The organism is Alteromonas sp. DY56-G5 (assembly GCF_041414725.1).
Taxonomy (GTDB): domain Bacteria; phylum Pseudomonadota; class Gammaproteobacteria; order Enterobacterales; family Alteromonadaceae; genus Alteromonas; species Alteromonas macleodii.
Genome location: NZ_JANHZQ010000022.1, coordinates 1 through 57,671 on the forward strand (window position 1 = coordinate 1; position 57,671 = coordinate 57,671).

Here is a 57,671-nt window from a genome sequence, read left to right on the forward strand (position 1 = left end):
AAAATATCGCGATCGCAGCCTTCGGCTGCTAGAAAAAATAAACCCCTCCGAAAAAAGAGGGGTTTATCATCAATCTGGAATACCCGCTTTATAGCGGGTATTTTTTTGTAAAGGTGTTTTAAAATACTCTTTATTGATTAAGTTGAAACGTTCTGGCTTACTAGTGCGCTATTTTCTCGTGAGTTGTCAGCTATGCTATTTAAGAAGAATCCTCTTGCCTCCATTGTTGTTTCCCTATGCTGTGCGTTTAGCCTCAATGTTAGTGCAAATGCGCCGTATAAATTAATGGGGGTGACAACAAAAACGGGGCAGAAAACGTCATATCTTGCTAAAGAAAACAACATAACTTTGCCAGTGACGGTTATTAACGGAAAAAGTGACGGTCCTGTATTGTTGCTTACCGCTGGTATTCATGGCGATGAGTTTCCATCTATGTATGCGTTGCAGCAACTACAGCAAAGCATTGATCCTAAAGAGATGAGCGGTGTGTTGGTTGTGTTGCACTTGGCAAACTTAGATGGGTTTCACGCAAATAGAATCGCGTTGAACCCTAAAGATGAGAAAAACCTAAATCGGGAATTCCCAGGGAGCGTTGATGGCACACCAACAGAACAGATTGCGGAGCTGCTAACCAGAGAGTTTATCGGCAAAACAGATTTCTTAATCGACATGCATTCTGGTAGCGCAAACCAAACGTTGCTAAATCATGTGTATTCTCCTTTTGTGGGCGACGAAGAACTTGATGCGTTAACATTTGAATTTGCCAAAGCCACGGGCATGCAGCATATCGTTATGTATGGCGACCGCCCAAGAGATCCCAACAATTCAATTTCATACCCTAACACAGCGATGACGAGAGGAAAGCCGGGACTGACGACTGAAATTGGGCATTTGGCACAGACAGATGAAGAATCGGTAGCAGAAGCGCTAGATGTGGCTAAAAACGCCATGTATTTTTTGAAAATGCTGCCAGAGACGCCAAAGCAGCACCCCGAGCCAGTTATCTATGAAACAATCAAATATCCAAAGAGCTCAAAAAACGGGTTCTTCAAAGCTTCTGTGGTGATAGGCGATAAAGTAAAGGCAGGGCAGGATGTAGGTGCGGTCACGGACTATTTTGGAAATCTCGTTGAAACCATTAAATCGCCCGTTGATGGCACGGTTATGATGGTTAATCAAATGCCATCCATCAAAGACGGACAGTCTGTTATGGCTATTGGTGTTGAAGTTTCTGAATAACTAAGCTGGTGGCGTAGTTACAGTGGTGATCTAATTAACCTACTCAAACAAATAAATGTTAAAGTTATTTCACGAAATTGTAATTAGGGAATGATATGGACTTTCTTTTTAATGTTTTGATTTGGGTGGGCGTTGTTATTTTTGCCATATTTTTTATTGGATTTATGGCCGCTGCTAAGCTGAATAAACGCCAAGAAGAAAACCGCGCCAATCAGACGTCTGCAGAGCCTACTCGTGAAGGCGAAAAGCCGAGTAACCAAAATAAAAGTTAACCTTTCGATCATTGTAAAACGTCAACGTTAAATAAAAACGTTCGCATTTATTCACCCCTTTATATCAGTTCCCCCGTTTAGTGAAAAAAGGGGGAACATTATGCAAACAACAATTTTACCAAACGCCAACCCAAAGCACTTAACACACCAAAGTGTACTACCGTTTGAAAAAGCGCCTTTCGCTAAACGTGCTTTAAACGCAGCCACAATTGTTATAGCTGGATGTACCGTTACGGCAGGGCTTTTCGTATTAATGGCAGAGCTCATTAAGCAAGACAAAGTAAACATAAGCGAAGCCCCACCGGTGTTCTTTGAGCCGATCATTTACCAACCTGAAGACGAACGGACCATCACTAAAAAACCAATGGTGCCAATTGAGCAGGTAATTAAAACGCCACCTCAAAAAGTTATTGAGATTGACCCTGAGCCCAATGAAGGCCCAGGAGGCTTTGAGATAAAAACGCACATACCTAATACTGCGTTAGATTTGTCGATTAACCTAAATAGTGCGCAAGGTGATATGCAAGCCACACCCCAATTTAGGGTAGACCCCACTTATCCACCTGAGGCCAGTCGCGACGGTATTGAAGGCTGGGTAAAGCTAGGGTTTACGATAAGTGCTAGTGGCTCAGTGTCTGATATTACAGTACTAGATTCAGAGCCCAAGCGCGTGTTCGATAGAGCTGCGCGCAGAGCGCTTAAAAAATGGAAGTACAAACCCAAGCTGAATGGCGGTAAACCTGTTAGTCAATCAGGTATGGTTGTAGTATTAGATTTCAAATTAGAACAATAAGGACTGCCTATGAGTATAGGCGCAAGCTTGCAAAGCCTGTTTCAAGGCAAGCGCGAAAAAGTGCTGGGAGTCAGCGAAAGGCTAATGCTGCGGTACAGCGCAAAAGGTGATGAAGCATCGTTAGCCGCGCTGTAAGACTTACACAGCCATAAGCTATTTTATTTTTTGAAGGTGTTAAGTGATAGCACTGTTGCAGAAGATATGTGTCAGCGCACTTGGATTAAGGTTATCGAAAATCGTCACTTATTTAAAAGCGGCGATAATTTTCAGGCTTGGCTTTTCACTATTGGTAGGCGGACGCTTATTGATGAATTCAGAAAAAACGCCAAGCTTGAATTTAACAACGAGGCAGTTGAGTCGTTTTCGTTAAGCGAGTTGCTTAAAAATGCACAGTCTTCGGTAGAGGATGACGTAGCAAAAGGGATAGAAAAAGACGTGTTTAAGGCATGTATTCAGCAGTTACCCTACAAACAGAAAGAGGCGCTTTCGCTACAGTTTGAAGGTTTTTCGTTAGCGGAAATCGCCACTATTTGCAGTGCTGAAAAAGAAACGATTAAAACCCGGATACGTTATGCCAAAGACAGCCTTAAAACCATGCTGGAGAAACTGTAATCATGTCTACATCAGATAAAGAGCTACAAGATGCGTTTAAACGCAGCCAGCAGGTACAAAAGCAAAATGATGGAATGAGTGAAAAGGCTAATGCTCGAATTCGTGAAAGGGTTCTCGCGTACAACATGGCAATAGAAAGTGATAGTGGAATAAAACGCGTATTTGCCGCTACGGCTGCTAATATTCGAGCGTACTTCGCTTCTTCAACCTTACGTTTTACGGCTGTGGCATTCGCAATCGTTGCCATGTTGGGCGTATACAATATCGGTACATTCCAACGTAATAGTTCGTCGCCTTTTCAAACGGCAGCACACCGTGTAGACATTGTTCAATATCACGGATTCGAAGGGGAAGATAAGCTGCTAGCTGGTAAAGCCGGAACTGATTATAAAGCGCGATTTAATGCCTATACTCAACAATATATTGAAAGCAATTTAGTCGCTAGAGCGGTTACGTTAGAGCCAGCCACGCTTACGGCGCAAAATGGGTATTGGCTCTTGGTGAGCTGCAAAAATCAGCAAGTTGTGGTTTCTGAAAACCTTATTGCATCATTAAATATTAACGGTCGCATAGAAGGGGATATCAATATTGGCACGCATGTAGCGCTCGCCTTTGATGCGCAAGGAAGAATACTTTCAATTAAACAGTCGAGTAAGCCGTTGATGTGCTGATTTATAGGGTGTTTAGCTGGATGCGTTCGTAAACGAGGTAAAGGCGGTGAAACTCGCTCGAGCCTCGATTACGAACAGTATTTTAGGAATGACTTATTTGTCTAAATCGTGTGCTCTAAAGGCATTTGGAAGTAACTCACCAATGGTGGTTTCGAATGTCTCGCCGTTTTGACTTACCATGGTAACGGGAGTTTCATCTGGGGCAAATTCAGCAATTTTCTGTCTGCATCCACCGCACGGAAAGCAAAACTCGTCGTTCGGGCTCGCAATAACGATATGCGAAATACGTTTTTGTCCCTGTGTGACCATATTGCCAATAGCTGTGGCTTCAGCGCATTGTCCTAATGGAAAAGCAGCACTTTCTACATTACAACCAGAGAAGGTTTCGCCGCTTGGAGTAAGCACCGCAGCACCAACTTTGAAGTTGGAATAAGGTGAGTGTGAGTTTTTCTGTGCGTCAAAAGCAAGTTGTGATAGTTGTTCTAAATTATTTTTCTTCATAGCTACCTGTGTTAACCACCCAATACGCTTTACTTTTATCATCAAATGCGAGAAGGTTGGCGGCATTAGCGCCGCAACAAGCGTATACTTAATACTCAGGCGGTTTTTTCTTTTTTTATAGAATGCTTTTTTACCATGTGCAGAAACGTTAGTCTCATCTTTTTTTCTCTATTCGCTGCTATTTTAACCGGTTGTGCGCAAACACCACCTGTTTCAGAAAGACCACAAATGGGAAACCTGCTTTTAGCCGAACCTGCGCCCATTAATCCTCGTTCCGAAATGGCTATTGCTCGTTACAATCAGGTGCTTACCAGCCCTGCGTTATCAGATGAAGACAAAGCTGAACTGCACTTTCAGCGAGGCATGTTGTACGACAGCGTGGGCCTATCGGGCTTAGCGCAGTTTGATTACACCCAAGCCATTAATTTAAAGCCAGATTTGGCTGAAGCCTATAATTCTATGGGTATTCACTATATTCAGCAGAACGACTTTATTCAGGCTTACGACGCATTCGACTCCACGCTGGAAATCAACCCAGAGTATGATTTCGCGTTCCTAAACCGCGGTATTGCGCTTTATTACGGTGGCCGCGCCGAACTCGCGACCAACGATCTTAACCGCTTTTTTGAAAAAGATGACAGCGATCCATTTCGCGCTCTGTGGGCGTACTTTGCGCATCACGACGTGTCAGAGCTTGAAGGACAAAAATACTTAGCTTCTATTCGACCAACGCTGGACAACCAGCACTGGGCTACTACGCTGGTGGATTTGTTTTTAGGTACTGTTGATGAGAACGATGTACTTAACTCATTGTTAGACGGTGTGAAAAGCCAAAAAGCGTTAACAGACAGGTTGTGTGAAGCATATTTTTACTTAGGTAAATTTCATACCCAGCGCGGCAACAGCGGTATTGCATCAAATTACTTCAAGCTTGCATTAAGCACCAATGTATTTGATTACGTTGAACACCGCTACGCACGAATGGAACTTAACCGTTTGCGTGAACTAGCTAGCAGCGATCTGGTTAGCGAAGAGTAAGCAGCAAGCGTTATGCGAGGCTTATTTTTAGCAGTGTTCGCACTGCTCATAGTTGCGGGCGATAGCGGACGCTATGTCCCGCAGCTAATTGCTAATGCAAGCAAGGTGCTTACGCCGGCAAGCCTAGTGTCAGATAGCGAACTAACTGAAAAGGCGAGCTCTACTTCAGTAAATACTACCGACGGCATGGCACAGGACAGCACAGAATCTTCTCCCGACGCTCAAACTTCGGATATTACCGAACGTTTCAATTATTCTGACTATCACCTTAAGCATGACGCACTAGCGCTACTTTGGTTAGCTGCAAAGCAGGGCAGTGAAAATGCACAGGCACGCTTGCTCGGTGAATTTGAGCGTGCGTATAACGCAGGCTTCATTGCTACTGACTATATCGATGAAGCCACTGCAACCTATTTTCTAGAGAAGCTAGTGAATCTTGAAAACGCAGACGCTGCATGGCTGCTGTACCAAATATTAGGTGAAGAAGGTGCGTCACAGCGCTTTATGCGCTTAGCGGCGCTCGGCGAGGTCGCAGAAGCACAGCTTGCGTTTGCAATGTCTACCGATTCGCCAGAAAAACGTGAGAAGTGGCTGGTACGCGCGGCTTCACAAAACTACGTACCCGCACAGGCCGCATTGGCCGATTGGTATCTTCTACACGGGCAACAACAACTAGCGAAACCACTGCTCGCAGCAACAGCAACCTTAGACATGCAAAGTGCATTTAAGTATGCTCGCCTTCTGTGGGACGAAGGGGAATTTTCTGAGGCTAAGGAGCATTTTAGCTTTGCCGCGAAGAAAGGGCATCTTCAAGCGGAAAAAGCCTTAGAGGCCATCAATCTCTACACGCCGTATTCTATACAGCAAGCACTAAAGCAGTCTCCTTCATTTAACTGGGAGAATGAAGGGAAATGCCTTCAGCGTATTCAGCCTTTTGCTACCAGTTTAGCCACTATCATGCGTGCTCACAGTCTTTATAACTCATTCAATGACGACAAGCGCCTGCAGAACCTTTCTATTTGCCTGGCCGCGCCTATTTGGCTTAAACCCGATGTACTAAGCTGCGATCCGGATTATAAGAACGCTGGGCTCTTAGGCTGTAGTATTACTCCTTTGGCAAGCATTGCGAAAAAGCAGAAATTTAGTCATGCAGTAGTAGTGGCAGAGCAGGGTAAGGCAAATGTTCAAAACGGCGTAATGTACTTAGACATCAGTGACGCTTATTCAGTGTTTGTTCATGAGCTAGCGCACTTCGCAGGCTTCGCTGACGAATATCCTATTGGCAAGGGCATGGCGAATAGGCTGTGCGATGAAGATGGAATAAGCGATTTTGCACCACCAAACCTAATCGTAGACTCTGAGTATTGGTACGCACCTCACGAAACGGTTGAAAATTGGCTAGAGATAGATCCTGCAACCATTATTGCACGCGCCAAAACGTGCACCGTATTGGGGGAAAGCAGCTATAAGCCCAGCCGCAGAATTACCTTTATGGAACATCACGATAGCGGCGTGATCCCGCCATTATATTTGGTACTGTGGCAGCAGCAGTTGGAAAAACAAAATGCCCAGCGACCTATTTCAATGAATTTCTTTCAGGCGTTCCACAATAGCGGCAACCAAAAAGAAGCCGCACACTGGTTAGCTGAATACGAAGCGTTTACTGGTGGCAAATAACCGCAGCTCTCATTACTAAAACAATGCACTCGCCACTATTTGGCGAGTGTATCTTTAAGCTCTCTTACCCACATAGACGTTGCACCACAAATTGCTACGGGCATAACGATAAAGTTAACCACGGGAATAAGTGAGAATATATTCACCATCATTCCAAACGTCATCGCTTTCCCTTTGTGTTCGCCAAGGTGCAGGCGCATGCGCGTAAAATCTATTTTGTGGTTGTCGTATGGGTAATCGCAGTACTGAATTGCCATCATCCAGGCGTTAAATAAGAACCACAAGATTTGCCCAATAATGGGCAGAAAAAAGAACAATAACAAAAAACCAATAGCGCGAGGTAAATACCAAACCAGCTTGGTGAGTTCGCGGCCTACAGTTCTAGGAATGTCTTTAACTAAAGACATCACGCCCTCGTCACCTAAATCTTGACCCGTTAAATGACGCTCAACCTTTTCTGATAGAACGCCATTAAACGGCGCTGCAATCCAGTTTGCCAGTGTGCCAAAGATCAGTGCGAAAATGAGCAATACGCTGATGACTGCTAGGGGCCACAAGAAAAAGCTGATCGCTGTTTTTATCCAGCCTAACCATTCAGGTACAAGATCAATCACATAAGCGATACCCATTTCTATTTGGCCAAATAAGAAGTAAAAAGCCACAGAAAAAAGCACTAAGTTTATTGTTAGGGGTACAAAAACAAAACGCTTTAACCCTTTGGTTTTTATAAGCGAAAAGCCTTCAAAGAAATAATGTACACCGCCTGAACTCATTCGTACTCCTTCGCGTTTGAAACGCTGTGTTTGTTAACTATCTGCTCTATCATACGCGCTTGGCGTATTCTCTGCCTAACTCAGTGAAATGGTAATTGTTACAAGCTGTTAGATTTGGTAGAGTCGAAGCATAATAACAAAAGAATCTTCCGTGTGATTGCATCATTTCTACATCAACTGCTATTTCAGCCGATGGTTAGCTGGTTTCTGGCTAACATCAAGGTGATACCGCGTGCAGCTTTGTGTTTAAGAGGGATGATGTGTGAGGCTTAAAAAAATTAAGCTCGCGGGTTTCAAGTCCTTTGTTGAGCCAACTACTATTCCATTCCCCGGCGAAATGACCGCCATCGTAGGCCCTAACGGTTGCGGTAAGTCGAATGTCATTGATGCTGTACGCTGGGTTTTAGGGGAAAGTTCTGCCAAAAACTTACGCGGCGATGCAATGACCGACGTGATTTTTAATGGCTCTTCGTCTCGTAAGCCAGTGGGGCAATGTAGCGTTGAACTTGTTTTCGACAACAGTGCAGGGCGGATAGCGGGTGAATTTGCCAACTACAATGAGCTGTCTGTTAAACGCTTAGTTACACGGGACGCCACCTCTACCTATTTTCTAAACGGCACTAAATGTCGCCGGCGTGATGTCACCGATCTGTTTTTAGGAACAGGGCTAGGCCCCCGGTCTTACGCCATCATTGAGCAAGGTATGATCTCTCGGCTTATTGAATCTAAGCCACAGGATTTGCGCGTATTCATAGAAGAAGCCGCGGGTATCTCAAAGTACAAAGAGCGCCGCAGAGAGACAGAGAACCGTATAAGGCACACGCAAGATAACCTTGAACGCTTGAATGATGTGCGCGACGAATTAGGCAAGCAGCTCGAAAAATTACAGCGTCAGGCAGCCGCGGCTACTCGTTACAAAACGCTACGTGCACAAGCCAGAGAGCTGAAAGGCCAGTTAGCAGCCCTTCGTTTTCTGAAAAATAGTGAACATATTGAAGCGCTGCAAAAACAGCAGCAATCACTCCAGTTAGAAGTGGATGACTTAGTTGCCCGGCTACAGGGCGACGAAGCTGGGCTTGAGTCGTACAAAACAAAGCAACTGGAAACAAAACAAACTATTGATGATTTACAGCAGCAACTGTTTACTACCAGTAATGCGATAACCCGACTAGAGCAAAATGCGCTGCATGCAAAACAACGCAAAGGGCAGGTAGAGCAAGAGTTAGCCCGAATTAGCGAGCAACATGAACTGCTTAACCACTCTATCGACGAGGCACAGGAATCGCTTGCGGTATCAAATGAAGCCCTTGAAAAGATTGAGCCTGAATCTGCCCTTAAAGAAGCTGAGTTAGAGCATGCCAAAGAGCGTTTTGAAGACGCTGAACAAGCGCTAAGAGAATTTAACGCACAAGCGCGCGCACAAGAGCAAACCTACAATCAACTTCGTCAGAATGTTCAGCAATGCCATAGCCAAATTCAGTCAACTATGAGCATGCAGTTACGCACTTCTCAGCGTATCAGCGAACTACAAGACGAGCTAAAACAGCTGGACGAAGAAGATTTTGCCAGTCAGATAACGCTTTTAGAAGAGCAATGTAGCGAACTCGATTTTGACATTGATGAAGCTAAGCAATTACTTCAAGAGTCCAATCAAAAGGTGTCGCAGCAAAAAGGCGAAGTCAACGCTATAGAAGCGAAGCGCCGTGATACCCAGGGCCAGTTACAAACTGCACTGTCCACAAAAGCTGCGCTAGAAGCGCTTCAACAAGATGCCTCAAATAATGAAGACGTAACGTTAGACGGGATAGAAAAGCTGTGGCAGCAGTTTAGCTCTAACCAAACTCTTGCACCTTGCGTAGAATCGATTTTACAACACGCAAAAGACCCCGTTGTTGCCAAAAGCCATGACATACAGGCATTGCTTCAAAATCACGCTTATTTGCCAAGCGGCATTAAAGTGTTTACCGATAAGGCGTTTGTAAGCACTGCCAGATCGGGTTCATTAGCACACGCTCTATTAACTGAATCTAGCACTAATGAACCGTCAACACAGCGTGTTCCCGCATTTTTTAATGACATTTACCTTTGTAGCAACGATGACGAACTTGCGGAAACGATTGAAAGTGCTTTTGTAAGCGTTCTTGATAAAGAAGATGAACCTGAAGGCATAGCCAAGGGGTTTACTAGCGCAATCTCGCCTTCAGGGTTGTGGGCAAGTTCACAGTGGGTAGTGAAACCTGGCGAAGCAAGCGACGGTGCTTTGCAGCGGGCGAACAAAATTAAGGGGCTAGTAGACAGCATTGAAGAAACTGAAAGCCTTATAGATGAGATTGAGCATTCACTAGAGCGCGCCAAACAGGCACTTGAACAGAGCGAAGCGCAAAAGCAGGCTATTCAGAGCGCCTTGGGTGAAAAAGAAAACCAGCGCGCACAGATTAAAAATAAACTTTCTTTGCTTGAAATGCAGCAAGAGCAGCAGTCTACACGCACTGCCAAACTTAATGACGAGTTAGCAAAGCAAGAGTTAATGTTAGCGAAAGAAGAAGAGCAGTTAGCTCAGCTTTCGGAAAAATTAGAGCTTCAAGAGGCACAAATTCTTGAACACGAAGTACACATTGACGATGTGAACGCTAAGCGTGATGCAAATGAGCGAACTGCGTCAGAGTTGCGCGCGTTAGTTGATACATTAACGTCGCAAAATCATGAGCTTGCACTTAAGAAGCAGCAACTAGAGAACCACCAGAATTTATATAGCCAACAGGTTACACGTAACCTTCAGCAGCGTGAAGAGTACATAAAAAACAAAGAAAGATTACAAAAAGAACTTACACAGCTGACGTCTCCTGAAGAAATTCAAGAAGCAGAGCTTCAGTCGTTGTTGGAAAACAAAGCGGAATTAGAACAGCTGAAAAGTGCTAAGCAAAGTAGTCTAGAAGATATAGAGCAGTGGTTGCGAGAAGCCGAAAAAGGGCATCAAGCTCTGGGTAAAGATATTCAAACGCGACAGACAAACATCGATAAACTTAATATTGATATTGAAGGATATCGGGTACGTGCGAATACGATTTTAGAACAGCTTGATGAAACGCAGCAGTCGCTGAAGAGCATTCTAGAAACCTTACCTGAAGATGCCGAAGAGAAGCGCTGGCAAGAAGACCTTGAAAAAACGCAGGCTAATTTGCAGCGCTTAGGTGCAGTGAACTTAGCCGCGGTTGAAGAATATGAAACCCAGTCGGAAAGAAAGTCACATTTAGATACACAGCACAACGACCTTACTGAAGCCTTGGAAACGCTACAGTCGGCCATTCGGAAAATTGATAAAGAAACCCGCACGCGCTTTTCTACCACCTTTGAGCAGGTTAACGAAGACCTTAAAACGTTATTTCCCAAAGTGTTTGGGGGCGGTTCAGCGTATCTTGCGCTTACCGATGACGATTTGTTAGAAACTGGGGTGACGATAATGGCTCGCCCCCCTGGTAAGAAAAATAGTACGATTCACCTCTTAAGCGGTGGAGAAAAAGCACTAACCGCTTTATCATTGGTGTTTGCTATTTTCAGATTAAATCCGGCTCCATTTTGTTTGCTGGATGAAGTAGATGCACCATTGGATGATGCAAATGTAGGGCGCTTTTGTAACTTAGTGTCAGAAATGTCACAAACAGTGCAGTTTATTTATATCACCCACAATAAAATAGCGATGGAAATGGCCAGTCACCTCACCGGTGTTACCATGGCGGAACCGGGAGTTTCGCGCATGGTGGCGGTAGATGTGGACGAGGCTGTAGCCTTCGCAGAAGCATAACAAAGGGCGAAAGAAATTAAATGGAAGATCAATTACGTCTACTTTTACTCCTTGGAGGCACGGTTTTTATCATCGCAGTGCTTGCCCATGGTATTTGGAAAATTCGTAAAAACAGTAAGCCTTCGGAAAAAGAGCGCTTAGAGCCCCGTCAGTGGCAAGATGATGACAACGATTTCGAGTCCGACGAGCAAGAAGGCTTTGACGAGCTTGGCATTGGCGCGGTGCGCGTGGTTAGCAAATCACAAAACCAAGAGCATGAGGCTGCAAGCAACGTATCGACGAATACGGCAAAAAGCCCTGCGCATCACGATATCAATGAAAAACATGCTTACAGCAGCGAAGAAGCTGATGACGACGATAGCTTGTCTCAACATGCCACGTCAAAAGAGCACGGTGATGGAAAAGAGGGCGCACACGGTGAGCATGCGGGTAATCGCCCAAGCAGCGTTGATAATTCAGCTATGCCGTCTGACGGGAAAGAAGAAGCTGAGAAAGCACCAAAGCTCTATGGCTCTGTGGTTACGAATCCGAAGCCACACATGAAAGGCCAAGCCCGACCCGATGGCGCATCAACCAAAGGGTCTAACAGAGGCGATGAAAACCTTGCTGCGTTCCCTGAACCTCCAGGTTTCTTACTTCGTGAAGGCGAAGAGCAAGAGGAGACGTCTTTAGAGTCGCATGTTGAGCGTGAAGGGAGCGAACAGCCAAATACTCCAAGTAATCAAGAGAGAGTGGGAAGCGCGCAATCGCATGACCCAATTCAGAGTCAGGCGGGCGGTCATCAAGAAAGAGGGCGTGCAGAGCCAGCTCGTCCTGCACAGAAGTTTTATATCGACCCTACGCTGGAGGAAGAGCCTGAAACAGTGCAGTCGCCGGCTAAAAACGAAAGAGAGGTTGCTGATTTTAGTTTAGATGCACCCGAAGAGTCTGTTTCATCCAGCGATGTTCATGAAGAAAATGAACAGCCGCGACGTTTTGCACGTAACAAACGAAGCAAAACGCCAGTGAGAAGACGAGAAGAGCCGAATTTTGGTGACGATCAAATGCGTATTGATTTTGACACCAGCGAAGAAGCTGGCGCTGATTTCGGCGATGAAAGCTTTAGTGCTAACGAGTCAGGCAATGATGGTGCTGGAAGTACACCAAAGACCGCTAAGTCGTCGATTGAACCCGAGGTTTTAGTATTAAATGTAAGAACGCCAGAAGGCGAGCCTATCTCAGGCGCGGCGCTATTACCTATGTTATTAACATTAGGGTTTAAGTTTGGCGATCAAGACATCTTCCACCGCCACGTAAACTCAAATGGCAAAGGGCCAGTATTGTTTAGCCTTGCTAACATGTTTAAGCCTGGGGTTTTCGATATTGATAACCTAGAGAACTTTGAAACCCAAGGTATTTCACTGTTTATGATATTGCCTATTGAGGGTGACCCTCATCAAGTGTTTAACATGATGCACAATGCAGCCCGCAAATTGGCAGATGAGTTCGGCGCACAAGTACTTGATGGACGCCGAAGCGTATTAACGAAGCAGGGCTTACAGCAATACGTCGAGAAAATTCGTGAGTTCGAGCGCAAGCGTATGATTGCGCGCAACTAGCGTTAATTTATCACTTGCGCCTAAATCTTATGAATTATTCACGTAGGTGCAACAACACAAAAGGACTTGGCTCATACCCAGGTCCTTTTCTATTGATTAGGGTCTGTTGATCTTTGATGTATAACAAAGGCTAGCAAGCCATAGCATTGTAGCGTGGCTGTTCCTTTCACAACCTGACTGAAATAGATCAGGTTTTTGCAGCCCATTTGGAACATACAGCGGCTTGGGCGAATAGGCCTTGGCAACGAATTGTAATACTTTTAACTATTTAAACGGCGTGACAACAACTCCATGTCAGATTCTTTAGAACAAGCAAAGCAACAAATAGCAACACTTCGCAACACACTTAATGAGTACAACTATCAGTACTATGTGATGGATGACCCTTCGGTTCCTGATGCAGTATACGACAGAGATATGCAGGCGCTTATCGCGCTAGAAAAACAATATCCTACGCTTCAAAGCCCGAATTCTCCTAGCCAAAAAGTGGGAGGTGCAGCGTTATCTGCTTTCGAACAAGTTACCCATGATGTTCCTATGCTGTCGCTGGATAACGCCTTTGACGAAGAGTCATTGCTTGCCTTCGAAAAACGTTTAAAAGACAGACTAAAAGATTCGGCAACGTTAGATTTTAGCTGCGAACCCAAGCTAGATGGTTTAGCGGTAAGTATTCTGTATGAAAATGGCGAACTAGTGCGTGCAGCAACCCGTGGTGACGGCCAGGTAGGTGAGAATATCACGGCTAACGTGCGTACTATCTCTAATGTGCCTTTAACGCTTCGTGGAGAGCATTATCCTGAGCGCGTAGAAGTGCGCGGTGAAGTGTTTATGCCTCGTGAGGGCTTTGCAAAACTCAACGAACACCAAAAAGAAACGGGTGGTAAGGTTTTTGCCAACCCTCGTAATGCTGCTGCTGGCAGTTTACGACAGCTAGACTCTAAAATTACGGCCAAGCGCCCGCTGATGTTTTATGCTTATTCGCTAGGCGTAGTGCAACCCGAAAGTTTTGAATTACCCACAACACACAGCGAGCGCCTTAAGCAATTAGGTCATTGGGGGCTGCCGCTGTGCCCTGATATCGATACGGCCGAGGGCGGTAAGGGCTGCTTGGCGTACTACAACCACATTTTGGAAAAGCGCGATAGTTTGCCGTATGACATTGACGGCGTTGTGTTTAAGGTTAACCGTATTGACCTGCAAAATGCCCTTGGATTTGTTGCTCGAGCGCCTCGCTGGGCGATTGCGCAGAAGTTTCCTGCACAAGAAGAAGTGACTAAGCTACTGGACGTTGAGTTTCAGGTAGGAAGGACTGGTGCGATCACGCCGGTTGCTCGTTTAGAGCCCGTGTTTGTAGGTGGAGTAACTGTGTCGAATGCTACACTTCACAACCAAGACGAAATTTCGAGATTAGGCGTTAAAATTGGCGACACCGTGGTAATCCGCCGTGCGGGTGACGTTATTCCTCAGGTGGTGTCTGTGGTAGAAGCTAATCGCACAGGTAGCGAAACTGACATTAGCTTCCCAAGCCAATGCCCAGTGTGTTACTCGCAGGTTGAAAAACTAGAAGATGAAGCGGTTGCTCGTTGCACCGGTGGACTAATTTGTGCCGCACAACGCAAACAGGCGCTTAAGCATTTTGCTTCGCGTAAAGCATTCGATATTGATGGTCTGGGCGACAAGTTAGTCGATCAGTTAGTTGACGCTGATCTTGTGCACAGTCCCGCCGACTTTTTCACGCTTTCGTTAGGCGATGTTGTTGGGCTAGAGCGCATGGCTGAAAAGTCTGCCAGTAAGCTACTGGCATCGCTTGAAGCTTCAAAGCAAACCACGCTTGCCAAGTTCCTATACGCATTGGGGATCCGTGAGGTTGGCGAAGCTACTGCGGCAAACTTGGCTGCGCACTTCGAAACCTTGGAGGCTATTCGCGAGGCGTCGCTTGAAGCACTGGTTGAAGTCCAAGACGTTGGTGAAGTGGTGGCTACCCACATTTTCAATTTCTTTAACGAGTCACACAATACTGATGTTATTGATGCGCTGTTAAAAGAAGGAATTAACTGGCCAGCTATTGAAAAGCCTGATTCGGATAACTTGCCTCTTGAAGGCAAAACGTGCGTTATTACCGGTACACTCAGTGAAATGGGACGTTCTGACGCGAAAGCACGTTTGCAGTTACTTGGTGCAAAAGTGGCAGGCTCGGTAAGTAAGAATACCGACTTCCTAGTTGCAGGAGAAAAAGCGGGTTCCAAGCTAACCAAAGCACAAGAGCTAGATGTGGAGGTATGGGACGAAGCTGCGCTTATCGCTTTTTTATCAGAGCATGAAAAGTAGCCTGTCTGGCTTAAATTCAATAACAGAACTCGGCGTAATGGTTTTCCTGAATAAATTAACGCCGAACTCATATTGATTGTTACCAATAAAAAACGCCACTTCATAGAAGTGGCGTTTTTTGTAATTCTTGCTCTGTCTTTTACGGCGTACTTTGTACTGAACGTTGTAAGGGGCTTGAGAAAAGGTAAATATTTCTACAAACCCTCAAGTGTAGGGCTCTCACGCTAGTGGGCTTCTTGATTCCGCATTTGTCTGCGTCTTTCCCAGGCTTTTTTCACTTGAAAGCGCCAAACCCAGTTTAAAGAGAAATAACCCGCTAGACCAAACACAACCGAGCAAATTCCACACCCGACTAAAAATGCAGGGCCAATGGTATTAATGCTTTCTACAACCCACTGCCAACTAAACTGAAATTCAAAATGCTCAGGCTTGGTCCCAAGTACAGTAGTACCAACCTTGTAAGCCCCATAGAATATAGGCGGAATAGTAAATGGGTTAGTCACCCAAACAGTTGCAACAGATAAGGGCAGGTTTGCTCGAAATGGAATAGCTAAACCGGCAGAAAGCCACATTTGAAACGGTACCGGCCAAAACGCGAAAAATAAACCTATGCCAAATGCACCAGATGCAGAACGACGGTTTAAGTGCCAAAGATTAGGCTCGTGCAATACGCTACCAAAAATTTTTAAAGCTTTGTTTTGCTTAATGCTTTGGTGATCTGGCAAAAAACGTCGGATAAATTTCTTAGGCATAAATATCAATGCATCTCGAAAATAAAATCAAAAAAGACAGAAAAAATAACAGTAAACGGAATTGCGCAACATGAATTTGCACCATCCACATTCACTCACTGTCAATTGCTACGTGAAAACATGGTCAATCGTATCACAATTTGCTTAAGCTGTTTTTGCGCTAGCGCAATAAGTGCAGTTTTCTGGCAAAAACTTCCAAGTACTCACAGCATGGCATTGATGATTGCCATTTTAATAATATCTGTGACTATCATTATATTCATTTCGACGACAAAACCCGCTGAACATCATGCATTTCCAGAGGTGCTGCTATGTTGGGCAGTGAGCGGGCTGCTGTCTGGAGTACTTTGGGTGGCGAGTGTAGGGCATTTTTACTACGCTTGGCAACTGCCCCAAGGGAAAATTCAACAAGATGTCACAATTTCAGGTCGAGTTGTGTCGGGGGGATGTGTCTTCGGCACAGCTAGGGTGCTGGAAGCAACTTATCACTATGTTGTCGCTATTGAGTCTGTCAACCGTGAAAGCACCGCGACATTTCTAGACAAGGGTATACTTTCCCCCTTGCCTAAGCGTGTTTTAACTAGCACGTTTAATTTCAAAGCTCGTCTTACTCACCAACGTTATGAATTCCCAAATGATCGAAAAAGCGAAGGCTTAGCTAACAAGAAAATCGCATATGCTCAACAGGGAACTATAGGCGTGCGGCCTCAATCAGTTTCTCCGTCTCAGGTGAAATTAAATTGTTTGCACAACGGCGATACCTTCACCGCAATTGTAAAACTTAAACCTGCATACGGTACGGCTAATCCTGTTGGAGCTAGCCGACAACAGCAGTTGGTTAGCCAATTTATTCATGCAACTGGCTATATTAAGTCAATAGAGCAAAATAAAACAAAACATAATCACTCAGTGCGTTATGGACTTGCTACAACATTGCAGAAGCTAGACCTTGTTCATGAAAAATGGTGGCGCGCATTGCTGCTAGGGGATAAAACGGGCTTTACGTTGGGTGATTGGACGCTGTTACAACGCACCGGCACTGGGCACATATTTAGTATATCAGGCATGCATCTATCACTTATCGCTGGGGTCTGCTTGTTGTTTTTTAACCCAGTTATATTTTTACTCACGCATGTTACTAGCCTATTAGGCAGAGCGAAATATTGGTTAGTACGTTCAGCCTCCATCAACTATCCGGCAACAGGTCGAAAGAACAGAGAGCTGCAAATAAGTAAGATGTTTGAAACCAGCGCGCCAATTAGAGCCTCTGTGCTTTGTGTGCTTGTCGCTGCTTGTTTTTGTTACGCGTTGCTTAGTGGAAGCGCATTGCCGGTTGTGCGTGCGCTGATACTGGTAACTATGGGGAGCGTGCTGTCTCTTTCTCGACATGCATGGCGGCCAGTAAATGTTGGGCTCACAATGCTTACTTTGAGCTTGTTGCTGTTTCCTCTCTCTATATTAAGGGCTAGCTTTTACTTGAGCATAGGGGCTGTACTGTGCATTTGGTTTTTAGTTGTTGTTTGGGGGCTACAGCGAGCACCATGGTATGTGTCTTTGTTTAAACTACAAATAGCGCTTACCGTAATCATGATTCCCCTAACCCTAATATGGTTTGGTAGCGCCAGTTTTGTTGCAGTTGTTACCAACTTAATCGCCTTGCCCATCATATCGTTACTTTTACCTATTTGTTTAATTTCGTTGTTAGTCCTTCATTTTGCTGAGTTGCCTTTCGCACAACAAGTTACGGGCATGCTTATGCATTACAGTGATGTGTGTTTAGGGTATTTGTTATCGCTTTTGAACGTTCTTAGTCAGTTTTCTGGGAGCGCTATCAGTTTTTACGTAAGTAGTGGTGCGGCACTTTGTCTAATTGTCGCTTTTTTTATTTTTCTTTTGCCAACATGGCGGTACAAAGCTATCTGCGTAGCGCTTCTCTTGCTCCCATCGCTAAGCATTTTTCAAAAGTGGTTACCTACCAATGAATCGGCATGGGCGCTGCATGTATTTGATGCGGGCCAGGCCAGTGCTATTGCAGTGACTGCGGGAGGTCGGGCTATGATTATTGATTCTGGCGCTCAGTTTAATGGCAATGCTCATACTGCAACGAGACACCTGTTACCTTTTTTAGAAAGTAAGCATATTTCGAATATAGATGTTGTAGTTCATACGCATAGTGACAACGATCATGCAGGTGGGGCATTAGCCATTGGACAACACGCCTTAGCTAAAAAAGCCACTTTCTACACGCCAACATTAGGTTGTGAGCGAGGAAAGCGTATACGCTGGCAGAACTTAACAATCAATTTTCTATGGCCGCCAAATGGCAACAAAGAAGACAACAATGCCATGTCGTGTGTGGTTAAAATAACAAGCGACGCTGGTAGCGTGTTAATTCCTGGTGACATTGAGAAAACAAGTGAGTACGCGTTGATAACCCGTGAAATCATGGATGGTTTTTCAGAGGGGGCTTCAATGGATACTTTAGCGAGTTCTACAATTCTAAGTGCCGACATTCTTATTGCGCCGCATCACGGAAGCAAAACATCTTCTACTAATGTTTTTATAGAACACGTTGCACCAAAAGCTGTGATCTTTACGCAAGGTTATGAGAATCGATGGCAGTTTCCTGCGTATGTTGTGGCTAAACGTTACGAGCGTTTGGGCGTAACGCAATATTTAACAAGCTATCACGGATATATAAGCGCAACCTTCGATAAGAATTCTTTTCATATAGATTCCCAACGTGGAACGTTGAATAAACGCTGGTATTTACCAGGCATTGCACCGCGACACCTCAGAGACTAAGTAATATCGCCAAATGCCAAAAATTTTAGCTTGTGACGAAACGAAGATGTACACGAATACCTTTAAATAGGTATGAAGTGGCCACACATTATTCACTTAGTTGGCAGACTAACCAATTTTGCCGCTATATTAGTGAATTAGAGCGAGAACGAGTACAATACTTTCAACGCGTTTTTGTTAACGTTTCAAACAGGTTAAAAAAACTACATGCAACAAGCCGACAACTCGGATTATCAAATTAAGCGCTTTTTACAGTACCTTAAAGCGTATAAAGTGCCTTTCGTTTTTGCCATCATTGGTATGATTGGTTATTCCGCGGTAGATACCTTCGTATTTTCCCAGCTTCAGCCAATGATTGACGAATCACTGGGGAAAAACGACCATGACTATCTACGTCTAGCCGCATATGCGATTGTGCCGCTCTTTTTGTTACGGGGTGTTTTCAACTTTTTAGGTAGTTACACGCTAAGCTGGATTGGTGCTCAGGTGGTAATGCGCATGCGCCAGCAGTTGTTTGAAAAATACATTCATCTTCCAGTGGCATTTCACGATAATCATGCGGTTGGCGGGCTTATCAGTAAAGTCACCTACGACACAGAGCAAGTGGCTAATGCATCTGGTAAGGCGCTACTAACATTGGTGAGGGAAGGCGCACTGGTCATCGGTTTGCTGTGTGTCATGTTCTATTACTCATGGCAGCTTTCGCTCATATTTCTTTTAATTGGCCCCATTGTGGCGGTGATTGTTTCTATCGTCAGTAAGCGTTTTCGCGTTGTAAGTAAAAACATTCAACAATCAATGGGCAACCTAACGTCGTCGGTAGAGCAAGCGGTGAAAGGTCACAAAGTTGTGATCATGTTTGGTGGTCAAGAAATAGAACAAGAGCGTTTTAAACAGAAAAACAACCACAACCGTCAACAGTCAATGAAGTTGAATGTCACTTCTATTTTGAGTGTGTCTTCAATACAGGTAATAGCGTCAATTGCCCTTGCTGTCGTTCTGTTTATTGCCAGCACGCCAGGCATGCTTGAAAAGCTTACTGCAGGCGTATTTATTAATGTGGTCTTTTGTATGGTGATGCTGCTTAAACCTCTTAAACAGCTCACTACCATTAATAACCAATTTCAAAAAGGTATGGCAGCTTGCGCCAGTATTTTTGAAATTCTTGATGAAGCAGACGAAGAAGATAAAGGGAAAACCAAAGTAGAGCGCGCAACTGGAAAAATTGAATTTGACGACGTTACGTTCTCTTATCCAGGAAAACAGACGCCCGCGTTATCTAATGTGAACTTTATCGCAAACCCTGGGCAGTCGATTGCTTTGGTAGGGCGCTCGGGAAGTGGTAAATCGACCATCTCGTCGTTACTAACTCGTTTTTATGTGCCTCAGCAGGGTGAAATTCGTTTAGATGACACTGTGCTTAATGACATAGATCTTAAAGATTTGCGTGCGCAGTTCGCCGTGGTCTCGCAAAACGTTACGCTTTTTAATGACACTATAGCTAACAATATTGCTTACGGTGCGCGCCAAAACGTATCACGTAAGGACATCGAGAATGCGGCAAAGATGGCACATGTTGAAGAGTTCTTATCGAACTTACCTGAAGGGTTAGATACGGTTATTGGTGAAAACGGCTTAATGCTTTCGGGTGGTCAACGTCAGCGTATTGCCATTGCGCGGGCGATACTCGCTGATGCTCCCATACTTATTCTTGACGAAGCGACATCTGCCCTTGATACAGAATCTGAGCGTTTGATCCAAGACGCATTAGAAACGCTGCAAAAACGATGCACCAGCATTGTTGTGGCGCACCGCTTGTCTACCATCGAAAACGCAGATTGCATTATGGTAGTGGAGCAGGGGCGCATTATTGAAAAAGGTAAACACAACGAATTGCTTGAAAAAGGTGGTCACTACGCGCAACTGCACGCGTTGCAATTTGGTGAGACTAAGTGAGTCAATCACAAAGTAAAACCAAACACGATAAATGGTACTTCGGCCATCCTTTAGTGTGGCTGCTCTTACCACTTGCGCTGCTGTTCTACTTTATTTCGGCAATTCGCCGGTTACTTTTTAAAATTGGACTCAAAAAAGCATTTAAAGCTAATGCTCCCGTTATTGTCGTTGGCAACATATCAGTGGGCGGCAACGGCAAAACGCCAGTCGTATTAGCTTTAGCCGATTATTACCAGAAGCAGGGCATTAAGGTCGGTATTTTAAGTCGTGGCTATGGTGCTAAATCACCAAAATACCCGCGATTAGTGAAAGGAGAAGATGATGCGTCTGAAGTGGGTGACGAACCTCGTTTACTGGCCATTAGAAGCCAGTGCGACGTTGTTATCGATCCAGTCCGCGCGCGCGGAGCCGCGTACTTAAGTGACGAATTACACTGCGATTTAATTATTTGTGATGACGGCCTTCAACATTACGCGCTTCATCGCGACGTTGAAATTGTGGTGATGGACGATAGAAAAGTAGGCAGTGGTTATTTGCTGCCAATGGGGCCCCTTCGCGAAGGACAATGGCGCCTTGGTACCGTTGATGCGCTAGTACATAATAGCCGTTCAATGCCGACATTTAACCATGCTGTAGCGCCTCAATATTTAATGACCTTAGTAGCAGGGGACTTCACCTCTGTTTCAAACAGAGTAAGAACCAGTCCCCTTGAAGAGATACAAAAAGTGCCGTGCAGCGCAATTGCTGGAATAGGTTCACCTCAGCGTTTTTTCTCTCAGCTTAAAGAAATGGGTATTCAGCTTTCTTCGGCTACACCGCTGGCGGATCACCATGCGATCACTCGGTCAGACATACCGAATGGCAGAGTGTTAATGACAGAAAAAGACGCCGTTAAAGCTGCACCTTTTGCTCATAACGACTGCTGGTTTTTACCTGTTACCGCGCATTTAGCGCCAGACTTTTTTAATTTAGTAAATGTGAAACTTGCCAAGGCAGGTTTGAAGATCAACCAAGACGGACAGGAATAATAACAATGGCCTTTGATAAAAAGCTTTTAGAAGTTTTGGCTTGCCCAGTGTGTAAGGGAAAATTAGTTCTGAGTGATGATAGCACCCAGTTAGTGTGTCGATTTGATAGATTGGCTTTTGATATTAAAGATGGCATCCCTGTACTTATCGAAAGTAAAGCAACTGCATTGTCGTTAGACGATGTAGACGCAACACGGTAATAAAACGTTAAACTAAGTGGTAAATAAGGGCGAAATAAAGTTATGTCATTTACAGTTGTGATCCCTGCTCGATACGGCTCAAGTCGGTTTCCTGGCAAACCCTTAGCGCTTATTGACGGAAAGCCGATGATTCAACATGTGGTTGAACGTGCTAAAGAAGCTGGAGCCGATAACGTCATCGTTGCCACGGACGATGAACGTATTCAAAACGTTGTGCTTGGTTTTGCTCAAGTATGCATGACGTCTGTCAACCACCAATCTGGAACAGAGCGTATTGCCGAGGTTATCGAAAAAGAAGGCATTGCGAGTTCTACTATTGTGGTTAACGTACAGGGGGATGAGCCATTTATTCCCGCCGAAAACATCAGGCAGGTTGCAGATAATCTTGCCAATGCGCCACAGTGCCAGATGGCTACGTTATCTACGCCTATTGAACGTGTTGAGGATGTGTTTAACCCGAATATCGTTAAGGTGTTGGTAAACGAAAAGGGTGAGTCTATCTATTTTTCACGTTCTCCTATTCCTTTTGAACGCGATCACATGATGGCAAACCCGCAATCTGCAAATACGTCACTGTACAAACGCCATATTGGTATTTATGCCTATCGTGCTGAATACGTTAAGCAATATGTTGCCTATGCGCCTAGCTCTCTGGAGCAAATAGAATCCTTAGAACAGCTTCGAGCCATATGGTATGGCGATAAGATTCACTGTGAGGTGGCGATAGCGCCACCGCCAGTTGGAATTGATACCCCGGAAGATCTAGAACGTCTTTTAAAGACTATAAGTTAATAAGAAATGAGTGCTGAAATAGGGCTGACGCTGTGTAGTAAATTAGCAAGAAGCCTTATCTAAACAGCCAGTTCTTGTAAAAGGTGAGTGAAACCTTTTAAACGCATACACATAGTAACAAGGGAACCGTTATGAACGTAGTTATTACCGGTGGCAACAGAGGCATAGGCCTTGCGCTTACCAAGCAATATAAAGCACGTGGTGCGAAAGTTTATGCCACCTGTCGAAACAGTTGCGACGAGCTAAACAGTGCAGGTGTGACAATCATCAAAGGTGTGGATGTATCCCAACCAGAAATGCTGGCTGAAAAGCTTGCACCTTTAATGGACGTTAACATCGATTTGCTCATTAATAATGCCGGAGTGCTCGGACGCGAGAGTATTGACGATTGGGATCCAAATACCATCGATTATCAATTTAGGGTTAATGCATTAGGTCCATTGTTAGTTACTCAAACACTATTACCCGCAATGGCAAAAGACGGTAAAATTGCCATGATTACCAGTCGCATGGGTTCAATGGCAGACAATGGTTCAGGCGGCTACTATGGCTACCGAATGTCCAAAGCCGCACTAAACTCGGCGGGAGTTTCAATGGCGAATGATTTGAAGCCAAAGGGAATTGCAGTAGGTATTTTCCATCCTGGATTCGTTCAAACAGAAATGGTGAATGGAGCGGGAGATATAGATGCTGATACCTGTGCTGAACGCTTGTCACAACGCATAGATGAGCTAAATGTATCTAACGCAGGTCGTTTCATCCATTCAAATGGTGATGAGTTGCCTTGGTAGGTTTAATGTTGGCTTGCCACAAACTCCATCAATAATGCATCACACCAAAAGAGCGCTTACGAAAAGCGCTCTTTTACTTTTAAACTACACCTGTCTTTAACTGCACGTGTCTTTAACTACACGTGTTCTTAACTACATGATTCCAATGCGCCCTAGCTTTAGCGCGTTAAATCATACGTATCGATTATTTGCTCAATAGACCCGTCTTTTAGACGAGCGCTAAGGGCTTGGTTAAACTCTGGAAATAGTGATGCGCACTTTGATTTGGCGGAGATAGCAAAATGTACATTGTTTGAAGATATAGGTGACTGGCTTACTTGCATGCCGTCATTTTCTGGGTCGTTCAAGTGGCTTAGTGCTGCGCTTTGTGGTGAAACTGCGTAGTCAGCGCGATGTCGACGCATCATTTCATACATTTTGTCGTGGTCTTTAACTTCGATAATATTCAAGTTTGATTTAATGCTATCGAATTTTTCACCTAAGCTTATTCCTCGAGGCATCACACCAATATATTGCGCGAGTGCGTTAAGCGAAAGGTCGGTACCTCGCGTTTGAGAAAGTGAAGGAGAGAGCACAACGTAAACCTCTTCTGCTGCAAACGGTGCGGTGATAAGCCATTTTCGACTACGAGCTTCGTTCCAATAGTTTCCCGCCAAAATATCAAGCTCGCCCGCGTCGAGTTTGGATTCTATTCGTTTCCAAGGTAGCCCGGTTTCTATCTTTAGTGTGACACCTAAATCCCGTGCTAGCAGGGTTAGAACGTCAAATGCTATCCCCGTAGCTTTCAACCTTCCTTCAAACTCGTTAAATGCGTAGGGAAACCACTGTTGTGCTCCCGCGGTGTGTAAAGTCTTACACTCTGTACTGGCAAGTGCACGAGGGTTGAATACAAAAGTCAAAATGAGCAATATGCCAAACGACAAGATGTGGCGGGAACAGTGTTTCAGTTTGGAGTAGGGTAACATTGCCATATTTTATTCACGTACCACAGAAGATGGCGTTGATAGTTTTACTTGTTTAATTGTGTATAGGGTCTGTTATACATAAAACCCTATCGACTGGCAATTAGCCGATAGGGTTACAAAAATAACGAACAGATGACTTTCGAGTATAGACTGCAGTTAATCGAAAGTTACAGCGCGGGATCAGCGCCTTCGTCTTCTTCGTCTTGGTCTTCAGACAATACTGCCCATACGTCGTGTTCGTTAGCGTGAATAACTTCAGCCCATACACGATCGCCAGGTTTTACGTCATAAACGCCGTTTAAATGAACTAGACCATCAACTTCCGGTGCGTCTGCATAGGTACGGCCAACGGCACCTTCCGCATCAACGCTGTCGATAACAACTTGATATTCGTTACCGATTCTCGCTTGAAGTCGCGCTGCGCTTATTTCGCCCTGTACTTCCATAAACCGTGCAAGGCGAGCTTGTTTCACTTCTTCTGGCACTGGGTCGGGGAGGTCATTTGCTCTTGCACCTTCAACAGGGGAATAGGCGAATGCACCAACACGATCAAGCTGCGCTTCGCGAAGGAAGTCCAATAACTCTTCAAACTCTTCTTCCGTTTCGCCCGGAAAGCCGACGATGAATGTCGAACGAATGACTAATGATGGGCACTGTTCGCGCCACTTTTTAACGCGCTCTAGTACGCGTTCAGCGCTACCTGGGCGTTTCATTAACTTGAGAATACGTTTGTTGGCGTGTTGAAACGGAATATCCAAGTAAGGAAGGATCTTACCTTCGTTCATCAGTGGAATTAGGTCATCAACATGCGGGTAAGGGTACACGTAATGTAATCGAACCCAAATGCCCATTTCGCCCAGCTTTTCACACAACTGCTGCATGTGTGCTTTAACCGGCATGCCGTTCCAAAAGCCCGTTCTGTGCTTAACATCAACACCATAGGCGCTAGTGTCTTGTGAAATGACCAATAGCTCTTTAACACCAGCGTCTTTCAAACGCTTAGCTTCATCGAGTACGTTACCCACTGGGCGACTGACAAGGTCGCCACGCATAGAAGGAATGATACAGAACGTGCAACGGTGGTTACAGCCTTCTGAAATCTTTAAATAAGCATAATGACGAGGCGTTAGTTTTACACCATGGTCAGGGATCAGATCTTCAAACGGATTGTGCTGGGGTTTTGGAAGATGATCGTGTACTTGCTCAACTACCGCTTCGTAGGCATGAGGCCCCGTGATAGCCAGTACATTTGGATGAAGCTCTCTAATTTCGTCTTCTTTAACACCTAAACACCCGGTAACGATAACTTTGCCGTTTTCTTTAAGTGCTTCGCCTATGGTGTCTAATGACTCTTCTACCGCCGCGTCAATGAATCCACAGGTGTTAACGATAACCAAGTCGGCATCGTTGTAGGTAGGGACTACGTCATAACCTTCGGTGCGAAGTTGAGTAAGAATACGCTCTGAATCAACTAAGTTCTTAGGGCAACCTAAGCTAACAAAACCAATTCTGCTGCCATTGCTTTGTTGCGAAGGTTTGTTGTCACTTAATACCTTCACTGGCGTTTCTAGCGTGGTGGTTTTATTTACTACTTTGTTTGGATTAAACGTTTCTACTGTCATCTAAAATATCACCTGGAAAATGACTGAGCTTAAAATGGCCGCGGATTATACAGGAAAACACGCTTGTACGCAGTATATATAATTAGCGACCAAGATATAAATTATTGACGCATTCTCACAGTACAGCTGTAATTTAGGCACTAAATGTGAAAACAAGTTTAAACGGCCACGGGTTTCATTGTAAAAGCGGCACGAACAAGGTTTAAAAATACCTTACTCACCCCCACATTTATCACTTCTTGAAAATAAACATTATCAGAGTTGAATGCGCTTTAGGGTTCAAATTAATAAAATAGAAGTGAATGCATGCTTAAATTACCGCTAACTTTTTATGATGAGTCAGGGCGAATTCTACCTCCCCGTTGGCTTTACAGCGTGTTTATACTTCTATGCATTGACTGGCTAGCGTTCGTCTTTTCTCTGGCTTCCCGCACTCAAACTAGTGAGCTACTTACGTTCTTTTACCCACAAAAAGAAACGTTAGGGTTGGGGTTAGCGGCAAGTTTACCTGTGTTAATTGCGTTATCTTTGGTTAGCCAACGAGATCGCTTATGGAAAAAAGGCTTTTTAGCATGGCGCCGATGGGTTATTCCGCTGGCTCAATTGGGGGTGTTGGCATTGTTGAGTGTTCAGCTTTACTACGCTATGCATCATCACTGGGGGTTTGAAACTATTACGGGTGTAAAAATCGTTTTTTACAGTATAGCCTTGTACGCAATTTCAAAAAGTCGTCATTTAAAGTGGATGGTAGAGGATTGGGAAACACCTAACCCCTGAACCTCATTCTCCAAAAACATCTTTATTGGAAATAGATTTAATGCACTCAATTGAACAGACGTTAAACTGAGTGCAAAATCTGTGAGAACGCTAGTGGCTGCGTAAGTGGTTCCCCAACGCCTGTTCATAGTAGGCAAATACGCTGATTTGACTGTCGTTAACCAGACGTTCATAGCAAATACCCGCTAAGGCATAGGTATTTTCACCAACCTGAAGAAAAACGGCAGGTGCTTTAGGATTTGACTGATCGTAAATCCATTCACCATCTAGCTGCGCTTTTAAAATTTCTCCAACATAAGCGCCAAAAATATTACAGATGGTGAACACTGCTTCATCTTCTAACGCTAAATCGTGATATTTATCTACGAAACTAAGTAAAATGTCGTCCACCAGTGCTACGCTAGCGGGTGAGTGGTCGAGTACAATATCGAACTCATCAGCTGCTGTTACCACAGCGTCCTTTGCGCAATCTGCCATTAATTTATTGAGTTCATCAGGTGACATGTTGTTCTCCTTCTCACCGATACTTTTGGTATAACAAGCTAACGCTTAAAAAGTCGTTAAGACAAGGTGTTATAGGTTTTTGACTATTGTGCGCAAGTTATCGGCCAAAGTCTATTTTTGTCCAGTTAATCTATTTATTACACTTGCAGCGGCAAACATACCAAAGGTGGCGGTTACCGTGACCACAGCACCAAAGCCGCCTGCACAGTCTAGTCGAGTACCACCTTCCATTGCAGATTTGTTATAACAAACCGAGCCGTCAGGTTGTGGATAGCGCAATTGCTCTGTTGAATAGATACACTCAACGCCAAAGCGGCGTTTTGGGTTTTTACTAAAATTATAGTTACGTCTAAGCTCACTGCGTAGCTTAGCTGCTAGGGGGTCTTGTGTTGTTTTAGCTAAATCGCCTTTAGTGACTTGAGTTGGGTCTATTTGACCGCCCGCACCGCCAACCGTAACAATGGGAATTTTATTACGTTTACAGTGAGCTATCATCGCCGCTTTAGCGCGAATACTGTCAGTGGCATCGACCACAGCGTGCATTTCTTTGGTTAAAAGTGTGGCCGTATTGTCTGGGGTGACAAAATCCTCAATACAGTTCACTTTGCAAGCAGGATTTATCAAGTGAATTCTCGATGCAATGGCGTCGACCTTTGCTTCTCCTATGGTATTGGAAAGCGCGTGAATTTGGCGATTTGTATTAGTTACGCAAACATCGTCTAAATCAATAAGGGTTATAGTACCGATGCCCGAACGAGCTAGTGCTTCTGCAGTCCAACTTCCCACACCGCCAATGCCGACTACAGCCACATGACTGTTGGCTAAATTATTAGTTTGCTGTGCGCCATATAAACGCACAATACCGCCTAAACGTGGATCATCAGACATGTTTCACTTCACTTAAAAATAAACTAACTCAAAGGCGTGTGTTTTCACAAAAACGTGCAAACACGCTAGCAGGGCGCGCATCATCTCAAAAGTGAACACTAAAGATCAATACACTCCAGTTTTTTCGAATAATAAATCCGATTTTAAGCGACATACGTTCTACCCAATACATGTTTAAATGAATTCATTGTTTAATGAAGTAATAAAAAGGGGCAGGCATATGGGCTTACTCGTTGATGGAAAATGGCAAGACAAGTGGTACGACACCAACAAAAATGGTGGGAAATTTGAGCGCCAAGCATCTAAATTTCGTGACAAAGTCAGTAACGAAGGTGGTTCCACGTTTCCCGCTGAATCTGATCGCTATCATCTTTATGTCTCGTTAGCTTGTCCTTGGGCCCACAGAGCGCTCATATTTAGAAAGTTAAAGGGATTGGAGGCGCATATTGATGTTTCGGTGGTACACCCTGAGATGCTTGATCAAGGCTGGGAGTTTAAAGATTACCCAGGATCAACGGGGGATAAGCTTTATAACTTCGATTATGCGCATCAAATTTATACTAAGGCAGAACCTGAGATTACCACCCGTGTCACTGTTCCAATCCTTTGGGACAAACGAACAGAAACTATCGTTAATAATGAATCAGCTGAAATTATCCGTATTTTTAACAGTGGGTTTAATTCACTGACTGATAATGAAGACGATTATTATCCTAACGCCCAACGTGAAGAAATTGATGCCATCAACAATATGGTGTATCACGACATAAATAATGGCGTATACAAAGCTGGATTTGCTACAACGCAAGAGGCCTATGAAGAGGCAGTAACTGCATTGTTCTGCGCCCTAGATAGGGTTGAAGAAAGGTTGAGTAAACAACGTTATTTGGTTGGCAGCAAAATAACAGAAGCAGACTGGCGCTTATTTACCACGCTGATACGCTTCGACGCTGTGTATCACGGGCATTTTAAATGCAATAAAAAGCAAATCGCAGACTATCCAAACATCTACGGCTATATGAAAGAACTTTATCAAGTTCCGGGCGTTGGTGAAACGGTAAACTTCGACCATATCAAAAGGCACTATTACTACAGTCATACTATGATAAATCCAACCCAGGTAATCCCCGTTGGGCCAGAGCAAGATCTTATGTCGCCTCACGGTCGCGATAAAATAGAACGCTAAAGCACACAAAAGGATGGAAATACAAAAAGCTAAACGTGAAGTTCGTAAAAGATAGTGAAGGTTAAGATTTAAGGTAGATACACATTATGTCAGTGGAAGTGAGTGAACAAAAATCGATAGAGAAAGTGGTTACAGGTATGCCAACAAGTGATGGCGCGGGCGTGTCCCTTACTCGTATTATCGGCCAACCTGATTTACCTCGCCTCGATCCCTTTTTAATGTTGGATTTTTTTGGTTCAGATAATCCAGGTGAATACATTGCTGGTTTTCCACCACATCCTCACCGTGGTTTTCAGACAGTTACTTATATGCTTGCAGGAAAAATGCGCCATAAAGACTCTGTAGGCAATGAGGGGGTTATTGATGCTGGTGGCATTCAATGGATGAATGCGGGCCGAGGCATAATACATGAAGAAATGCCAGAGCAGGAGGAGGGCTTGTTACAAGGCTTTCAGCTGTGGGTGAATCTTCCGGCCGTAGAGAAAATGTCAGCGCCGAACTATCAAGACATACAGCCAGATAGTGTGCCTACAGTACACATTCAAGATGCAGTAATCAAAGTGTTAGCAGGTGAAATTGACGGTGTGAAAGGGCCTGTGAATACAACGGCGGTTGCTCCTACTTTTTTAGACGTTGCACTACGAAGCGGGAGTTCAGAAATTGCACTGGGTTCGGATGAAGCTGCCTTTATTTATGTGTACGAGGGAATCGTGGTTATTAATAGCGGCGACCTTAGCAAAGAAACAATTGTGTCGCAGGGAGAGCTGGGTGTTTTGTCACAAAGTGGCAAGCAGCTATCTGTATCCGCTGATACGGGTTGTAAGTTTATAGTGGTCTCAGGTAAACCTATTGAAGAGCCTGTGGTCCAATATGGGCCTTTTGTAATGAACACTCAGCAGGAAATTGTTCAGGCATTTAACGATTACCAAAGCGGTTCATTAGCAAAGTAGATACAAGGTTTGCCTGTTTTGATTCGACGATGGGTAATTATCTATGTGGACTGTTATTAGACTGGGCTTTTAATCAATACCTCTTCATTAGGTACAGCAAGGAGTAGCACTGCCAATGCATTTTGAAAGCGTCGCCGAAAAACACGTGCTATCACTTTTAGAATTTGAGCGAAGTAACAAAGCCTATTTCGAATTGTCTATAGCACCAAGAGAGGCAGCGTTCTATTCATTGGATGGCGTTGGCTACCACATTAGCGAATTGCTTTACTTACAACAGCAGGAAAGAGCTTGGGGTTATGTGCTTGTTGATGAGCAACGAAATAACCAGATTGTAGCGCGTGCTAACATCAAAAATAGAGCAGGCGACAAGGCGGAAATCGGCTATCGAGTTGCAGAGAAGGAGTGTGGAAAAGGCATTGCTTCTCACTGCGTCTCATTTTTAATTGAGGAGGCCAAAAGCATGGGCATAAAATTGCTCACTGCAGAGGTCATGGACAACAATGCCGCTTCTGAAAAAGTCCTTATCAAGAATGGTTTTAGTCCAAAGCTGTGCTTTCGCCGAAAGTATCGTCATCAAGGCGCTTTCCATAACAGTATCTACTTCGAACTCGCGCTTTAAACTCATCGATTGAAAACAGCGTGAGCAAAACGTTGCGCTGTTTAAATTGAATTAGTAATTCACTCCCTCTAATGATTTAATATCAGTATGTCTAATCTCTTTTACGACAATAACAAAGGGGCGTATGCGCTTTTTTGTTGTAAAAAGCGATAATGTAACCATAAATAGTTAAAACACAGGGAATTTCGATCCAGATGGCAACCCCAATTACCTGCTTTAAAGCGTACGATATTCGTGGCGAATTGAACTCGCAACTGACTGAAGATGTAGCGTATCGAATTGGCTATGCTTTTGCGCAAGAATTAAATGCGAAAACTGTTGTTGTTGGTAGTGATGTGCGTCTTACGTCAACACCATTAAAACTAGCGTTAAGCGCGGGTCTAATCGATGCTGGTGCAACAGTGACCGATATTGGCATGGCAGGAACAGAAGAAATTTACTTCGCTACCAAACACCTTGGCGTAGATGGTGGTATTGAAGTAACGGCAAGTCATAACCCCATTAATTACAACGGTATGAAACTGGTGAAGTCAGGCTCTGTTCCAATTAGTGGCGACACAGGCCTAAACGCGATAAAAGAGAAAGCGGAAGCACTAGAAGATAGCTTCGTGTCAGAGCGATTAGCACACTACACTGAGGGTGCGTTGATTGATGCTGATGCGTTTTTTAACGGTACGGCCCATGTAAAAGAAGACAAGCTTTCTGAAACCGATAAATATGCGGTTAAATCGTGTATGTCTGACTATGTTTCTCACATGCTTTCTTACGTTAATTTGAGCAATTTTACGCCGTTAAAAGTGGTGGTTAATGCAGGTAATGGTGCCGCAGGCCCCGCGCTAGACGCTATTGAAAAAGAAATGAAAGTGCAGGGTGTTCCGATAGAGTTTGTGAAAGTACATCACAATGCTGATGGTACATTTCCAAACGGCATCCCCAATCCATTGTTACCTGAAAACCGTGCTGACACGGCTGACGCTGTTAAAGCGTCGGGGGCTGATTTTGGCATTGCATGGGATGGTGATTTCGACCGTTGCTTCTTGTTTGACGCTGATGGTGAATTTATTGAAGGATATTATATCGTTGGTTTGCTTGCTGAAGCCTTTATCGAGAAAAACACCGACAGTAAAATCATTTATGACCCTCGCGTATACTGGAATACAGAAGATATCGTAGCGAATGCAGGTGGTACACCTATTAAGTCGAAAACCGGCCATGCGTTTATTAAGGAGCGTATGCGCAAAGAAGATGCGGTCTATGGCGGTGAAATGAGTGCGCACCATTACTTTAGAGATTTTGCCTACTGTGATTCAGGCATGATCCCTTGGTTGTTAATTGCCGAATTGGTGTGTGTGAAAAAGCAAACACTGGCGAGTATGGTAAAAGCGCGAATTGAAGCGTTTCCATCTTCTGGTGAAATTAACAGTAAACTAAAAGATGCTGACGCAGCACTGGAACGCGTTACAAGTAAATATCAGCCACTAGCCAGCGTAATCGATACTACCGATGGTTTGGGTCTGGAGTTTGGTACTTGGCGCTTTAACTTACGTAAATCGAATACTGAGCCAGTTATTCGTTTAAACGTTGAAAGTAAAGGCGACATTGCGTTGATGGAACAAAAAACCGAAGAGCTACTTTCGCTTATTCGCGCTGAATAACCACGGTACTTTTCGTTAATAACGCTAGGGCCTGTTGACCTTTGGTGTACGAATTTTGGTCTAAATGGAAGCCTTTTAATCGCGAAACAGTCCTGCAAGCCTAGCGGGCTAAGTTAAAGGACTGTGACAAAGAGTAAAAGGCTTCCATAACGACCCCTTCGGGCAGCGCCTTTGTGCCATCTATACTGCGTTGAATGTTTTCGATTTAGAACCACTAAACCGTCAAACATCCGCCTTGTCTAGATGGCACACAGACCGCTGCAAAAATGTACAACAAAGGTCAACAGGCCCTAGATAAGTAACAAACGAAGGCGATAATATAGCGATATTATCGCCTTTTTTGTTTTCGAGATTTATACCTGTTAAATCTTTTTTTATCAATTGCTTACGAAGGTTATGCGTAACCAAACTGGTTGAGTTAGACACTCGCTTAATCACTGCAGGCTTTTGCCTCTATTACTTTTATTGCAATTAACTAATGTCATGCCTTTAACGCTAAGTTGTTAGTAACAACGTTAGACAAGCAAGTAAATCATCCAGGCGTGACAGATAACAACAACACTTGTTAATCCCATCCGCAAGCTTATGTAACTTACAATCTGCTCTTTAGGAAGACTAAGGATAAACTTGTCGTAAATAAGTACGGCGACGTAGCTTAGCGATAAAACGCCAAACACCTTCACGTCGTGAGAGAACACTAAACACAACCACCCAATTATGGTCGGCAACATAGCGGCTAGCATTTGCTTGTCGTAACGTTGATTACTTATTGCGTCCCACCAATGGATACCACCAAAGAAAGACAATAGCACGGCTGAGTATTGGACAAAGTAAACGGCGCTTTGTGTAAGCGATAACAGGTTAAGCTGATAAGCCAGTGGCATAGCCACAAAAGGAATGAGACCGGCAATACCTAGAAAAACCGCTGAATAGGGCATTGTTGTTCCTTGAAGTAATCTTGTATAAACAAAAATAGCGCCTTAAAGGCGCTATTTTTACTATTAAGCGTAATACTTAGTTCAGTATTTACTAATTTACTACTTAATTGGCGTGTACTTACGCTGGTTATGACCAGTGTAAAGCTGACGAGGACGACCAATTTTTTGTTTAGGATCGCTCATCATTTCATGCCAGTGTGAAATCCAACCTACTGTACGAGACAGGGCAAAAATACACGTAAACATGTTCGTTGGAATACCAATCGCTTTAAGTACGATACCAGAATAGAAGTCTACGTTCGGGAACAGTTTCTTCTCTGCGAAGTACGGGTCACTCAACGCAATCTTTTCTAGCTCCATCGCTACTTCTAGTAGTGGATCTTTTACGTTAAGCTCGCTTAATACTTCGTGACAGCTTTCACGCATTACTGTTGCACGTGGATCGTGGTTCTTATAAACACGGTGACCGAAGCCCATAAGACGGAATGGGTCATTCTTGTCTTTAGCGCGTGCAATAAACTCAGGAATACGATCAACAGTGCCAATTTCTTCTAGCATGTTCAGACATGCTTCGTTTGCACCACCATGAGCAGGACCCCAAAGTGAAGCAACACCAGCAGAAATACATGCATATGGGTTCGCACCAGAAGAACCGGCAAGACGAACGGTAGACGTTGAAGCATTCTGTTCGTGGTCTGCGTGAAGCGTAAAGATACGGTCCATCGCACGCTCAACAGCTGGGCTGATTTGATATTCTTCTGCTGGTACAGAGAACATCATGTTCAGGAAGTTAGCTGCATAGCTTAAGTCGTTTCGTGGATAAACAAACGGCTGACCTACATTGTACTTGTAGCACATAGCAACAAGAGTAGGCATTTTAGCAATTAGACGGTGTGCGCTGCGAATGCGCTGTTCTTCATTAGAAACGTCTAAATCGCTGTGGTAGAACGAAGACATCGCGCCAACGGTACCACATAGCATTGCCATAGGGTGGGCGTCGTTGCGGAAACCATGGAAGAACATGTTAATTTGTTCATGTACCATGGTGTGACGAGTAATTGTCTCTTTAAACTCTTCGTACTGTTCTTTTGTTGGTGCATCACCGTGAAGAAGCATGTGACAAACTTCTAAGTAGTCTGCGTCACGCGCTAGTTCTTCGATAGGGAAACCGCGGTGTAATAATACACCTTGAGCGCCATCAATGTAGGTAATTGAAGACTCGCAAGATCCTGTCGCCATAAAACCTGGGTCGTACGTGAAATAACCGTGCTGGCCTAACGTACGGACATCGATTACATCTTGTCCTTCGGTGCCAGACAAGATAGGAAGCTCGATTTCCTTACCGCCGGCTTTAAGAATGGCTTTCTGATCTGCCATAAAATGCTCTCCTCAGAATGGTTCTGTTTGCAGCGAAAACGGACGAAAATATCCGCTTCGTTGGGAAAAGTGGGCGTATTTGTACTTTATTATGCACCAACAAGTCAATTTAATTGCATATTTGCACAATAAATATTCCGAATTGCTTAAAAAAATATTAGCAATCAGATAACGATTAATTAACTCGTTGGGATTTCACTTTGCCCGATACGGTGCAATTATCAATGGCTTTTCGATAAAGGTAAACCACCGAACGATAAATATATTAACAGGTTAGTTTAAAAAGTAACCTTTTGATGAGGAATAAATACGCATACAGATTAAAAGTGCTTAATTTCTCGTTGTTATGCATAGTTATTCCATTTAGCTGCTGGTAAACTTCTTAACACTGTAATTGCGCTCGTTTAAACGTGTTGCGCTCAATTTTGATCTCTTTTTATTCAAAATAATTATCATAAAAGTGTATATAGCGACTAAAGTCTTACTACGGCACAAAAAATTGTAATTATATACTACGCTGGATATACTCAGCGGTGCTTTGGAAATGGAATAATTATTCTGTTACAGGCATTAAAGAATAATTCACAAATTGTTAACAACTCAATGGATGAGGCAATTAACAGGTTAAAAATCGAATTCACTTACTCAGGACATAATAAAGGTAAGAAATTCATTATCCCCTACGGATTAAACAGGCATACATTGTGAAAAAGCAAAGACCAGTAAATTTAGAACTCAATACTATTAAATTTCCGCCCTCTGCTATTTCGTCAATTCTCCACCGTGTAACCGGTGTTGCAATGTTCTTCGCGCTACTTTTTGTTATCTGGGCATGGGCAGTTTCTGTTCATTCGCCTGAAGGTTTCGCGGATGTACAAGCAATCATGGACGGTTTCTTTGGAAAATTTGTCGCAATTGGCACAGCTTCAGCGCTGACATATCACATTCTAGGCGGCCTAAGACACGTTGTTATGGATTTAGGTCACTGGGAAGAATTAGAGTCAGGTAACACAAGTGCAAAAGCAGTAATCGCACTTTGGGTTGTACTGACCGTAGTATTGGGAGTTGCATTATGGTAACCAACCAAGCAAGCATTAAGCGTGACGGCGTACAAGACTACGTTTCACTTCGCGCTACAGCAGCAATTATTTTCGCGTACTCGGTTTTCATGGCGTGGTTCTTTATTACCACCGATAACCTAACGTTTATCGAATGGCGAGGGTTGTTCTCTGGCCTGGCTATGAAAGTTTTCACATTGGCAGCACTAGTAGCAGTGATGATCCACGTGCGCATCGGCCTTTGGCAGGTGCTTACAGACTATGTTAAATCAGCAGGTCTGCGCGCAGGACTACAATATATCTTAAATATCATCGCATTCGGCTATGTAGCTGTTGGCCTATTCGTATTGTGGGGAGTGTAAAATGAGTTTACCCGTTCACGAGTTTGATGCAGTAGTAATTGGTGCCGGCGGTGCAGGTATGCGCGCAGCACTACAGATTTCGCAGTCTGGTAAATCATGTGCACTGTTATCAAAAGTATTTCCAACCCGTTCTCATACTGTGTCTGCTCAAGGTGGTATTACTGTAGCACTTGGTAATTCACACGAAGACAATTGGGAATGGCACATGTATGACACCGTTAAGGGTTCTGATTATATCGGTGACCAAGACGCTATCGAATACATGTGTAAAACTGGTCCAGAAGCAATTATCGAAATGGAAAATATGGGTCTACCATTTTCTCGTTTCGAAAACGGTAAAATCTACCAGCGTCCTTTTGGCGGTCAGTCTAAGAACTTTGGTGGCGAGCAGGGCGCTCGTACAGCAGCTGCAGCTGACCGTACTGGTCACGCGCTTCTACACCTTCTTTACCAGCAAAACGTAAAGAACAAAACAAAAGTTTTCTCTGAGTGGTATGCACTCGACCTAGTTAAGAACCAAGACGGAGACGTTGTTGGTTGTACCGCGATTGATATCGAGTCTGGTGAAGTAGTTTACTTCAAGTCTCGCGCAGTTGTACTTGCAACAGGTGGTGCGGGTCGTATCTACGCATCTACTACAAATGCACACATCAATACCGGTGACGGTGTTGGTATGGCGCTTCGTGCAGGCGTTGCAGTTCAAGATATGGAAATGTGGCAGTTCCACCCAACGGGTATCGCTGGCGCAGGAACATTGGTAACAGAAGGTTGTCGTGGTGAGGGTGGATACCTTCTCAATAAAGACGGCGAACGTTTCATGGAACGTTATGCACCTAACGCGAAAGACCTTGCTGGTCGTGACGTTGTTGCGCGTTCAATGATGACTGAAATTCGTGAAGGTCGTGGTTGTGAAGGCCCTTGGGGTACTCACATTAAGCTTAAGCTTGACCACCTTGGTAAAGACGTTCTTGAGTCTCGTCTACCTGGTATCCTTGAGCTTTCACGTACGTTTGCACACGTTGACCCAGTGAAAGAGCCAATTCCAGTAATTCCTACTTGTCATTATATGATGGGTGGTATTCCTACAAATGTTGATGGCCAATGTCTAACAGTTGATGAAAACGGTAATGACAAGGTTGTTAACGGTCTGTTTGCTTGTGGTGAGATTGCATGTGTATCTGTACATGGTGCGAACCGTCTTGGCGGTAACTCACTACTTGACCTTGTTGTATTCGGTCGTGCGACTGGTTTACACCTGGGTAAGACATTGTCTGAAATGGCACCAACGCGCGACGCATCAGAGTCCGATCTTGAAGCCTCGATGACGCGTTTCAATCGTTGGGAAAATTCAGAGAAAGGTAAGGGCGAAGACCCAGTACAAATTAAGAAAGACTTGCAGAAATGCATGCAGCTTAACTTCTCAGTATTCCGCGAAGGTGAAGCAATGGCTGATGGTCTTAAAGAGCTTGGCGAAATCCGCGAGCGTCTTAACCATGCACGCCTAGATGACAAGAGCGCAGACTTTAATACCCAGCGTATTGAATGTTTAGAGCTTGATAACCTAATGGAAACCGCGTACAGCACAGCAGTAGCAGCGAACTTCAGAACGGAAAGCCGTGGTGCTCACAGCCGCTTCGACTTCCCGGACCGTGATGACGATAACTGGTTATGCCACAGCATCTACGATCCGAACACTGATAAAATGCTTAAACGTGAAGTGAATATGGCGCCTAAGCTTAGGGAAGCATTCCCGCCTAAAGTGCGTTCATATTAAGAGAGGCAACGATCATGCAATTAACTTTTTCGATTTATCGTTACAACCCAGAAGTAGATGCGAAGCCTCGCATGCAAGACTACACTCTAGAAGTAGAGGAAGGTCAGGACATGATGGTGCTAGACGCGCTACTTGCACTTAAAGAGCAAGATCCGACGCTTTCTTTCCGTCGCTCTTGCCGTGAAGGTGTATGCGGTTCAGACGGTGTGAACATGAACGGCAAAAATGGCCTTGCGTGTATCACTCCTTTATCTGCACTGGGCAAAGGTAAAATAGTAGTTCGTCCACTTCCAGGTCTACCTGTTGTACGTGACCTTGTTGTTGATATGACGCAGTTCTACACACAGTACGAAAAGATTAAGCCGTTCTTAATCAACGACAGTAAGCAGCCGCCAGCGCGCGAACACTTACAGTCACCTGAAGAGCGTGCGAAACTTGACGGTCTTTACGAGTGTATTCTATGTGCATGTTGTTCAACTTCATGCCCATCTTTCTGGTGGAACCCTGATAAGTTCATCGGTCCTGCTGGTCTACTTCACGCGTATCGTTTCCTTATCGATAGCCGTGATACGGCAACTGAAGAGCGTCTTAACGACCTTGATGATGCGTTCAGCGTATTCCGCTGTCACGGTATCATGAACTGTGTAAGTGTATGTCCTAAGGGCTTAAACCCTACAAAAGCGATAGGCCAAATTAAGTCTATGCTTTTACAACGGGCTGTTTAGTACTATATTCTGATAACTTCCTAAAGTTACAGATAGTGATGCTCTAAATAGCCATCCCAAAAGGATGGCTATTTTTTTATATATTCGCTGTTATAACACTTGGTTATGCTGAGAATAACCTTATAATACATCTTGATTGTTAACTAGATTTTATAAAACGTAGCAAGGCAAATTAAATGCAAGAAAGCGTGATGAAAGCGTGGTGGGATTCCTCGCACATGGCAGGTGCCAACGCTGCCTATGTTGAAGAGTTGTATGAAACTTATTTAGAAGACCCGCAAAGTGTCTCTGAAAATTGGCGACAAATCTTCGATAACCTCCCCAAAGTCGATGGCGTAGAGTTAGAAACCAATCATACAACAATTAAAAATCAATTTAGGCAACTTGCTGCGTTAGGGCCAACCGCCCGCATGTCTAGTCCGTCTGTGCCTTCTGCAAATGTTTCAGACGACAGGCAAGTTAAAGTTCTTCAGTTAATCAATGCGTTCCGCTTCCGCGGTCATCAGCACGCAAACCTTGACCCGCTAGGTCTATGGAAACAAGAGCGTGTACGCGACTTAGAACTTTCTCACCACAGCCTTTCTGAGCAAGATTTCGATTCAGTATTCAATGTAGGTTCGTATGCCATTGGCAAAGATTCAATGCCATTGGGTGAACTGTTTAAATCGTTAAACCGCACATACTGTGGCTCTATCGGTGCAGAGTACATGCATATTACCGATACTGAACAGAAACGCTGGTTGCAACAAAAAATTGAATCTGTTCAAGCAAAGCCTGAAATTTCTCGCGACGAAAAGCTAGGAATTCTTAAAGGTCTTACTGCGGCTGACGGAATGGAAAAGTACTTGGGTTCTAAATTCCCAGGGGCAAAGCGTTTCTCTCTAGAAGGCGGCGATGCACTTATTCCTATGCTGAAAGGTTTAATCACCAAGGCTGGCACTGCAGGTACCAAAGAAGTGGTTATCGGCATGGCTCACCGTGGTCGTTTGAACGTGTTAGTCAACGTATTGGGTAAAAACCCATCGGTGCTGTTTGATGAATTTTCAGGTAAGCACGACGACTCACTAGGCGCGGGTGACGTGAAATATCACGCAGGTTTCTCGTCTGACTTCGCGACTCCAGGCGGCAATGTTCACTTAGCATTAGCGTTTAACCCGTCTCACCTTGAGATTGTAAACCCTGTAGTTATGGGTTCTGTACGTGCACGTCTTGCGCGTCGCAATGATGACACGAATACAGTACTGCCTATCACTATTCACGGTGACTCGGCAATTGCTGGTCAGGGTGTAGTACAAGAAACCTTCAACATGTCGCAAACTCGCGGCTTTGCTGTAGGCGGTACGGTTCGTATTGTGGTAAATAACCAAGTTGGTTTCACCACATCGAAGACTGAAGATACCCGTTCAACGCAATATTGTACTGACATCGCGAAGATGGTACAGGCACCGATTTTCCATGTGAACTCAGACGATCCAGAAGCGGTAGCCTTTGTTACGCAGCTTGCGCTTGAATATCGCAATAAGTTTAAGAAAGACGTGGTAATTGACTTAGTTTGTTACCGTCGCCATGGTCACAACGAAGCGGATGAGCCAAACGCCACGCAGCCGTTGATGTATCAAAAAATTAAGAAGCACCCGGTTCCACGTGTTCTTTATGCTGACCAGTTAATAGCTGAAGGTGTGATTGAGCAACGTGATGCAGACCGCTATCTAGAAGAATATCGTGAAGCACTAGACCACGGCGCGTGCGTTGTTGAAGAGTGGCGTCCAATGACAGAGCACAGCGTTGACTGGTCTCCGTATCTTGGTCACGATTGGGATACACCTTACGACGGCGCATTGTCAGTTGAAAAGCTTAAAGAGCTGGGTGAATCGATTACCACTATTCCTGAAGAGCACAAACTTCAGTCTCGCGTTAACAAGCTGTACCAAGATCGTAAAGCGATGGTTGCTGGCGAGAAAATGCTTGATTGGGGCATGGCTGAAAACTTGGCCTATGCAACTATCGTTGATGCCGGCGAAGATATTCGTATTACTGGTCAGGATTCAGGCCGTGGTACTTTCTTCCACCGTCACGCGGTGTTACACAATCAAAAAGATGCGTCGACATATATGCCACTACAGCATATTCGTGAAGGACAGGGCGAGATCGAAATTTACGACTCTGTGCTTTCAGAAGAAGCGGTTATGGCATTTGAGTATGGTTATGCGACAGCGGAGCCTACGTGTCTGACTATTTGGGAAGCCCAGTTTGGTGACTTCGCTAACGGCGCTCAGGTTGTATTTGATCAGTTCTTGAGCTCAGGTGAAGCGAAGTGGGGCCGTTTGTGTGGTCTAACCGTTTTACTTCCACATGGTTATGAAGGCCAAGGCCCAGAGCATAGTTCTGCGCGTCTTGAGCGATTCTTGCAAATGTGTGCTGACCACAACTGGCAAGTGTGTGTACCTTCAACACCCGCTCAGGTTTACAACATGCTTAGACGCCAAGTGGTTCGTCCAATGCGTAAGCCGCTGATTGTAATGTCACCTAAGTCACTATTACGTCATCCAATGGCTGTATCTTCGTTAGAGGAACTTGCAGAAGGCAAATTCCATAACGTAATTGACGAAATTGATGATATCGATCCGAAGAATGTAAAGCGTGTTGTTATGTGTTCAGGCAAGGTTTACTACGATTTGTTAGACCAACGCCGTAAAAATGAGCAAACAGACGTTGCAATCATCCGCTTAGAGCAACTTTATCCATTCCCACAAGAAGAATGCGCTAAAGTTGTGGCACAATACAGCCACGTAAAAGATTGGGTTTGGTGTCAAGAAGAGCCTCAAAACCAAGGCGCTTGGTACTGTAGCCAACACCATTTCTGGCAAGCAATTCCAGATGGTGCAAAATTAACATATGCAGGCCGTGATGCATCCTCGTCACCTGCAGTAGGTTATGTATCCGTTCACAACCAGCAACAAAAAGCCCTGGTTGAAAACGCACTCACAATTAAATAAGGAACAGTAATGACAATTGAGATAAAAGTTCCGGTTCTACCTGAGTCAGTTGCCGATGCCACCATTGCAACCTGGCACGTAAAGGCCGGTGACGCAGTTAAACGAGACCAGAACCTGGTTGATATTGAAACTGATAAAGTGGTTTTAGAAGTTGTGGCGCCAGCGGACGGTACAATTGGTGAGATCCTAAACGAAGAGGGTGCAACTGTTTTAGGCGAGCAAGTTATTGCTAAACTAGAAAAGGGTGGTGCTGCTGCACCAGCTGAAGCTAAAACAGAAAGCAAAGCGAAAGACGATTCTAAATCAGATGCGGCTCCAGCGGCTTCTGGAAAAACATCTGATGTTAAAGTACCAGTACTTCCTGAATCTGTAGCTGACGCGACAATCGCAACGTGGCACGTAGCTGTAGGTGAAGCAGTTTCTCGCGACCAAAATTTGGTTGATATCGAAACTGATAAAGTAGTACTAGAAGTTGTTGCTCCTGCAGACGGTTCTCTTGCTGAAATTATCGCAGAAGAGGGCGCCACCGTAACAGCTGAAGAAGTGATTGCTAAATTTGTAGAAGGTGCAGCAAGCGGCGCTTCTGCTCCTGCAGCGTCAAGCGAAAGCGATGACAGTGACGAGAGCAGCGATGCGCTTAGTCCTTCTGTTCGTCGCTTACTTGCAGAAAAAGGTGTTGACGCAGCTAAAGTGAAAGGCACTGGCAAAAATGGCCGTATCACTAAAGAAGACGTAGAGAAGTACCTTAAAGGCGGCGATAGCTCAGCGAAGGCTTCACCAGCAGCTGCTGAAGCACCAGTTGCAGACTTACCAACAGGTAACCGCACTGAGAAGCGTGTTCCTATGACACGTCTTCGTAAGACAATTGCTAACCGCCTTTTAGAAGCGAAGAACTCTACAGCAATGCTAACAACGTTTAACGAAGTAAACATGAAGCCAATCATGGATCTTCGTAAGCAGTACCAAGACAGCTTTGAGAAGCGTCACGGTATTCGCCTTGGTTTCATGTCTTTCTACGTGAAAGCGGTAACCGAAGCCCTTAAGCGTTTCCCTGAAGTTAACGCGTCTATCGACGGTGATGACATTGTTTATCACAACTACTTCGATGTATCGATTGCTGTTTCTACACCACGTGGCCTTGTAACACCAGTACTTAAAGATACTGACACACTAGGCATGGCAGGTGTTGAAAAAGGAATTAAGGAACTAGCACTTAAAGGCCGTGACGGTAAGCTGTCATTGGCTGAACTACAAGGTGGTAATTTCACAATCACCAACGGTGGTGTGTTTGGTTCACTAATGTCTACACCAATCATTAACCCGCCACAGAGCGCTATTTTGGGTATGCATAAAATCCAAGATCGTCCAATGGCTGTTAATGGCAAAGTAGAAATTCTACCAATGATGTACCTAGCGCTTTCTTATGACCACCGTATTATCGATGGTAAAGAATCAGTAGGTTTCTTGGTAACCGTTAAAGAGATGCTAGAAGATCCAACACGTCTACTTCTAGACGTATAAGACTTTCGTCTCACGGAATTGTGGTTAGGCGTTTAGCTTGTGTATGCTTGCTTTGCGCCTAACGCAACGCTGATATTTGCCCTATAATATCAGTCAAACTAATCAAGTCGCATTTGCGGCTTTTGTCTTACTAAAAATCGGATAGAAACACCATGAATTTGCATGAATACCAAGGTAAGCAGCTATTCAAAGAATACGGTTTGCCTGTTTCTGAAGGATACGCAGCAGACACTGCTCAAGGTGCTGTAGAAGCCGCTGACCGAATTGGCGGAAACGAGTGGGTAGTTAAGTGTCAGGTACACGCGGGCGGTCGCGGTAAAGCTGGCGGTGTAAAGCTAGTTAAAAACAAAGACGACATTCGCGCTTTCGCTGAAAACTGGCTTGGCAAAAATTTGGTGACTTTCCAGACTGACGAAAACGGTCAGCCTGTGAGCAAAATCCTAGTTGAATCTTGCACAGATATCGCTAACGAGCTTTACCTTGGTGCAGTAGTTGACCGTACAACCCGTCGCGTTGTATTCATGGCATCTACTGAAGGTGGCGTTGAGATTGAAACTGTTGCAGAAGAAACTCCAGAGAAAATCCTTAAAGCTGAAATCGACCCAATTGTAGGTCCTCAGCCTTATCAAGCGCGCGAAATGGCGTTTGCTCTAGGTCTTTCTGGCGTACAAATCAAGCAATTCACTCAAATCTTCCTTGGCCTAGCTAAGATGTTTGAAGAGCTTGACGTTGCGCTTATCGAAATCAACCCGCTAGTTATCAAAACTGACGGTAACCTACACTGCCTAGACGCAAAAGTAGGTATCGATGGTAACGCGCTATATCGTCAGCCTAAGCTGAAAGATATGCAAGATCCTTCACAAGAAGATGCGCGTGAAGCTCATGCTGCTCAGTGGGAACTAAACTATGTTGCGCTAGACGGTAATGTAGGTTGTATGGTTAACGGTGCAGGCCTAGCAATGGGTACTATGGACATCGTAAACCTACACGGTGGCAAGCCAGCTAACTTCCTAGACGTTGGTGGCGGCGCAACTAAAGAGCGTGTAGCTGAAGCATTCAAAATCATCCTTTCTGATGACAATGTTAAAGCGGTATTGGTTAACATCTTCGGTGGTATCGTTCGCTGTGACATGATTGCAGAAGGTATCATTGGTGCGGTTAAAGAAGTTGGCGTAGAAGTACCTGTAGTTGTACGTCTTGAAGGTACCAATGCAGAGCTTGGCCGTGAAGTTCTAGCGAACTCTGGTCTAGATATCATTGCTGCTGAATCGCTAACTGATGCAGCGCAGAAAGTTGTTGCTGCAGCGGAGGGCAAATAATGTCTGTATTAATTAATAAAGATACTAAAGTAATTTGTCAGGGTTTCACTGGCGGTCAGGGTACTTTCCACTCTGAGCAAGCAATTGCTTACGGTACGCAAATGGTTGGTGGTGTAACACCAGGTAAAGGCGGTACTGAGCACCTAGGTCTTCCAGTATTCAATACTGTACGTGAAGCGGTAGAAGCAACTGGCGCAACTGCAACAGTTATCTACGTACCAGCGCCTTTCTGTAAAGATTCAATCGTTGAAGCTGCAGATGCGGGTATTGAGCTAATCGTATGTATCACTGAAGGTATCCCAACGTTAGACATGCTTTACGTTAAAGAATACGTAGAAGCGAAAGGCGTTCGCATGATCGGTCCAAACTGCCCAGGTGTAATCACTCCTGGAGAGTGTAAAATTGGTATCATGCCTGGTCACATCCACAAGCCTGGTAAAGTAGGTATTGTTTCTCGCTCTGGTACACTTACGTACGAAGCGGTTAAGCAAACCACTGACGAAGGTTTTGGCCAGTCTACTTGTGTTGGTATCGGTGGCGACCCAATTCCTGGTTCAAACTTCATCGACATCCTTCAGATGTTCCAAGACGATCCACAAACTGAAGCTATCGTAATGATCGGTGAGATCGGTGGTACAGCTGAAGAAGAAGCAGCAGCGTTCATTAAAGCTAATGTAACCAAGCCTGTTGTTTCTTACATTGCTGGTGTTACTGCTCCTCCAGGTAAGCGTATGGGTCACGCTGGTGCAATCATCGCAGGCGGTAAAGGTACTGCTGATGAGAAATTCAAAGCACTAGAAGACGCTGGCGTTAAAACTGTACGTTCACTTGCTGAAATCGGCAAGGCGCTTCGCGAGACTACAGGTTGGTAAGCTAACGCTTAACAATTTTGTGATAAAAGCCCGCTTTAAGCGGGCTTTTTTGTGCGCGCTTATTAACAACTCTGCAGAAATGCATGTAACAAAATTACAACTATCTGCCGTAAAAGCCCCGTATAATCCATATTGTGTTGTTAAATTACATAAAGGCCTGCATATCCTTTGTTAACGGCGTGTTGCACAAATTTTATTGAATACGTATGCAGGCAATTGTGCAAACCCTAGGTCCTCTATAGCATTATGCCGACGAGATGTATTGTCATTTAATTGTCATAAGAACAACAAAAAGACAACAACTATAACCGTATGGGACACCCGTTTTATGAAACAATTTAAACCCAACCTAATTAAAGCTGCGCTTATTTCAGGCGGTATGGCGTTTGGTAGTGCACCAGCATTTGCACAAGATGCAAACACTGATGCTGTTGATGAAGCAAATCTTGAAGTAATTCAAGTTAGCGGTATTCGCGGCAGCTTACAGCGTGCTCAAGCAATCAAAATGGATAACACTTCAATTGTTGAAGCGTTATCAGCAGAAGATATTGGTAAGTTACCAGATACCAGTATTGCAGAATCAATCGCACGTCTTCCTGGTGTAACTGGTGAACGTCGTAACGGTCGTACAAGTGGTATCTCTGTTCGTGGTTTTAACGAGAACTACGTTGGTACGTCACTGAACGGTCGTGAGCTTCTAGGTATGGGTGATAACCGTGGGGTTGAGTTTGACCTTTATCCAACGGAAATCATTTCAAACATTCTGGTATACAAAACACCAGAAGCGGGCATGACTACCCAAAATATAGGTGGTTCAATTGACCTTCAAACGGTTAAGCCTCTAACGGCAGAAAGTACGTTTACCGTAAACGGCACGTTCGAGAAAAATGCTGAAGACTCTCCAAACCCAGATTTTGACAACGACGGTCATCGCATTTCTTTAAACTTTGTCGATCAATTTGCCGACGATACGATTGGTTTAGCGCTAACTGTTGCGAGCATGGAGTCTCCACGTCAGGAGCAACACTTCCGCGGTTGGGGTTACGCCACAGTAAACACTACACCAGAAAACACGTTTGACGATAACGGAAATCCTCTTTGGAACCCTCGTCGTTATGATGGTCAAGACACTGTAGACGTTCCTGATGGTACTGTTGTATTGGGCGGTCACGATTCATTCCAGCGTTCAGCAATGCTAGAACGTGACTCAATTGCCGCTGTAGTCCAGTGGGCACCTACCGATAAGCTCAATATTCAACTTGATGCGCTTTATATCGATTTCGTTGAAGACGATGTACGCCGTGGTCTTGAAGAAGGCGGTGCAGAGTGGGGTACAAGCGCTTACACAATCACTGGTGTTGAAAACGGTCTGGTAACTAGTGGTTACTCTGATGGTTTCTATAGCGTTGTTCGTAACGATGCGCGTCGTCAAGAAGCAGACCTAACCACAGTAGGCATTAATGCTGAATACCAAATCAACGACTCTTGGACACTAGAGCTTGATTACTCTACCGGTAAAGTTGAAAAAGAAATTATCGATGTAGAAAGCTACTCAGGTGTAGGTCGTGCTGGTACTGAAGGCCGTCCAATTACTGCACGTAGCTGGGAAATGACATCTTCTGGAGTAATGTTCTCTGACCACCCAACTATTGCACCAGTTGACCTTACCGACCCAACACTTATTAGCCTTGCAGGTCCGCAAGCATGGGGCGCACGCCCGTTACTTGAGTCTGACGCACAGGATGGTTTCGTAAACCAGCCGCTTTTCGAAGAAGAGCTTGATACCCTTCGTTTCGACGTTAAAGGCTATGTAGATTGGGGTGTGGTAACTGGCCTATCTGCTGGTGTTGTATATTCTGACCGCTCTAAATCTAAAGACAATAACGGTGCTTACCTAACAGCGCCTTCATATCCTGGAAATGCTGCTATTCCTGAAGTGCTAGGCGTAACGAACCTTAACTTTATTGGAATTGACGGCGTGTTAGCGTACGACTCGCTAGGTCTTTTCGAAAGTGGTTATTACATTGAAAGCGATGCAAGCCGCGTTCAAAACGATCGCTTAGGTGATACTTACACCGTTGATGAAGAACTACTTACCCTTTACACCAAACTAGATTTGGAAATGGAAGTTGGCGATATTTGGGTGCGCGGTAATGTTGGTCTTCAAGTTGTTAGTGCCGACCAGCAGTCAACAGGTTTTTTTGCAACTTCAAATAGAGAAGGCTTTACTGTTGCTAACCCTGTATCTGGTGGTGCTGATTACACAGATGTTCTTCCAACACTTAACCTTTCAGCAGAAGTGGCTGAGGGGCAGTTTGTACGCTTAGGCTTGAGTAAAGTTATTTCTCGTCCGCGTATGGATGACATGCGTCCAAATACTCAGGTTACGTTCTCGTTCAACGATAACCAAATTACTAGCACTGAAATTGAAAATGGTCCATGGGGTGGTAGTGCTGGTAACCCTGAATTGCGTCCGCTTGAAGCTAACCAGTTTGACCTAGCCTATGAAAACTACTTTGCTGATACGGGTTATGTTGCTGTGTCTTTCTTCTATAAAGACATTAAAAACTGGCACCGTAGCACGTCTATTGTAGCTGACTTTACAGAATTCTATATTCCAGAAGTTCACCAAGGTTCAGAGGGCCAAACTCCTGTATTGTTCACTGGCCAAGTAGGCAGTGTTCTTGATGGTTTCGAAGGCTTTGTTCGCGGTTACGAATTACAAGGTTCACTTCCATTTGACATGATCCATGATTCACTTGAAGGCTTCGGTTTGTTCGCAAGTGCCACCTTTATGGATGGTGAAGTTGACGCGGCTCCGGGGCAAACTGAAACACGTATTCCTGGACTATCAGAAGAGTCTTACAGTATGACTTTCTTCTATGAGAATGCTGGTTTCGAATTCCGTCTTGCGGCAACAAAACGTGATCAGTACCTAACTGAAGAACGTGGTGTTAGTTTGGCGTTAGTTGATGCAACGAAGCAAGGCGGTACGCTTGTTGATGCGCAAATTGGCTATGACTTTAGCGAGTCTGGTATCGAATATCTAGAAGGCCTACGTGTTACTTTACAAGCACAGAACCTGACCGATGAAGATGATATTCAAGCGTCAGCGGCTGACGGCCGTCAAATCACGCAGTTCCAAACTTATGGAACGAACTACTTGCTAGGATTTAACTACAAGTTCTAATTTCTTCGTGTGTGTAAAGCCACCTGCTGCTTTTTGTTTTAGCTTGTGCTAAAAGAGAGAGCAAATGGTGGCTTTTCTTTTTGTATGAAAGGAATCCTTCAAAATTTTTGGTACGAATTGCGAGAAGTTTATGCAAGATCCTCATAGTAATCCGATAAAGCGTGTAGTGATTGCCGGCGGTGGAACGGCTGGTTGGTTAGCTGCATCACTAATGAAAAAGGTGTTGGGTAAAGCAGTTGATATTACTCTGGTTGAATCTGAAGCGATTGGTACGGTCGGTGTTGGCGAAGCTACCATCCCCCCAATACGCCTAGTAAACCAAGTGTTAGGTATCGACGAAGCACAGTTTCTTCATGATACTAAAGCAACGATAAAACTTGCTATACGGTTCGAAAATTGGAAAACGAAGGGTGAAAGCTACTATCACACCTTTGGTGCGCCGGGCAAAAGCATGGCGTTTTGTCATTTTCATCACTATTGGGTAAAGGCGCGCCAGCAAGGCCTAAAAGACGACCTGTGGGATTTTGACCTAAATTACCATGCCGCTGAAGCGGGACGATTTGCGCAGATAAATGCCAAAGACCCAGTCGTTGAGCTACCTTTCGCCTATCATTTTGACGCCAGTTTATACGCTCAGTATTTACGAAAGCTGAGTGAAAATATGGGGGTTGTACGCAAAGAAGGTAAAATTTCACGTGTTCAACGTTTTACCCACAGCGGTTTTATTCAAGCACTTCACTTAGAAAGTGGGGACGTGGTTGAAGGGGACTTATTTGTTGATTGCACGGGCTTTAAGGGGCTATTGATAGAGGAAGCGCTGGGCGCTGGTTACGACGATTGGTCTCACTTACTTCCTTGTGATAGTGCCATTGCTGTACCGTCTGAGCGACATGAAAAAACCGCGCCTTACACGCGCTCTATTGCCCACGATGCGGGTTGGCAATGGAGGATCCCACTGCAACACAGAAATGGTAATGGCCACGTATATAGTTCACGCTATATCAGTGATGATCAGGCCTGTGACACCTTGTTGTCAAACTTAGATACCAAACCATTGGGTGACCCTAAACTGATAAAGTTTACGACGGGCAGACGACGTAAGCAGTGGTACAAAAACGTAGTAGCAGTAGGTCTATCAAGTGGATTCTTAGAGCCACTTGAATCTACTAGTATTCACCTCATTCAATCTGCAATTGTTCGCTTAATTCAGCTGTTTCCCCACAACGGCTTTGCACCGAGCTTGGAAACGGAATATAACAAGCAGTCTGAATTAGAGTTTGAACAAATCAGAGATTTTCTTGTTTTGCATTACACCGTAAATGAGCGAACCGATAGCGCCTTTTTCAATGATATGCGAAATATTACTTTGCCCGATTCCTTAGCACATAAAATTGCGTTGTTTAAAGAAAGCGGAAATCTGCTACGAGAACAAAATGATCTATTCCTTGAAAGCTCATGGCTACAGGTCTTGTACGGTCAGGGGATTACTCCTAAGGATTATCACGGTTTGGTAAACAGTGTGCCTGAAGTTCAGTTAAATCAAATGTTAACAAGGTTGTTGGAAATCAAAAAAGAGCCTATTGCTAAGTTGCCGACACATGACGAGTATATAAATGGGATGGTTGCAAAGTATAAGCGCGCAATGAGTTGAATAATTTCATATGGTTAGAAGTGCTGCGAACGAACGCATTAGCTAACTAAACAGGTAAAGGATAAAGCAGCCAAAAGGCTGCTTTGTTCGTTTTTAAGGATGAATTGTTACAATTATGCTGGTTTTTTACTGGTAAATTAAAAATATGTTGCGCCGATGTAAATGAATACGTATGCATAGCATTGCTCCCTTTTTATACAAAACAGTAGTATTTGGTGTTGAACCATAAGAGGCATTTTTGGGTGTGGTAGTCCTAAAAGTGTCGATAATAAACAAGGAATGGGACACCAATGAAAACATTCAAACCCAGCACTATCATGGCGGCCTTGATAAGTAGTGGGGTCGCGTTTAGCGCAGCTCCTCTTTATGCCCAAGAGTCACCAGACACCTCAATAGACGAAGTTGAACGACCACAAGAAGATACCCTAGAGCGTATTGAAGTACGTGGTTTTAGTACCAGCTTGATCCAATCACTAAACCAGAAACGCTTCTCCGATACGGTTTCTGAACAAATATCTGCAGACGATTTGGGCGGACTTCCCGATGTGTCGATGGCGGATGCACTGACCCGCTTGCCGGGTATCTCTGCGGTAAGAACCGGGGGGCAAGCCGCGCAGATAAACATTCGTGGTCTATCCGGTGACTTTGTGTTTTCTACATTAAACGGTAGAGAGCAGGTATCGACCAGCGGAAGCCGGGCAATTGAGTTTGATCAGTATCCTTCAGAGCTTATTAGTGAGGCGGCGGTTTATAAATCTCCCAAGGCATCGCTTATTGAGGGGGGGATAGCGGGTACGGTAGAACTTAAAACTGCATCACCACTTGCCATTGAAGAGCAGCATAAATTCAGCGCCAACATGCGTGGCATGTACAACGATAGAGCGTCAGAGGTGAGTGATGCTACAGAGTATGGACATAGACTGAGTTTTTCATATCAAGGTAAATTCCTTGATGATACGCTAGGTGTATCACTAGGTTATGCTCGTTTATTCCAACCGAGTGTTTCGACTCAATTCATTGGTCTTGCCTACAATGGTGTAACGGACGTAGACGGGATTTACACAAATTCTGAGTGTACCGAAGAGGAAATAGCGCCTAACTGTGAACTCATTTCAGAGGGTTTTGAAATGCAGCACAAGGGCGGGGAAGAGACTCGTGATGGTTACGTTGCGGCGTTTGAATGGGCACCTATCGATACCTTTACACTTAAAGCTGATGCTTTCATTTCTAAATTTGATTCCGAAGCCTTTGCCCGTGGCTTTCGCGTTAAGCTAGGCGGAATAAATGCCGGTATAACTAACCCTGTTGTAGTTAACAGGAGCGTAATTGGCGGCACATTTTCTCGTACAGACAATAGCTTTACCCGTGTTGAGTTGGTAAACGACGACAATCAAGACTTCGACAGTGTTACCAACTTAGGCGTGAATGCTAATTGGGAGATATCGCCAGATTTAGCGGTTCAGTTTGACGTCTCCCGTTCAAGTGCTGAAAGCGACTTCAGAAACGGTTTACTGTGGTCGCTTGTTGGCGAAGACGCGACAGTGGCAAACCCCGTGTTCGACGAAAACGTTCAAATTTCTTATTTGCTCAACGGACTAAACTTACCTGATATCGGTTTTAATCAAAGTGATGCTTTTACAGACTTAGACCGTGTAATGGTAAGTAAATACGGCATTTATCCGTATGAAAACAAAGATGAGTTAGACGCCTATCGCGTAGACTTCCAATATTATGTCGATGTGCCAATCATTTCAGGCTTTGAATTTGGCTATCGTTATTCAGACCGGGAATATAACAATGACCGCTCTGTGTTTGAATACGGCAATGACAGTGCATTTTCAGTCAGCGAACCGCCACTTCAGTTAACTTCTGATATGGTCGAAGAGGTAAATTGGAGCGGTGATTTTGGTTATTTTCCAAGTTATCTTTCCGTTGATCTAGACAGTGCACTTAATGCTTGGTTTCCAAACGGTAGGCCACAGCCTGTTCAAACGTGGGGGCCAGGTGCTGCCGGTGTAATTAACGCTCCAGAAACAGGCACTGCTTCAACAGCATGGACACTACAAGAAAGTGGGGATGTATTTGAAACTGTGAATTCTGCTTACTTGATGGCAAACATTAATACAGAAATTGGCAGTATTCCTGTTACAGGTAATGTTGGTGTTCGTTACGTTAAAAGTAAACAGAGTTCAACGACGCTACAGCGTGCTACTCGGTTTATTGAAGATTTAGAGACCGGAACATCGGTTGAAGTTAGTGATCCTACGGCTGGAGCACAAAACATTACCGACGACGTAGGGTTAATCAATAACTTTTATCGCCCAGCGTTGATAAGTCACGAATATTCTGACGTTTTACCTTCAATTAACCTCAACTTTAAACTTACAGACGACACACAACTTCGTGTAGCCGCCGCAAAGGTGATGGGTAGAGCGCCGATAAACCGTTTTGCCGCGAATGCGTCAACGACTATTGAACCGGTTACTGCTTTCCAAGACAGAGATTCGGGCGAAATTACGCTTTCAAACCCTACGGCGAGGGTTAGCGGTAACGCCCGCAACAGCCCCTATCTAGAGCCGTTCTATGCAACTCAATACGACGTTTCGTGGGAGTATTATTTCTCAGATACGGAAGGTGCATTAGTTGTCGCTGGCTTTTATAAAGACATTGAATCGTTCGTAGAAGACATTGAAATAGAGCCTTATGATTTTGAAGCAAACGGCATTGTAATTCCTGATAACGTAAGTGTGCCGGTTTACTTGACGCCAGAGTTTGCAGGACAGGAAGCCGAACTAGCGCTTGATGAAAATGGCGACCCCATCTTTATTACCGTCCCTACTGAAAATGGTAGCTACAGCACAGCCGTAAACAATGCCGAAGGTGGCTATATTCGCGGTTTAGAAATCGCCTATACGCAAATTTATAGCATGCTGCCTGGTATGTGGTCAGGCTTAGGCGTTAGCGCAAGTTACTCTTACACCGAAAGTGAAATTCAACGCACGCTAGGTGATGACGTGTATGCCGCTAACTTACCAGGTCTTTCTGAAAACGTTGCTACGCTAACCGTGTTTTGGGAATACGAAGGTTTTGAAACTCGCTTGTCTAGCCGATATCGCGACGCATTTGTTTCGCAGCAAGTAGCGGTAAACGATCAGGTGGTTAATTTTGATGAAGAATTGGTTATTGATTACCAAGCGTCGTACGAGATTAACGACAATTGGAGCGTACTATTTCAAGTTAACAACCTAACAGACGAGCCAACGAAGAGCTATTTCTCATCAGAAGAGCAAACCGGCACTATCCAATACTTTGGTACGCAATATTACCTAGGGATGACATATCAACTATGAAAAACAGCATCTTAGGTAATTTATTTAGCAACACGAAGGAATATTCGGTTGCCAAAAGTAGCGAAAAAATTCAGGAGAATTCTATGTTTACTAAAAAAAGAGTAGTGCGCGCTGCGTTACTCGTAGTAGGCGCATATACACTTGCAGGTTGCGGTGGCTCGGGCGTAGAGTCGGGCACGAACGATCTGCTTACCTGTGAGGTGCCAAATGTACCTAATTCAACCGGTACGGCTTGTGAACCGCCACCACCTATTCAATGCGATGCGCCGCTCGTACCTAATGAAGCGAACGATGCATGTGAAGCCGGTGCTGATCCAAGTTTACCTGCACCTGTATTTACCCCTTCATCTAATCAAGCTGTACTTTATTATAATCGGGCTGCTGTTGACGCTGATAACTCAAGTAACGATGCAGCTTATGAAGGCTGGAGACTACATACTTGGAACAATGACGAGTGTGATGCTTATGCTGACGCAGACACGGATTGGGCCAACGGTCGCATTCATAGCGGTATCGATCCTAACTATGGTGCGTATTGGATTCTAGACCTTAAAGAAGGGTATGGGAGCTGTCACAATTTCATCATCCACAAAGGCACTGACGATGCCGGAAAAGAAATGGGGGGCGGAAACTTCCAGGGTTCTTTAGTACAAGATGATGAAACATTTGTACGCATGAATTTTACCCTCTCTGGCGAGGCAACCATATTCGAGTTTCCTATCATGTCTCTTGGTCCTCAGCCTGTTGATATCGAGGGTTTTGGCGCGCATTGGTTAGATGCCAACACTATTTTATGGGACGTACCTGAAACCGTTTCAGAGGTGAAACTTCACTATTCAGCACAGGCTGACTTAGAGAGTACGCTGGAAGAGGGTATTAACGGTACTCAAGTAACGTTAATGAGTACAACACTTACCGAAGAGCAATCTGCCCGTGCGCCGCACTTATCTGCTATGCAGGCTTGGGAAGGCGACTGGTCGGTTGAAGATGCTAAAACCGTGTTGACGACACAAGCCGTAGTAGGGGGTTACGATGCTGACGGTGCGCTTGTTGTTGCGACCGGGATCCAACTGGCTAACGGAATAGACGCACTATATACGCTCGGTGAAGACGATGCCGACGAAGCTCAACTTGGTGGTATCTACTCTGATACAGGTATTACTGCCGCATTGTGGGCGCCTACTGCTTCAAATGTTGATCTTCTGATTTATAACGACAACAAGACATTAAGCCAACGTATTGATATGGTTCGCGATGATACGTCTGGTGTCTGGCGTCATGAAGGCGATATGTCCCTTGACCGTCAGCTTTACCGTTATGAAGTTACCGTCTATCACCCTATTTCGGGGAATGTAGAAACGCTGCTTGTTACAGACCCATATTCTGTGTCACTAAGCACAAACGGCCGTTTCTCTCGCTTCGTAAATCTAGCTGATGATGATTTAAAACCTGAAGGGTGGGATTCTCACACCATCCCTACGGTTGAAAATTACGAAGACGCAGTTATTTACCAAGGTCACATTCGTGATTTCAGTGTGCGTGATATGTCTACTTCTGAAGAAAATCGAGGTAAATACCTTGCCTTTACTGAAGAGGGCACAGCACCGGTTGAGCACCTTAAAAAGCTTGTTGATGCAGGGCTTACTTACTTCCATATACTTCCAGCAAATGACATTGCAACCATCGATGAGGATCCAACAAAAACGGTAGATTTATACGATACGGTAGGCAAACTGTGTCGCTTAAATAGCAGTGCTGCGGTATGTGAAGAAGAAAGCGCTGATGCATTGCTAATTGACGTTTATAACGGTTACGATCCTTTATCTCAAGCGGGTAAAGCCCAGCAGCTTACTAATGATTTACGCAATCTAGATACATTCAACTGGGGCTATGATCCTCATCACTTTAACGCGCCGGAAGGCAGCTATGCGTCGAGTGCAGAGGGAGTAGAACGCATTGTAGAAATGCGCGCCATGATCCAAGCACTTCACGAGATGGGGCTACGTGTTGCACTTGATGTAGTCTATAACCATACCAATGCGTCTGGTGTTTTCAGTAAGTCAGTATTAGACAAAGCGGTACCGGGCTACTATCACCGTTATGAAGTGGATACGGGTGCGATTGTTCGTGAAACGTGCTGTGATGACACAGAGCCTCGCAATGTCATGATGGAAAAGTTCATGGAAGATTCGCTGCTGATGTGGACTGAGCATTATAAGTATGATTCATTCCGTTTCGACATCATGAGCCAAGCTACAAAAGACACTATGGTACGCTTGCGTGATGCAGTCCAAGCTATCGATGCTGACAACTATTTCTACGGTGAAGGCTGGACTAAAATAGACCGCGGTTACGAGCAAGCGAGCCAGCTCAATATGGCCGGTACTGAGATTGGTACCTATAACGACCGTATTCGCGAAGCTATTCGCCAGGGCGCTATCTTTAGGCCGGAAGATGAAGGGCTATTAAGCGCGCAAGACCGTGTAAAAATGGGCATGATCGGAACGTTAAAAGACTATGTTTTGGAGACGTCTTCAGGAAGTGCAGGCGCTACCAGTAACTTAGGCGGCTATGCAGAAGATCCTGCGGATATCATTAACTACGTGTCGAAGCACGATAATGAAACACTGTGGGATCAGTTAAACTACACGCTTCCACAAGATATTACTCTAGAACAGCGGGTTCGTGCCCAAAATGTGGCAATGGGTATTAATCTTGTGTCTCAAGGTATTCCATTTTTACAAATGGGCGGCGACATGCTTCGCTCAAAATCAATGGATAGAAATACCTATGATGCGGGCGACTGGTTTAACTACGTCGACTTCACCTACGAAACGAACAACTGGAACGTAGGTTTACCGTTGGCACAAGACAACGAAGCCCGTTGGGAAGAAATGGGTGAATTCATTTACAATCCAAATCGCACGGCCTCAATGGCAGATATTATGTTTGCCTCTGATGTGTTTGCAGAATTGCTTAATATTCGAATGACAAGTCCGCTGTTTAGATTAACCACCGCTGAAGACATCATCGACCGTATAGGTTTCCACAATATTGGTGAACGCCAGCAGCGTGGTCTTATAGCGATGAGTATTGATGACGGCATATCTGAAAACAGCGAAGTACCTCGCCAAGATTTAGACATAATGAATGATGCGGTTATGGTGCTAGTGAATACAGGGTATGAAGATAAGTCTATCACGGTAAACACAGCAACAGGCTTTTCGCTTCACGCCACACAAATGAATTCTGTCGATGCAGCGGTACGCGGCGCCACATTTGTAGAAGGTGAAGATGGTAATGGAACCTTTACCGTTCCTGCACTAACTATTGCTGTGTTCGTAAAACCACAGTCTGGAGCGCAAGGTTATGGTCTATCAGCGTATGCCACGTCTGGTGCGCCTGATGTTGTTCCTTACGGCGACACCATCGCTTACCTGCGTGGAGATATGAATGGTTGGTCAACGGATGATGCATTTACCTATCAGGGTGACGGTAAGTACACCGTAATAGCTATACTTGAAGGTGGCGTTACATATGGATTCAAATTAGCATCTGAAGATTGGAGTACAGTGAACTTTGGCGCAGCGGATGGTGAAGAAGGTACAGTGATAGCGGGCGAAGAAAAGGTTCTTGCACGTACTAATACCAACCTTTCATTTACACCAGCGACGAGCGCGACCTATCTGTTTACTATTGATGCGACTGATAGCGAAGCACCAATCCTTAAGGTTGAGAACGAAG

43 protein-coding genes (1 of these 43 running past the window's edge) are annotated in these 57,671 nt (G+C 44.5%); 34 read left to right on the forward strand and 9 right to left on the reverse strand.

Translation table 11 applies throughout. The annotated features are described in order from the left end of the window. Nucleotides 1-192 precede the first annotated feature (192 nt). The 6 genes from NO989_RS11965 to NO989_RS11990 all read left to right on the forward strand — a co-directional run bounded on the left by NO989_RS11965 (nt 193) and on the right by NO989_RS11990 (nt 3,587). Complete coding sequence (locus tag NO989_RS11965) at nt 193-1,239, forward strand: succinylglutamate desuccinylase/aspartoacylase family protein (RefSeq protein WP_371342622.1); 1,047 nt, start codon at nt 193-195, stop codon at nt 1,237-1,239. A gap of 95 nt (nt 1,240-1,334) precedes the next feature. Then, nucleotides 1,335-1,511, forward strand: coding sequence for a hypothetical protein (locus NO989_RS11970; RefSeq protein ID WP_014979255.1), 177 nt, complete (start codon nt 1,335-1,337; stop codon nt 1,509-1,511). Between the two features lie 100 nt (nt 1,512-1,611). After that, nucleotides 1,612-2,304, forward strand: a complete 693-nt coding sequence (locus NO989_RS11975) for an energy transducer TonB (protein ID WP_371342624.1) — start codon at nt 1,612-1,614, stop codon at nt 2,302-2,304. A gap of 9 nt (nt 2,305-2,313) precedes the next feature. Continuing rightward, entirely contained in the window at nt 2,314-2,439 is a 126-nt protein-coding gene (locus NO989_RS11980; RefSeq protein WP_371342625.1) for a hypothetical protein, read from the forward strand. A gap of 36 nt (nt 2,440-2,475) precedes the next feature. Then, nucleotides 2,476-2,916, forward strand: a complete 441-nt coding sequence (locus tag NO989_RS11985; protein WP_371342656.1) for an RNA polymerase sigma factor — start codon at nt 2,476-2,478, stop codon at nt 2,914-2,916. Between the two features lie 2 nt (nt 2,917-2,918). After that, on the forward strand, nt 2,919-3,587 hold the full coding sequence (locus NO989_RS11990; RefSeq protein ID WP_131136441.1) for a hypothetical protein: 669 nt from the start codon (nt 2,919-2,921) through the stop codon (nt 3,585-3,587). 93 nt (nt 3,588-3,680) lie between these two features. Here NO989_RS11990 and cdd read toward each other — a convergent pair whose 3' ends face one another. Beyond that, entirely contained in the window at nt 3,681-4,088 is a 408-nt protein-coding gene (cdd, locus tag NO989_RS11995) for a cytidine deaminase (RefSeq protein ID WP_039220705.1), read from the reverse strand. Nucleotides 4,089-4,223: 135 nt separating this feature from the next. Here cdd and nlpI point away from each other — a divergent pair, with 135 nt between their 5' ends. Both nlpI and NO989_RS12005 read left to right on the forward strand, forming a co-directional pair. Next, nucleotides 4,224-5,126, forward strand: a complete 903-nt coding sequence (gene nlpI, locus NO989_RS12000; protein WP_014949420.1) for a lipoprotein NlpI — start codon at nt 4,224-4,226, stop codon at nt 5,124-5,126. A 12-nt stretch (nt 5,127-5,138) separates the two neighbouring features. Continuing rightward, nucleotides 5,139-6,803 carry a sel1 repeat family protein gene (locus NO989_RS12005; RefSeq protein WP_371342627.1) on the forward strand — a complete coding sequence of 555 codons (1,665 nt, stop codon included), beginning with the start codon at nt 5,139-5,141 and terminating at the stop codon, nt 6,801-6,803. A 35-nt stretch (nt 6,804-6,838) separates the two neighbouring features. On the opposite strand, the gene cysZ is transcribed toward NO989_RS12005, so the two are convergent. Continuing rightward, nucleotides 6,839-7,576, reverse strand: a complete 738-nt coding sequence (gene cysZ, locus NO989_RS12010; RefSeq protein WP_014976521.1) for a sulfate transporter CysZ — start codon at nt 7,574-7,576, stop codon at nt 6,839-6,841. Nucleotides 7,577-7,838: 262 nt separating this feature from the next. Between cysZ and smc the strand changes: the two genes are divergently transcribed. The 3 genes from smc to ligA all read left to right on the forward strand — a co-directional run bounded on the left by smc (nt 7,839) and on the right by ligA (nt 15,304). Continuing rightward, nucleotides 7,839-11,378, forward strand: coding sequence for a chromosome segregation protein SMC (smc, locus tag NO989_RS12015; protein WP_371342629.1), 3,540 nt, complete (start codon nt 7,839-7,841; stop codon nt 11,376-11,378). 20 nt (nt 11,379-11,398) lie between these two features. Further along, nucleotides 11,399-12,976 carry a cell division protein ZipA gene (gene zipA, locus NO989_RS12020; RefSeq protein WP_371342631.1) on the forward strand — a complete coding sequence of 526 codons (1,578 nt, stop codon included), beginning with the start codon at nt 11,399-11,401 and terminating at the stop codon, nt 12,974-12,976. 291 nt (nt 12,977-13,267) lie between these two features. Next, a complete protein-coding gene (gene ligA, locus NO989_RS12025; RefSeq protein WP_371342633.1) occupies nt 13,268-15,304 on the forward strand; it encodes an NAD-dependent DNA ligase LigA in 2,037 nt (678 codons plus the stop codon). Between the two features lie 224 nt (nt 15,305-15,528). Here the strand turns inward: ligA and NO989_RS12030 are convergent, their stop codons facing one another. Next, complete coding sequence (locus tag NO989_RS12030) at nt 15,529-16,056, reverse strand: DUF2062 domain-containing protein (RefSeq protein WP_014949426.1); 528 nt, start codon at nt 16,054-16,056, stop codon at nt 15,529-15,531. A gap of 210 nt (nt 16,057-16,266) precedes the next feature. Here NO989_RS12030 and NO989_RS12035 point away from each other — a divergent pair, with 210 nt between their 5' ends. The 6 genes from NO989_RS12035 to NO989_RS12060 all read left to right on the forward strand — a co-directional run bounded on the left by NO989_RS12035 (nt 16,267) and on the right by NO989_RS12060 (nt 23,628). Then, nucleotides 16,267-18,861 carry a DNA internalization-related competence protein ComEC/Rec2 gene (locus NO989_RS12035; RefSeq protein WP_371342657.1) on the forward strand — a complete coding sequence of 865 codons (2,595 nt, stop codon included), beginning with the start codon at nt 16,267-16,269 and terminating at the stop codon, nt 18,859-18,861. A 207-nt stretch (nt 18,862-19,068) separates the two neighbouring features. Then, on the forward strand, nt 19,069-20,817 hold the full coding sequence (msbA, locus tag NO989_RS12040) for a lipid A export permease/ATP-binding protein MsbA (protein ID WP_371342634.1): 1,749 nt from the start codon (nt 19,069-19,071) through the stop codon (nt 20,815-20,817). Continuing rightward, on the forward strand, nt 20,814-21,845 hold the full coding sequence (gene lpxK, locus NO989_RS12045; RefSeq protein WP_371342635.1) for a tetraacyldisaccharide 4'-kinase: 1,032 nt from the start codon (nt 20,814-20,816) through the stop codon (nt 21,843-21,845). Before msbA ends, lpxK begins: the two co-directional genes overlap by 4 nt. A gap of 5 nt (nt 21,846-21,850) precedes the next feature. Next, nucleotides 21,851-22,045: a Trm112 family protein gene (locus NO989_RS12050; protein ID WP_014949430.1), complete on the forward strand. Its 195-nt coding sequence runs from the start codon at nt 21,851-21,853 to the stop codon at nt 22,043-22,045. A 42-nt stretch (nt 22,046-22,087) separates the two neighbouring features. Further along, complete coding sequence (kdsB, locus tag NO989_RS12055) at nt 22,088-22,837, forward strand: 3-deoxy-manno-octulosonate cytidylyltransferase (RefSeq protein ID WP_014976528.1); 750 nt, start codon at nt 22,088-22,090, stop codon at nt 22,835-22,837. 131 nt (nt 22,838-22,968) lie between these two features. Next, nucleotides 22,969-23,628 (forward strand): SDR family oxidoreductase, encoded by a 660-nt coding sequence (locus NO989_RS12060; protein WP_371342637.1) that lies wholly within the window; start codon nt 22,969-22,971, stop codon nt 23,626-23,628. Nucleotides 23,629-23,786: 158 nt separating this feature from the next. Here the strand turns inward: NO989_RS12060 and NO989_RS12065 are convergent, their stop codons facing one another. Continuing rightward, nucleotides 23,787-24,599, reverse strand: coding sequence for a substrate-binding periplasmic protein (locus NO989_RS12065; RefSeq protein WP_371342638.1), 813 nt, complete (start codon nt 24,597-24,599; stop codon nt 23,787-23,789). Between the two features lie 161 nt (nt 24,600-24,760). After that, nucleotides 24,761-26,215, reverse strand: coding sequence for a 30S ribosomal protein S12 methylthiotransferase RimO (rimO, locus tag NO989_RS12070; protein WP_371342640.1), 1,455 nt, complete (start codon nt 26,213-26,215; stop codon nt 24,761-24,763). Between the two features lie 306 nt (nt 26,216-26,521). On the opposite strand from rimO, the gene NO989_RS12075 reads away from it, so the two are divergent. Further along, the gene (locus NO989_RS12075) at nt 26,522-26,992 is read left to right on the forward strand and encodes a DUF2919 family protein (protein WP_014976532.1); all 471 of its coding nucleotides are present in this window, start codon (nt 26,522-26,524) and stop codon (nt 26,990-26,992) included. A gap of 90 nt (nt 26,993-27,082) precedes the next feature. On the opposite strand, the gene NO989_RS12080 is transcribed toward NO989_RS12075, so the two are convergent. Together NO989_RS12080 and tcdA are read right to left on the reverse strand one after the other, a co-directional pair. After that, nucleotides 27,083-27,496: a hypothetical protein gene (locus NO989_RS12080; protein ID WP_014949436.1), complete on the reverse strand. Its 414-nt coding sequence runs from the start codon at nt 27,494-27,496 to the stop codon at nt 27,083-27,085. A 111-nt stretch (nt 27,497-27,607) separates the two neighbouring features. Continuing rightward, nucleotides 27,608-28,384, reverse strand: a complete 777-nt coding sequence (gene tcdA / locus NO989_RS12085; protein ID WP_014979275.1) for a tRNA cyclic N6-threonylcarbamoyladenosine(37) synthase TcdA — start codon at nt 28,382-28,384, stop codon at nt 27,608-27,610. Between the two features lie 220 nt (nt 28,385-28,604). Between tcdA and NO989_RS12090 the strand changes: the two genes are divergently transcribed. The 4 genes from NO989_RS12090 (at nt 28,605) to NO989_RS12105 (ending at nt 32,794) form a co-directional block, all read left to right on the forward strand. Beyond that, complete coding sequence (locus tag NO989_RS12090; protein ID WP_371342643.1) at nt 28,605-29,570, forward strand: glutathione S-transferase family protein; 966 nt, start codon at nt 28,605-28,607, stop codon at nt 29,568-29,570. Nucleotides 29,571-29,656: 86 nt separating this feature from the next. Then, entirely contained in the window at nt 29,657-30,520 is an 864-nt protein-coding gene (locus NO989_RS12095) for a pirin family protein (RefSeq protein ID WP_371342645.1), read from the forward strand. A 115-nt stretch (nt 30,521-30,635) separates the two neighbouring features. Then, nucleotides 30,636-31,139 (forward strand): GNAT family N-acetyltransferase, encoded by a 504-nt coding sequence (locus NO989_RS12100; RefSeq protein WP_371342646.1) that lies wholly within the window; start codon nt 30,636-30,638, stop codon nt 31,137-31,139. A gap of 194 nt (nt 31,140-31,333) precedes the next feature. Continuing rightward, nucleotides 31,334-32,794, forward strand: a complete 1,461-nt coding sequence (locus NO989_RS12105; protein WP_110289625.1) for a phosphomannomutase CpsG — start codon at nt 31,334-31,336, stop codon at nt 32,792-32,794. A gap of 515 nt (nt 32,795-33,309) precedes the next feature. Here NO989_RS12105 and NO989_RS12110 read toward each other — a convergent pair. Both NO989_RS12110 and NO989_RS12115 read right to left on the reverse strand, forming a co-directional pair. After that, nucleotides 33,310-33,732, reverse strand: a complete 423-nt coding sequence (locus NO989_RS12110) for a DUF3429 domain-containing protein (RefSeq protein WP_371342647.1) — start codon at nt 33,730-33,732, stop codon at nt 33,310-33,312. A 99-nt stretch (nt 33,733-33,831) separates the two neighbouring features. Then, nucleotides 33,832-35,109: a citrate synthase gene (locus NO989_RS12115; protein ID WP_014949444.1), complete on the reverse strand. Its 1,278-nt coding sequence runs from the start codon at nt 35,107-35,109 to the stop codon at nt 33,832-33,834. A 704-nt stretch (nt 35,110-35,813) separates the two neighbouring features. Between NO989_RS12115 and sdhC the strand changes: the two genes are divergently transcribed. The 12 genes from sdhC to NO989_RS12175 all read left to right on the forward strand — a co-directional run. Then, complete coding sequence (gene sdhC / locus NO989_RS12120; RefSeq protein WP_014949445.1) at nt 35,814-36,188, forward strand: succinate dehydrogenase, cytochrome b556 subunit; 375 nt, start codon at nt 35,814-35,816, stop codon at nt 36,186-36,188. Beyond that, on the forward strand, nt 36,182-36,529 hold the full coding sequence (sdhD, locus tag NO989_RS12125; protein WP_014949446.1) for a succinate dehydrogenase, hydrophobic membrane anchor protein: 348 nt from the start codon (nt 36,182-36,184) through the stop codon (nt 36,527-36,529). The genes sdhC and sdhD overlap by 7 nt, the downstream gene beginning before the upstream one ends. Nucleotide 36,530: 1 nt before the next feature. After that, the gene (gene sdhA / locus NO989_RS12130; RefSeq protein ID WP_159120329.1) at nt 36,531-38,303 is read left to right on the forward strand and encodes a succinate dehydrogenase flavoprotein subunit; all 1,773 of its coding nucleotides are present in this window, start codon (nt 36,531-36,533) and stop codon (nt 38,301-38,303) included. A 14-nt stretch (nt 38,304-38,317) separates the two neighbouring features. Next, nucleotides 38,318-39,028, forward strand: a complete 711-nt coding sequence (locus tag NO989_RS12135) for a succinate dehydrogenase iron-sulfur subunit (RefSeq protein WP_012518362.1) — start codon at nt 38,318-38,320, stop codon at nt 39,026-39,028. Nucleotides 39,029-39,204: 176 nt separating this feature from the next. Then, nucleotides 39,205-42,024, forward strand: coding sequence for a 2-oxoglutarate dehydrogenase E1 component (locus NO989_RS12140; RefSeq protein ID WP_371342648.1), 2,820 nt, complete (start codon nt 39,205-39,207; stop codon nt 42,022-42,024). 9 nt (nt 42,025-42,033) lie between these two features. Then, nucleotides 42,034-43,545 carry a 2-oxoglutarate dehydrogenase complex dihydrolipoyllysine-residue succinyltransferase gene (gene odhB, locus NO989_RS12145; RefSeq protein ID WP_371342649.1) on the forward strand — a complete coding sequence of 504 codons (1,512 nt, stop codon included), beginning with the start codon at nt 42,034-42,036 and terminating at the stop codon, nt 43,543-43,545. A gap of 152 nt (nt 43,546-43,697) precedes the next feature. Then, complete coding sequence (gene sucC, locus NO989_RS12150) at nt 43,698-44,864, forward strand: ADP-forming succinate--CoA ligase subunit beta (protein WP_014949450.1); 1,167 nt, start codon at nt 43,698-43,700, stop codon at nt 44,862-44,864. Beyond that, nucleotides 44,864-45,736 (forward strand): succinate--CoA ligase subunit alpha, encoded by an 873-nt coding sequence (sucD, locus tag NO989_RS12155; protein ID WP_012518366.1) that lies wholly within the window; start codon nt 44,864-44,866, stop codon nt 45,734-45,736. Before sucC ends, sucD begins: the two co-directional genes overlap by 1 nt. A gap of 328 nt (nt 45,737-46,064) precedes the next feature. Beyond that, entirely contained in the window at nt 46,065-48,926 is a 2,862-nt protein-coding gene (locus tag NO989_RS12160; protein WP_278345770.1) for a TonB-dependent receptor, read from the forward strand. 130 nt (nt 48,927-49,056) lie between these two features. Beyond that, nucleotides 49,057-50,577, forward strand: coding sequence for a tryptophan halogenase family protein (locus NO989_RS12165; protein WP_278345771.1), 1,521 nt, complete (start codon nt 49,057-49,059; stop codon nt 50,575-50,577). 290 nt (nt 50,578-50,867) lie between these two features. Next, the gene (locus NO989_RS12170; RefSeq protein WP_282763300.1) at nt 50,868-53,927 is read left to right on the forward strand and encodes a TonB-dependent receptor; all 3,060 of its coding nucleotides are present in this window, start codon (nt 50,868-50,870) and stop codon (nt 53,925-53,927) included. A gap of 83 nt (nt 53,928-54,010) precedes the next feature. Next, nucleotides 54,011-57,671 carry the 5' portion of an alpha-1,6-glucosidase domain-containing protein gene (locus tag NO989_RS12175; RefSeq protein WP_371342650.1) on the forward strand. 671 nt of this gene lie beyond the right edge of the window, so the window shows 3,661 of its 4,332 coding nt (coding positions 1-3,661); its start codon is at nt 54,011-54,013; the stop codon falls past the right edge of the window.

Excerpts from the sequence above, each read along its gene's own strand:
- NO989_RS11965 (WP_371342622.1), top strand. The coding sequence starts at position 193 with ATGCTATTTAAGAAGAATCCTCTTGCCTCCATTGTTGTTTCCCTATGC.
- NO989_RS11970 (WP_014979255.1), top strand. The coding sequence starts at position 1,335 with ATGGACTTTCTTTTTAATGTTTTGATTTGGGTGGGCGTTGTTATTTTT.
- NO989_RS11975 (WP_371342624.1), top strand. The coding sequence starts at position 1,612 with ATGCAAACAACAATTTTACCAAACGCCAACCCAAAGCACTTAACACAC.
- NO989_RS11980 (WP_371342625.1), top strand. The coding sequence starts at position 2,314 with ATGAGTATAGGCGCAAGCTTGCAAAGCCTGTTTCAAGGCAAGCGCGAA.
- NO989_RS11990 (WP_131136441.1), top strand. The coding sequence starts at position 2,919 with ATGTCTACATCAGATAAAGAGCTACAAGATGCGTTTAAACGCAGCCAG.
- cdd (WP_039220705.1), bottom strand. The coding sequence starts at position 4,088 with ATGAAGAAAAATAATTTAGAACAACTATCACAACTTGCTTTTGACGCA.
- nlpI (WP_014949420.1), top strand. The coding sequence starts at position 4,224 with ATGTGCAGAAACGTTAGTCTCATCTTTTTTTCTCTATTCGCTGCTATT.
- NO989_RS12005 (WP_371342627.1), top strand. The coding sequence starts at position 5,139 with ATGCGAGGCTTATTTTTAGCAGTGTTCGCACTGCTCATAGTTGCGGGC.
- cysZ (WP_014976521.1), bottom strand. The coding sequence starts at position 7,576 with ATGAGTTCAGGCGGTGTACATTATTTCTTTGAAGGCTTTTCGCTTATA.
- zipA (WP_371342631.1), top strand. The coding sequence starts at position 11,399 with ATGGAAGATCAATTACGTCTACTTTTACTCCTTGGAGGCACGGTTTTT.
- ligA (WP_371342633.1), top strand. The coding sequence starts at position 13,268 with ATGTCAGATTCTTTAGAACAAGCAAAGCAACAAATAGCAACACTTCGC.
- NO989_RS12030 (WP_014949426.1), bottom strand. The coding sequence starts at position 16,056 with ATGCCTAAGAAATTTATCCGACGTTTTTTGCCAGATCACCAAAGCATT.
- NO989_RS12035 (WP_371342657.1), top strand. The coding sequence starts at position 16,267 with ATGGCATTGATGATTGCCATTTTAATAATATCTGTGACTATCATTATA.
- msbA (WP_371342634.1), top strand. The coding sequence starts at position 19,069 with ATGCAACAAGCCGACAACTCGGATTATCAAATTAAGCGCTTTTTACAG.
- NO989_RS12050 (WP_014949430.1), top strand. The coding sequence starts at position 21,851 with ATGGCCTTTGATAAAAAGCTTTTAGAAGTTTTGGCTTGCCCAGTGTGT.
- kdsB (WP_014976528.1), top strand. The coding sequence starts at position 22,088 with ATGTCATTTACAGTTGTGATCCCTGCTCGATACGGCTCAAGTCGGTTT.
- NO989_RS12060 (WP_371342637.1), top strand. The coding sequence starts at position 22,969 with ATGAACGTAGTTATTACCGGTGGCAACAGAGGCATAGGCCTTGCGCTT.
- NO989_RS12065 (WP_371342638.1), bottom strand. The coding sequence starts at position 24,599 with ATGGCAATGTTACCCTACTCCAAACTGAAACACTGTTCCCGCCACATC.
- rimO (WP_371342640.1), bottom strand. The coding sequence starts at position 26,215 with ATGACAGTAGAAACGTTTAATCCAAACAAAGTAGTAAATAAAACCACC.
- NO989_RS12075 (WP_014976532.1), top strand. The coding sequence starts at position 26,522 with ATGCTTAAATTACCGCTAACTTTTTATGATGAGTCAGGGCGAATTCTA.
- NO989_RS12080 (WP_014949436.1), bottom strand. The coding sequence starts at position 27,496 with ATGTCACCTGATGAACTCAATAAATTAATGGCAGATTGCGCAAAGGAC.
- tcdA (WP_014979275.1), bottom strand. The coding sequence starts at position 28,384 with ATGTCTGATGATCCACGTTTAGGCGGTATTGTGCGTTTATATGGCGCA.
- NO989_RS12090 (WP_371342643.1), top strand. The coding sequence starts at position 28,605 with ATGGGCTTACTCGTTGATGGAAAATGGCAAGACAAGTGGTACGACACC.
- NO989_RS12095 (WP_371342645.1), top strand. The coding sequence starts at position 29,657 with ATGTCAGTGGAAGTGAGTGAACAAAAATCGATAGAGAAAGTGGTTACA.
- NO989_RS12100 (WP_371342646.1), top strand. The coding sequence starts at position 30,636 with ATGCATTTTGAAAGCGTCGCCGAAAAACACGTGCTATCACTTTTAGAA.
- NO989_RS12105 (WP_110289625.1), top strand. The coding sequence starts at position 31,334 with ATGGCAACCCCAATTACCTGCTTTAAAGCGTACGATATTCGTGGCGAA.
- NO989_RS12110 (WP_371342647.1), bottom strand. The coding sequence starts at position 33,732 with ATGCCCTATTCAGCGGTTTTTCTAGGTATTGCCGGTCTCATTCCTTTT.
- NO989_RS12115 (WP_014949444.1), bottom strand. The coding sequence starts at position 35,109 with ATGGCAGATCAGAAAGCCATTCTTAAAGCCGGCGGTAAGGAAATCGAG.
- sdhD (WP_014949446.1), top strand. The coding sequence starts at position 36,182 with ATGGTAACCAACCAAGCAAGCATTAAGCGTGACGGCGTACAAGACTAC.
- sdhA (WP_159120329.1), top strand. The coding sequence starts at position 36,531 with ATGAGTTTACCCGTTCACGAGTTTGATGCAGTAGTAATTGGTGCCGGC.
- NO989_RS12135 (WP_012518362.1), top strand. The coding sequence starts at position 38,318 with ATGCAATTAACTTTTTCGATTTATCGTTACAACCCAGAAGTAGATGCG.
- NO989_RS12140 (WP_371342648.1), top strand. The coding sequence starts at position 39,205 with ATGCAAGAAAGCGTGATGAAAGCGTGGTGGGATTCCTCGCACATGGCA.
- odhB (WP_371342649.1), top strand. The coding sequence starts at position 42,034 with ATGACAATTGAGATAAAAGTTCCGGTTCTACCTGAGTCAGTTGCCGAT.
- sucC (WP_014949450.1), top strand. The coding sequence starts at position 43,698 with ATGAATTTGCATGAATACCAAGGTAAGCAGCTATTCAAAGAATACGGT.
- sucD (WP_012518366.1), top strand. The coding sequence starts at position 44,864 with ATGTCTGTATTAATTAATAAAGATACTAAAGTAATTTGTCAGGGTTTC.
- NO989_RS12160 (WP_278345770.1), top strand. The coding sequence starts at position 46,065 with ATGAAACAATTTAAACCCAACCTAATTAAAGCTGCGCTTATTTCAGGC.
- NO989_RS12165 (WP_278345771.1), top strand. The coding sequence starts at position 49,057 with ATGCAAGATCCTCATAGTAATCCGATAAAGCGTGTAGTGATTGCCGGC.
- NO989_RS12170 (WP_282763300.1), top strand. The coding sequence starts at position 50,868 with ATGAAAACATTCAAACCCAGCACTATCATGGCGGCCTTGATAAGTAGT.